Raw genomic sequence first — 57413 nt, 5'->3', positions numbered from 1 at the left:
AGCCGGCGGATTGGGCCGAGCTGGTGGCCGCCGCCCGTGCCGAGGAGAAGGCCGGCACCGTCAAGGTCACCGGTCTGTGGTCGCACCTGGCGTGCGCGGACGAGCCCGGCCACCCGTCCGTCGCCGCCCAGCTGGCCGCCTTCCGCCATCTGGTGGCGTACGCCGAGAAGGAGGGCATAGAGCCCGAGGTGCGGCACATCGCCAACTCCCCGGCCACGCTGACCCTCCCGGAGGCGCACTTCGACCTGGTGCGCCCCGGCGTGGCGGTGTACGGGGTGTCGCCCGCTCCCGAGCTGGGCGCCCCGGCCGATTTCGGGCTGCGCCCGGTCATGACGCTCAAGGCGTCCATGGCGCTGGTGAAGCAGGTTCCGGCGGACCACGGGGTGAGTTACGGACACCACTACGTCACGCCCGCGGAGACGACGCTGGGGTTGGTGCCGGTCGGGTACGCGGACGGCATCCCGCGACACGCCTCGGGTCGCGGCCCCGTGTTGGTCGGCGGTGAGTGGCGCCGGGTGGCCGGACGGGTCGCCATGGACCAGTTCGTGGTCGACCTCGGTCCCGGTGGCGCCACGGTCCGCGACGGCGCGGAGGTGGTGTTGTTCGGCCCCGGTGACGGTGGGGAGCCGACGGCCGAGGACTGGGCCGAGGCGGCGGGCACCATTGCCTACGAGATCGTCACGCGGATCGGAAAGCGTGTCCCGCGCGTCTATCTCAACGAGTAACCGCACGAGTAACCGCACGACCTCAGAGGGAACCGGACGACCGGACGACCACATAGGAGCGGCACGGTGAGCGAGAGCAGCGCGGGGGACGTGGCGGCGGCGGTGACCGACGCAGCCACGGGCAACTGGCGCCGGGCGGGTATCGCCGGTGCCGCCATAGGGGTGATCGCCGCGGGTGCGGCGGCGGGTGTCGCCATGGAGCGCATGACGGTGGGCCGAGGCATGCGCCGCAAGGCCCGCCTCGCCCTGGACGCCTCGGGGCCGTACGGGTCGCTGCGCGGTACCCCGGGCAGGGCCACCGCCGACGACGGCACGGCCCTGTACTACGAGACGGACGAGGTGGACCCGGAGACCGGCGGCGCCGCGCCGCGCAGGCGGCGGCTCTTCGGCCGCAAGGCGCCCGCGCCGGTGACCGTGGTCTTCAGCCACGGCTACTGCCTCAGCCAGGACTCCTGGCACTTCCAGCGGGCCGCTCTGAGCGGTCTGGTCCGCACGGTGCACTGGGACCAGCGCAGCCACGGGCGGTCGGGTCGCGGGGCCGCCCAGTCGGGTCCGGACGGTGTGCCGGTCTCCATCGACCGGCTGGGCCGAGACCTCAAGGCGGTGATCGACGATGCGGCGCCGGAGGGCCCGTTGGTGCTCGTCGGTCATTCGATGGGCGGCATGACGATGATGGCGCTGGCCGCCACACACCCCGAACTGATCCGGGAGCGGGTCGTGGGGGTCGCGTTCGTCGGTACCTCGGCCGGTCGGCTCGGTGAGGTGAACTACGGACTGCCGGTGGCGGGGGTGAACGTGGTGCGCCGCGTGCTGCCCGGTGTGCTGAAGGCGCTGGGTTCGCAGGCGGAGCTGGTCGAGCGGGGCCGCCGGGCCACGGCCGATCTCTTCGCGGGCCTGATCAAGCGGTACTCGTTCAGTTCGAAGGACGTGGATCCGGCGATTGCCAGGTTCGCGGAACGGATGATCGAAGGCACGCCGATCGACGTGGTCGCCGAGTTCTACCCGGCGTTCGCCGAGCACGACAAGGCGTCGGTGCTGGAGGTCTTCCAGGAGGTCCCGGTGCTGGTCCTCGCCGGGGACCGGGACCTGGTGACGCCCAGCTCGCACAGCGAGGCGATCGCGGACCTGCTGCCCGATTCGGAGTTGGTGATCGTGCCGGACGGGGGGCACCTGGTGATGCTGGAACACCCCGAGGTGGTCACGGACCGGCTTGCGGACCTGCTGGTGCGGGTCGGAGCGGTCCCGGCAGCGGCTAACGTTGGCACGTATGGAAGCACCGCACAGCCCGGCGGCTGAGACCGCCGCCCGCCTCACCGTCACCTCGCCGGAGCAGATGCAGGAGCTGGGCCTTCGGCTCTCCAAACTGCTGCGACCCGGTGATCTCGTGATGCTCACCGGAGAGCTCGGCGCCGGGAAGACGACCCTGACGCGTGGGCTCGGCGAGGGCCTGGGCGTGCGCGGTGCCGTGACCTCGCCGACCTTCGTGATCGCCCGTGTGCACCCGTCGCTGGTGGGCGGGCCCGCGCTGGTTCACGTCGACGCGTACCGCCTGGGCGGCGGACTCGACGAGATGGAGGACCTGGACCTCGACGTCTCGCTGCCGGAGTCGGTGGTGGTGGTCGAGTGGGGTGACGGCAAGGTCGAGGACCTGTCCGACGACCGGTTGCACGTGGTGATCCACCGGGTCGTCGGGAACACCGACGACGAGCGCCGCACGGTCACGCTGACCGGTTTCGGGGCGCGCTGGGCCGATGCGGGGCTCGACGGGTTCGCCGCCTGATCACGACTCCGTCCGTCCGCCGTTCGGCGGACGCCCTACTGACTGTTTGTGTACGTTCCGACAAGACGTCGGTAAAATGTTGCATCTCGCGCTCCGACCGTGGTCACATGGATGACGAGACCAGGTTAGGTCTGCCTAACCAACGCCTGCTCCCGGAGCCCCAGGAGGCATGCATGTCGGCGTCCGAGCGCGAAGCACCGTCCCGGCCGCAGTCGCAGTCCCGGCCGCAGTCGGCGTTCTCGATGAGCGATCTGCTGGCGTCCTGTGCGGCGGCCAGCGCGGTCTCCACCCCGCCCCGCGAACGCGATCGTGACGTTGCCGCGGAGCGCGACGTACCCGGAGGGCACGGGCCGCACCGTGACGCGGCGTAGTCCGTCCGAGTGAATGTGACGTCGGTGGTGCGGTCGTGCCGTGCCGCACTGCCGCACGGGTTCGTCAGCCGCTACGGAACGACGACGACCTTCGTGCCGAGCCCGGCGAACGTCCACATCGCATTGCCGTCCGCCCGCTTCATCCGCACGCCGCCCGTCTTCTTCGAGATGTCCGGGTTCTGCATCGACCCGTCCGTGGCGGCGCTGAAGCCGATCGTCACGTTGTCGACCTTCGCGAACCGGACGACGTGCTCGATCGGCACACCGTCCGAGCCCTGGATCCGGTCGGTCCGCGACGTCACGGTGTAGGTGCCGGGTGCCGGGCTGACCGTGCTCGGCATGACCGGGAAGGTAGGCGGGTGCTGCCCCTTCGAGGGCACCAACCACACCCGGCGTTCCCCCAGCGAGTAGACGACGCGCGTCCCCTCGCCGGAAAGGGCGGGCACGGCCAGCGGGTCCCTGTGCGTCTCCGCGGGGGAACCCGACGGGCGGGCGCTCGGGGAGGTGACGGGTGGTGTGCCGAGGGTCGCCGGGACGTGCGCCGAAGCCTGGTAGGCGAGGAAGGCGACGACGGCCATGGCTCCGGCGGTGAGCCCGGCCACCATCCCCGAGCTGCTCCTTGCCACCTTGCTGCCCCTTCCCGTCCCCGAAATCCCCGGACCGGGGCGGTGCCCGCGTCCACGTGCGCCCGACGGTAGCAGTAGCGGCAGGGAGGGACGGGACGCCGTGCCCCCCTCGCCGTGGTCGTAGGCTGTTTGCGTGCTCTTGCTCGCCGTTGATACCGCCACCCCTGCCGTCACCGTCGCCCTCCACGACGGCGACTCCGTCGTCGCCGAGGCGACCCAGGTCGACGCCCGTCGGCACGGGGAGCTGTTGCTGCCCGCCGTCGACCGGGTCCTCGCCGCGGCCGGACTGAAACTCGACGCGGTCACCGGCCTCGTCGTCGGTGTCGGGCCCGGCCCCTACACGGGGCTGCGCGTCGGGCTGGTGACGGCCGTGACGTTCGGCTCGGCCCTCGGCGTACCCGTCCACGGCCTGTGCACGCTGGACGGCCTCGCGTACGCCTCCCGGCTGGACGGCCCCTTCGTCGTGGCCACCGACGCCCGTCGCAAGGAGGTCTACTGGGCGCGGTACGACGGCTTCCGCGGTCGGCGCGGGGAGCCGGCCGTCGACCGGCCCGCCGAGATCGCCGAGCAGGTCGCCGGACTCCCCGCGGTCGGCGCGGGTGCGCTGCTGTACCCGGAGGTGTTCCGCGACGCCCGGGCGCCCGAGCACCAGTCGGCTGCCGCGCTCGCGTCGCTGGCCGTCGAGAAGCTGGCCGCGGGCGAGGAGATGCTGGCCCCGCAGCCCCTGTACCTGCGGCGGCCGGACGCCCAGGTGCCGAAGAACTACAAGGTGGTCACTCCGAAGTGAGCGGCGGGCACGCGGCCACCCGACCGCAGAGGACGACACCGTGAGCGCCGGGGGGAGTGTCCCCGTCCTGCGCGAGATGCGCTGGTGGGACATTGCTCCGGTACTGGAGCTGGAGCACGAGCTCTTCCCTGAGGACGCCTGGTCCGCGGGCATGTTCTGGTCCGAATTGGCGCACGCGCGCGGTCCGCAGTCCACCCGCCGCTACGTGGTCGCTCAGACCCCGGGTGACGCACCGGGCGACGGGGCGAACCGGGTCGTCGGGTACGCCGGCCTCGCCGCGGCCGGCGGGCTCGGCGACGTCCAGACCATCGCCGTCGCCCGTGACCAGTGGGGCACAGGCCTCGGCGCCCGGCTCCTGACCGACCTGCTGCAGCACGCCACCGCTTTCGAGTGCGACGAGGTCCTGCTCGAAGTGCGTGTGGACAACACCCGTGCCCAGAAGCTGTACGAGCGCTTCGGCTTCGAACCCATCGGGTTCCGCCGTGGCTACTACCAGCCGGGCAACGTCGACGCCCTCGTGATGCGGCTGCACGTACACGACGTACAAGGAACTGAGAACCATGGCTGACGAACCCCTCGTACTCGGCATCGAGACGTCCTGCGACGAGACAGGAGTCGGCATCGTCCGCGGCACCACGCTGCTCGCCGACGCCGTCGCCTCCAGCGTCGACGAGCACGCGCGCTTCGGCGGGGTCGTACCGGAGGTCGCCTCCCGCGCCCACCTGGAGGCGATGGTCCCCACCATCGAGCGCGCCCTGAAGGACGCCGGCGTCACGGCCGGGGACCTGGACGGCATCGCGGTCACCGCGGGCCCCGGGCTCGCGGGCGCGCTCTTGGTGGGCGTCTCGGCAGCGAAGGCGTACGCCTACGCCCTGGGCAAACCGCTCTACGGGGTGAACCACCTGGCCTCGCACATTTGCGTGGACCAACTGGAACACGGTCCGCTCCCCGAGCCGACGATGGCGCTGTTGGTGTCCGGCGGCCACTCCTCCCTGCTGCTCGCGCCCGACATCACCGCCGACGTACGGCCGATGGGCGCGACGATCGACGACGCGGCGGGCGAGGCGTTCGACAAGATCGCGCGCGTGCTGAACCTGGGCTTCCCGGGCGGTCCGGTCATCGACCGGCTGGCGAAGGAGGGCGACCCCTCGGCGATCGCCTTCCCCCGCGGGCTGAGCGGCCCGCGCGACCCGGCGTACGACTTCTCCTTCTCCGGACTGAAGACGGCCGTGGCCCGCTGGGTCGAGGCCAAGCGGAACGCGGGCGAGGACGTGCCCGTACGGGACGTGGCGGCGTCCTTCCAGGAGGCCGTGGTGGACGTGCTCACCCGCAAGGCCGTCCGTGCCTGCAAGGACGAGGGCGTCGATCACCTGATGATCGGTGGCGGTGTCGCCGCCAACTCGCGGCTGCGGGCGCTCGCCGAGGAACGCTGTGAGGCGGCCGGCATCAGGTTGCGGGTGCCGCGGCCGAAGCTCTGCACGGACAACGGCGCGATGGTTGCCGCGCTCGGTGCGGAGATGGTCACCAGGAACCGGCCCGCCTCGGACTGGGAGCTGTCCGCCGACTCCTCCCTGCCCGTGACGGACCCCCACGTCCCGGGACAGCACCACGACCACGTGCACGAGATCAGTAAGGACAACCTGTACTCGTGAGCGTCACGCTGATGTGGGAGGCACGGGCGGTCGCGGGGCGCGGCGCGGAACTGCTCGAGTGGGCACGGACGCAGCCCCTCGACGCGGCCCCGCTGCGACGGGAGACCTTCCGGGCGCCGGGGGAGCGGGTGCTCGTCCTGACGTGGTGGGACGCCCCCCTCGACGCCGACGTGCCGGAACTCCCCGAGCCCGACGACAGCCTGATCACCCGTCCGGTGCACCGGTGGCGCTTCGAGTCCCTCGGGACAGAAGGCCAGTGAGGACGGCGTCGAGCCGCTCGGCGACGTCGTAGGGTCCGTCGATCGCGGACCAGCGCCCCTGCGGGCGGCCGGCTGCGGGAGTCCGTCCGCATCGGCCCCGCCCGGCAGCGCGTCGGGGGAGTGTGCGGGCGGGGTCCTCGGCGGGCTTCCCCGGGCGGGGCGGAAGACGGGATCGCCGTACACGCCGTGCCAGACGGTGCGGTAGGCGTGGACCGTTGCCGTTGCCGTCGCTGCCAACAGACCGCAGGCGACCGCGGATCCGACGATCTCCTCGACCATCCACAACGCCCCTTCATCGGTGAGGCCGCCGAGGCACAGCACCTCCACCACCCAGGACATCCGCCGCAGCACGCATGTGCAGCGAGACGGCGAGCAGGCGGGCACGCGGCTCGTCGGGGAGCACGAACCGCGGAACGGTGGTGGCCATGTCGGACAGGGCGAGCATCAGTAGTTCGTCCGTGTCGCGGACGTGGTGGTAGAGCGCCATCGGTGTGGCTCCGACATCCTCGGCGACCCTGCGCCGTGGAGAGGGCCTCGCCCCCTCGTCCTGCAGGATCCGCCGCGCGACCTCCACCAGTTGTTCGGGCTCCGACCGGCCGGGCCTGCCGCGTCCTCGGGTGCTGCTCTGCCTGCGCTCCGCCACCCGGGCGTTCTCCACTCCCACTTCCGTGCGCGGACGACGCCCGAGGCGCGCCGAGGCCGCTCGCGCAGTGGGTGCGTCGGATATCGCCGGCCCCGCGCGGCGGGCGCCTGCGGGCCCCCGGGCGCCGCCACGGCCGCGAGCCGCAAGCTGGATGCCGGCCGGCAGACCACGCGGTGGAACCTCGGACGCCTGTTCGTCATCAAGCAGGGCAGAGCATGACGTAGGCACGACACGGGGTGGGCACGGTGGGCAGGCGAATCAGGGGCGCGGCGCTGGCCTGCGCCGTTCTCATGGGTCTCGCGACGGGCTGTACGACCGAGGCCCCTGCGGCATCCCGGAGTGCGGAACCGTCCGCGTCCTCCCCGCGGACCGCGCAGCCGGGCACGGACGCGGACGACGCCCGCGCCAAGACCGAGGCCGCCTACCGCAAGTGGGGTCTCGAGCCGCTGGCCGCGCCGCCGGCTCCGCCCGCGACCAAGCCAGGGGGGCGCCGGGGCGGTGGCGGCCAGGTGCCGGTGATCAGCGAGATCCCCACCAAGGAGAAGATCGTCTTCCTCACGTTCGACGACGGGGCCGAGAAGGACCCCACGTTCGTGACGATGATGCGGGAGCTGAACGTCCCCTTCACGATGTTCCTGACGGACGCCGCGATCCGCACCGACTACGGCTACTTCACCAAGCTCCGGCAACTCGGCGGCGGAGTCGGCAACCACACCCTGACCCACCCGAACCTGCGCACCCTGGGACCCGCCGCCCAGAAGCGGGAGATATGCGGCCAGCAAGAGAAGCTGAAGGAGCAGTACGGCGCGACTCCACGGCTGTTCCGCCCGCCCTACGGCAACTGGAACGAGAACACCCGGACGGCCGCCGCGTCCTGCGGGGTCGAGGCGATCGTGCTCTGGCGGGAGTCCATGCAGATCACGAACATGCAGTACCAGCGCGGTGACAAGAAGCTCCACCCCGGCGACATCATCCTGGCCCACTTCCGCGGTCCGTCGGACCTCAAGGGCACGACGATGACCGAGATGACCGCGAACATGCTGCGCCGCATACGGGAGCAGGGTTTCGCGGTGGCCCGACTGGAGGACTACCTCTAGTCCCGGGCCCCGGAGACGGCCGGACCGCGCCCGCGGAACGTCCTCGGGAGAATTTCTCGCGCCGAGTGTCGATCGGACCCGGTCCCGTTCGACGTACAGGGTGAGAGGCGCGGAACAGCCCCGCCGACCGACCAGAGGAGCAACCATGCCCCGCTACCTGACGATGGTCCGCATCAACGAGTCCGAGGCCCCCGCCGAGGGCCCCAGCCAGGAACTCATGGAGCGGATGGGGAAGCTGATCGAGGAGATGACCAAGGCCGGAGTCCTGCTCGACACCGCCGGCCTCACGCCGACCGCGCAGGGCAAGCGCGTCACCTGGTCCGGAGGGAAGATCACGGTGACCGACGGGCCGTTCACCGAGTCCAAGGAGGTGATCGGCGGCTACGCCCTCATCCAGGCCAAGGACGACGCCGAGGTGCTGGAGTGGACCAAGCGCTTCCTGCAGGTCCACGAGGAGTACTGGGAGATCACCTCCGAGATCCGTCAGATCGCGGAGGGCTGATCCCGGCGGCCCGGCCGCCGATTGCCGCTGCGCCGCACGGGTGCTCTGATGGGTACCCGTGAGCGCACAGAACGCAGTCGACGCCAGCCGGGCGGGCGGGACCGCCCAGACCGTGGCGACCGTATTCCGGATCGAGTCCGCACGCATCGTCGCAGCCGCGGCGCGGATCGTCCGGGACATCGGCCTCGCCGAGGAACTCGCCCAGGACGCCGCCGTCGCCGCGCTGGAGCGGTGGCCGGTGTCGGGTGTCCCGGACAATCCTGCCGCCTGGCTCATGGCCACCGCCAAGCACCGCGCCATCGACCTGGTGCGCCGCCGCGACGTGTACGCCCGCAAACTCGCCGAGATGGGCCGCGACCTCGAGTCGGCGGCTGCGGCGTACGAACCCGACCCCGCCGACCTCGTCCCGGGCCCCGATGACATCGACGACGACCTGCTTCGGCTCGTCTTCACCGCCTGCCACCCGGTGCTCTCCGCCGAGGCGCGCACCGCGCTCACCCTGCGGCTGCTCGGCGGCCTGACCACCGAGGAGATCGCCCGGGCCTTCCTCGTTCCCGAAACCACGGTCGCCCAGCGCATCGTCCGAGCCAAGCGGACGTTGGCGAAGGCCGGCGTGCCCTTCGAGGCGCCGTACGGCGAGGAGCGCGCCGAACGGCTCCCGTCCGTCCTCGACGTCATCTACCTCGTCTTCAACGAGGGATACGCAGCGACCACGGGCGCTGACTGGCTGCGCCCCGGCCTGTGCGAGGACGCGCTGCGCCTTGCCCGGGTGCTCGCCGGGCTCATGCCGGAGGAGCCCGAAGTCCACGGCCTCGCAGCGCTCCTGGAGCTCCAGGCCTCCCGCATGGCGGCCCGCACCGGTCCCGGAGGCGAGCCGGTCCTGCTCGCGGAGCAGAACCGCCGCCGCTGGGACCAACTGCTGATCCGCCGTGGCTTCGCCGCCCTCGGCCGTGCCGGCGCGGTGGGCGGAGTTCCCGGCCGGTACGCCCTCCAGGCCGCGATCGCCGCGTGCCACGCCCGGGCGGTGACCTACGAGGACACCGACTGGCCCACCATCGCGGCCCTGTACGCGCGGCTCGCCGTCATCGCACCGTCCCCCGTGGTCGAGTTGAACCGGGCGGTCGCCGTCTCGATGGCCGAGGGACCGGAGGCCGGGCTGGAAGTGGTGGAGGCAGTCGCCGGTGAACCCGCGCTGAGGGAGTACCACTTGCTGCCGAGCGTACGGGGTGACCTGCTGGCGCGGCTCGGGCGATCGGAGGAGGCGCGCACGGAGTTCGCGCGGGCAGCGGCACTGACCCGCAACGCGCGGGAACGCGCCCTGTTGCTCGCGAAGGCGTCGCAGCCAGAGGCGTGAACTCGCCTGCCGGGCCTGCCGATAGGCTCGCCTGCATGTCCCCGCGCTCGCCCCTGCCCCCACCGCCGCCGCCCGGGCACCTCCGGTCGTGGCCCGACCGGGAGGCGCTCCTCGCCGACCGGGCGGCCGTGCTGGAAGCCCTCACGAGGGGCAGGATCGGAGTGCCGCGGCTGCTGCTGTTCCTGACGGCCGTGGCGGTGCTGCAGCTCGGCTGGGGGCTCATGGGGGCCGGGCTCGTCTCGATGGGGCCGCGCCTGGACGTGCTGTCCCTGCCGGTACTGGTGGTGGGTGCCGCGTTGGGCATCGCCGTCCTCGTGCCGACCGTCATCGGCGTCGCCCTCGATCTGGGTCGGGACCGCCGGGTGCGCGCCCTTCTCGTGCAGTGGGCCGCGCTGGACACCGACCCCGCGCGCGACGCCCGTTTCCGCTCCCCAGGGCGCAGCCTGAGCTGGCTGCTGGTCTCTTGTGCGCTGGGGGCGCTGGGGCTGTGGATCTGCTTCGCGGTCCCGGCGGAGGCGCGTCCGGGCAGTTGGACCTACGGCGAGGTCGCGTACTTCATGGGCGCGGGGTTCACCTTCTGGGTGATGGCCCTGATCGGTGCCACCAGGGCTGCGTCCCACTACCGTTGGGCGATCCGCCTCGCGTCCGCGGCACCGACCGGGCTGCCCCGCGATCCCTCCGGCGGTCCGGTCGGGGCGTCCGCTCCCACGGCCGCCGCGGCGCGGGGCGAGCCGTCCGCGCCGGCTGTGCCCACAGGCGACGGTGAGCGGGACTGAGGCCCCCGCCGTACCCGCCTGCCGGGCCTCCCGCGCGGCACCCGGCAGGCCTCGGCACCCGTCGGTGGAGGGGAACCGGCCCCGTGGGGGGAGCACTGGCCTGTGGAGTGCGCCCAGCGGGAACTGCCTGCCCGGTGGGCCCGTGCACGGGAGCCTGTTCCCCTCCGCGTCAGATGTCCGCCGGCCGGCCGATCAGTACGGTCGGAGCCCCGGCCACCCTGGTGAGGAAGACCGTCGCGGCGTTCGGCCCGCTCGGCTTCACCTTGCGGCGCAGCTCCTCCGGTTCGACGGCGGAGCCGCGTTTCTTCACCGTCAGGGTGCCGACCTCGCGCTCGCGCAGCAGAGCCTTCAGTCTCTTCAGGTTGAAGGGGAGTTCGTCGGTGATCTCATAGGCGGTGGCGTAGGGGGTCGGGCGTAGTTCGTCCGACGTGACGTAGGCGATGGTGCGGTCGACCAGGCCGCCGTCGAGATCCTCTGCGACCTCGGCGACCAGATGGGAGCGGATGACCGCACCGTCGGGCTCGTAGAGGTAGCGGCCCGGCTCACGCACCTCCGGGTCCGGCAGGCCGCGGCCCGTCAACGTGGCTGCGGACGGGAGCAGGGTGGCGCGCCGGGCGCCGGGGGTGACGGTCCCCGTCCTGCCCGCGTCGTGCCAGAGGACGGCCTCTTTGACGTCTCCGCCGTCGGAGATCCACTCTGCTTCGAAGTCGTCGGGGACGAGCTCGTGCGGGATACCGGGGGCGATCTTGATCGCCCCCGTGCCGACTCGGCGCACTGCCTCGATCGCCCAGGACAGTGGTGGGGAGTAGGCCTCCGGATCGAAGATCCGCCCTCCCCTCGCCCGCCCGGGGCCGCTTCCGCGCCGCGCCGGGTCGATGAAGACGGACGTGCTGCCGGACAGGTCGTACTCCATGACGTCTGCGCAGGTCACCGTCATCGGTGCGGTGTCGCCGACCAGGGTGCGCACATTGAGCAGGGCCGTCTCGGCGGTGAGCGGATCGCGGTCGACGGCCCGCACCGTGAAGCCCGCCCGCACCAGCGCCACGGCGTCGCCGCCGATGCCGCAGCACAGGTCGGTGACCTCGTCGGGGCCGATCCCGCGGAACCGCCGGGCCCGGTACTCGGCGACCGTCCTGCGCGTGGACTGCTCGACTCCGTGCGGCGTGAAGTACATGCGGTACGCGTCGTCCGCGCCGAACTTCGCCACCGCCCGCTGCCGCAGCCGGGCCTGGGAGAGAGCAGCGGAGACCAACTCGGCCGGGTGGTCGCGGCGCAGCCGGGTGGCGACCGCAAGCTCCTGTGCCGGGTCGTGGTCGCGCAGGGCGGCGAGCAGCGCCTGTCCGTCGTCGGTGAGCAGCGGGGCGAGGGAGGCGAGGTCGTTCACCCGGCCATTGTCGGCCAGCCGGGGGATGGTGTGCGCCCGGTCGCGGTGTCGGAGCCCTGCGGGGGCGTGGCGCTGACAGGATGCGGCGCCATGCAGCAAGTACGACAAAACGAAAAGATGAGAACGAATCGGTACGGGCGTACCTGGGTGTGCATGCTGCTCGCCGCCGCCGTCGCCTCGGGCTGTGCGGCCGAGCCTTCGGCGGACGACGGCAGGCACGCAGGCGCGCCCAGGGGCGTCTCAAAGCCCGCCCCCGGCCCGGAGTCGCAGCACGAGGCCCGGCGACAGGGGGCCGCGGGCGGGCACCAGGACACGTTGGACGAGCGGAAGGAGACGGAGCGTACGGAGAAGGGCGGTAAGGGGAAGGACGGGAAGGAGGAGCGCCCCCAGGTGCACACGGGGGGAGTGAAGGGGCGCCCGGCGGACCCGGCAGAGGCGCTCGCCGACTATGCGCGCCGCATGAAGGATGAGCACGCCGCGCGGATCAAGGAGGCGCAGTCGCCTCGTGCCGTGGCGGCCCGGCGCTGGAAGCTGAAGCAGACACCCCTGCCCGCGCCTGCGCCACCCCGCCGGAAGCCGGTGATCCACACCCGCAAGGGCTTCGAGGTCGACGACCCCGAAGGGTTGCCCCCCGTGTTCACCACGGTGCCGACCAAGGACCGGGTCGTCTTCCTGACGATCGACGACGGCGCGGAGAAGGATCCCGAACTGCTCCGGATGATGAGCGAACTGGAGATCCCCTACAGCGCCTTCCTCAGCGACTACCTCGTGCGCGACAACTACGGCTACTTCAGGAAGATGCAGAAGCGCGGCGTCACCCTGAGCAACCACACCATCAACCACCGCTATCTGCGCGGGCTTCCGTACGCGGAGCAGAAGGAGGAGGTCTGCGGCCAGCAGGAGCGCATGGAGGAACAGTTCGGCAAGCGGCCCCGACTCTTCCGTCCGCCCTACGGTGCCTACAACAGGGACACCCTCAAGGCCGCGAAGTCGTGCGGGGTGAAGGCCGTGCCGCTCTGGGCCGCCGAGGCGTTCCCGGACCACATGGAGTGGCGCGAGGCGGACCGTGACCTGCATCCCGGTGACATCATCCTCACCCACTTCCGCGGCGACGCCGAGTGGAAGGCGGACATGCCCGACCTGATCCGTCAGGTCATGAAGGTCATCACGGACAAGGGCTTCGCCGTGGCGCGCCTGGAGGACTACGTGTGAGGCCCGCCCGCCGCCCGCCGCCCGCCGCCCGCCGCCCGCCGGCGGCCGGCGGGCCCGTCGCGGGCGCCCGACGGCGGCCCCACCGCTGCCGGTCGACGGCGGTGCGCCGGACCGTGGCGGCGCGGTGTGCAGGCGGTCGTCGGTGGTGGGGCCGTATGGACGGTCGTGCGGAACGACTCGCGGCGTCCGGGCGTTGTCCGTACCGGAACCGACCCGTCGTCGTGCCCGCGCCGCGCTGCGAACTGGCACTCCGCTTGACCGAGTGCTAATCGCAGTCATAGTCTCGGCTCTGGCACTCCCCACAGGAGAGTGCCAATACAGCGACGGGCAGGTCCGGCACCCGCGACGACGGATCCACCTGGTCGCCACCTCAGACAGTTAACCCCGTGAGATCTCCGAAGGGGGAGGTCGGATCGTGACGACCACCAGCTCCAAGGTTGCCATCAAGCCGCTCGAGGACCGCATCGTGGTCCAGCCGCTCGACGCCGAGCAGACCACGGCTTCTGGCCTGGTTATCCCGGACACTGCCAAGGAGAAGCCCCAGGAGGGCGTCGTCCTGGCCGTCGGCCCGGGCCGCTTCGAGAACGGCGAGCGCCTGCCGCTCGACGTCAAGACCGGCGATGTCGTGCTCTACAGCAAGTACGGCGGCACCGAGGTGAAGTACAACGGCGAGGAGTACCTCGTCCTCTCGGCCCGCGACGTGCTCGCGATCGTCGAGAAGTAATTCACCAGCAGATTTGCTCTGAACTGCGCCCCTGGCCCCCGCGACGCAAGTAGCCGGGTGGCCCGGGGCGTGGTTCGTTTTGAGAGGACTTGAGAAGCTCCATGGCGAAGATCCTGAAGTTCGACGAGGACGCCCGTCGCGCCCTCGAGCGCGGCGTCAACAAGCTCGCCGACACGGTCAAGGTGACGATCGGCCCCAAGGGTCGCAACGTCGTCATCGACAAGAAGTTCGGCGCCCCGACCATCACCAACGACGGCGTCACCATCGCCCGTGAGGTCGAGATCGAGGACCCGTACGAGAACCTTGGCGCCCAGTTGGTGAAGGAGGTGGCGACCAAGACCAACGACATCGCGGGTGACGGCACCACCACCGCCACCGTCCTCGCCCAGGCCCTGGTCCGCGAGGGTCTGCGCAACGTCGCCGCCGGCGCCTCCCCGGCCGCCCTGAAGAAGGGCATCGACGCCGCGGTCAAGGCCGTCTCCGACGAGCTGATCGCCACCGCGCGTCCGATCGAGGAGAAGTCCGACATCGCCGCCGTCGCCGCGCTGTCCGCCCAGGACCAGCAGGTCGGCGAGCTCATCGCCGAGGCGATGGACAAGGTCGGCAAGGACGGCGTCATCACCGTCGAGGAGTCCAACACCTTCGGTCTGGAGCTGGACTTCACGGAGGGCATGGCCTTCGACAAGGGCTACCTGTCCCCGTACATGGTGACCGACCAGGAGCGTATGGAGGCCGTCCTCGACGACCCGTACATCCTGATCAACCAGGGCAAGATCTCCTCGATCCAGGACCTGCTGCCGCTGCTGGAGAAGGTCATCCAGGCCGGCGCCTCCAAGCCGCTGCTGATCATCGCCGAGGACGTGGAGGGCGAGGCCCTCTCCACCCTCGTCGTCAACAAGATCCGCGGCACCTTCAACGCGGTCGCGGTCAAGGCCCCGGGCTTCGGCGACCGCCGCAAGGCGATGCTGCAGGACATGGCCACGCTCACCGGTGCCACCGTCATCGCCGAGGAGGTCGGCCTCAAGCTCGACCAGGCCGGTCTGGACGTGCTGGGCTCCGCCCGTCGCGTCACCGTCACCAAGGACGACACGACGATCGTCGACGGCGGCGGCAAGAGCGAGGACGTGGCCGGCCGCGTCGCGCAGATCAAGTCCGAGATCGAGACCACGGACTCCGACTGGGACCGCGAGAAGCTCCAGGAGCGCCTCGCGAAGCTGGCCGGTGGCGTGTGCGTGATCAAGGTCGGCGCCGCCACCGAGGTGGAGCTGAAGGAGAAGAAGCACCGTCTGGAGGACGCCATCTCCGCGACCCGTGCCGCGGTCGAGGAGGGCATCGTCTCCGGTGGTGGCTCCGCGCTGGTCCACGCCGCCAAGGCACTCGAGGGCAACCTCGGCAAGGACGGGGACGAGGCCACCGGTGTCGCGGTCGTCCGCCGCGCCGCGGTCGAGCCGCTGCGCTGGATCGCCGAGAACGCCGGCCTCGAGGGCTACGTGATCACCGCCAAGGTGGCCGAGCTGGAGAAGGGCCACGGCTTCAACGCCGCGTCCGGGGAGTACGGCGACCTGGTGAAGGCCGGCGTCATCGACCCGGTCAAGGTCACGCGCTCCGCGCTGGAGAACGCCGCGTCGATCGCCTCCCTGCTGCTCACCACCGAGACGCTCGTGGTGGAGAAGAAGGAAGAGGAGCCGGCTGAGGCGGGCCACGGTCACGGCCACGCCCACTGACACTGACCCCTGAGGGCACGCGGAGGCCCCCGCTCCCGTGAGCGGGGGCCTCCGCGCGACCGGCCGGGTGGCTCCGTCGCGTGGACCGTGGACCGGGACACGGGCCGGACGTGGGCGGTGTGCGGGGTCGCTCTCAGGTTTCGACGACGCCGAGCTGTCCCATCAGGCCGAGGCGGTCGTACTGCCACCAGCCCTCGCAGATCATGCCGTCGCGGAGGCTGTGGATGGTCGTGCCGGTCATCGACACCCTCTTCCCGGTGGCCGGAATTCCCATGAACTCCCCTTTCTGCACGCCACCCCAGGTCCAGCGGGTGCACACCCGGTCGCCCTCGGCGAGCTGGTCCTCGATGGTGAATGTGTAGTCGAACCCCTGGCGCCACATCGCGATCTCCTTGCGCAGCGCTTCGAGGCCCATCGTGTCCTGCGCGTTGGACGGGTCGTGATCGAGGTAGTCCCGGGTGAGCAGGCCGTCGAGGGCCGAGCCGTCACCGGTGAGGCCTTCGGTGAAGAACCTGGCGCACAGGTCCTTGTTCAGCTGCTCGTCCCGGACGACCTCCAGGTCGGTGAAGGTCGGCATCCCGTCGCAGAGCGCCACCATCTCCTGGAATATCCGGTCCGTTTCGGGCAGGTTCGAGTTCCGCATGGCGTCCTCGTACGAGGGGAACTCGACGATCTCTATGACGTGGGTGGCGTCGGAGCGGTCCTTCGCGACGAGGCTGTGCGTGGCCGTGCGCTTGCCCTTGGTCTGTTCGACCCAGGTGTCCATGAGCCGGTTGAGCTCATCGAGGTGATCCGTCTTGCAATCGATCAATTGTACGAATGTCATGGCGCGTCTCCCGGGGCGGGTGGTCGCTGCGTCGATTCCTTCCTATTTTAGTGATATTGGGGCAATTGTCTGCTCAGGCCGATCGGTTCAGTACGGCTGGATCCACGCGTTCCGCGAACGGCTCGCCGAGGGCGTAGCGCTCGACCTCGCGCAGCGCCTCGTCGGCCAGCCGGTGCATCTCGTTGCCCAGGGAACCTGCGATGTGCGGGGTCAGTACGACGTTCGGCAGGTCGTACAGCGGGGAGTCGCGCGGCGGGACGTCGGGCTCGGTGACGTCCAGGACCGCGTGGAGGCGACCGGAGACAACCTCCGGAAGTAGTGCGTCCGTGTCGACCAGGGAACCGCGTGCGGTGTTGATCAGGGTCGCGCCGTCGGACATCAGTGCCAGGCGGCGGGCGTCGATCACGTGGCGGGTGGCGGCGAGCGCGGGAGCGTGCACGGTGACGACGTCGCTCCGCGAGCAGAGTTCGTCCAGCGGTACCGCCTCCACCCCCAGCAGCGCCGCCCCGGCGGCGCCGACGTACGGGTCGTACAACAGGACCCCCAGGTCGAACGGGCGCAGCAGCTCGATCACGCGGCGGCCGACCCGGGACGCTCCGATGACGCCCACCGTGCGCCCGTAGTTCCCACCGCTGCCGATCTCCTCGTGCCAGTCGTGGGACGCGCGTACCTGTCGGTAGCGGTGACGGGCGTGTAGGACCCGCTTGTTGGCGAGGAGGATCGAGGCGACGGTGTACTCCGCGACGGGCCGGGCGTTGGCCGCCGCCGCGGAGGTGACGGCGATGCCGCGGTCCCAACACGCTCGGGTGATGTGGTGCTTCACCGAGCCCGCGGCGTGTACGACGGCGCGCAGCTGCGGAGCGGCGTCGAGGACGCGTTCGTCGAGGGGCGTGGCCCCCCAGCAGGTGAGCAGGAGTTCGGCCTCCGCCAGCGCCGTGGCGACCGCCGGGGGTGGCGCGGTGAGGTCGTGGGCGACGAGCCGGGGGTCGGTGCGGGTCAGCGATGCGAGGCGATGGCGATGGGCCTCGGTGAGCAGGCGTTCTGCGATGCCCGGACCCATCGCGAGCAGCAGGGCGGGGCGGCTGCCGGCGGCACCCTCAGCAGTGCGGGGCACGGGGCACATCCCTTCTCGCGTGCGGCGGAGAGGGGGGCCTGACGGGCTGGAGGGCCTCCGCCCCACTGGACCGGTGAGGGCGGACGCCGACCGGCCCGGCCGCAACGGAGTTGCAGGAGAGGGCGGTTGCGGCGGCCGGTCCCGAGGGGCCGCCGCCGTGGGTAGCCCGCCCCGGGGCTGCGGCGTGCGTCACTGCGGTCCGTACTTGCGGCCCGCCTTGGAACTGACCCCGCCGAGCAGGCCGCGGGGCGCCAGTTTCACCACCCCCATGAGCGCCTTGTAGCGCGGGTCGGGGACGGACAGGGTCTTCCCGCGTGCGAGATCGGCCAGGGCCGTCGACACCAGCTTGTCGGCGTCCAGCCACATCCACCCCGGGATGTTGTCCGTCCCCATCCCGGCCCGCTCGTGGAACTCGGTCCGCACGAAGCCGGGACAGAGCGCCATCAGCCGTACCCCCGTGCCCGCGAGGTCCCGCGCCGCACCCTGGGTGAACTGCACGACCCACGCCTTCGAGGCCCCGTACGTCCCGCGCGGGACGAACGCGGCCACCGAGGCCACGTTCACCACACCGCCCCTGCCGCGCCCGCGCATCGCCCCGGCAGCCGCCGACGTCAGCCGTAGCACGGCCTCGCAGTGCACTTTCAGCATCCGTAGCTCGTCGGCCATGGACACCTCCAGGAAGCGCCCCTTGTTGCCGAAGCCGGCGTTGTTGACGAGGAGATCGACCGGGTGCCTGGTGTCGGTGAGCCGTGTCTCGACGGCGGCGATCCCCGTCTCCTCGGCCAGGTCGGCGGCCAGCACTTCCGCCTCGATGCCGTGCTGGTCGTGCAGCTCGGTGGCCTGCTCCTTGAGCCTCTTGGTGTCGCGGGCCACCAGGACCAGGTCGTGTCCGTCCGTCGCAAGACGTCGCGCGAAGGCGGCTCCGATGCCCGCGGTCGCGCCGGTAATCAATGCTGTCGTCATGGGCGGCACGTTAGTACCCCGGGTGCCGCCGATGACCGGAACCGGACGCGGCCCGCCCGTGGTTGCGCGCCCGCCTCCCCGCTCCCCGCGCGATGTCGCCCGCCTCAGGCGCAGTGTTCGGCGGCGTACGCCCGTGCCTTCGCCAGCAGTTCGGCCTCCATCCACTCCGCCGCGACCAGTGTGCGGGGGAGCAACTGCCGCTCCAGCGTGACGGCGCGGAACAGCAGTGCGACGGTGACGTCGTGGTCCGGCCGGTGCACGATCTCGATCCGGTCGCCGGCCGAGACCGCGCCCGGCTCGATGACCCTGAGCAGTGCGCCGGGTCTTCCCGCTCTGGTGAACCGCTGCACCCAGCCCTGCTCGTCGAGGTGCCCTTGGAACGTTCGGCAGGGGATCCGTCCCCCGGTCACCTCCAGCACCGCGTGGGAGCCGATGCGCCAGCGCTCGCCGATCAGGGCCCCGTTCACGTCGAGGCCGAGGGTCGTGAGGTTCTCGCCGAACCCACCGTTGGCCAGCGGCCGACCGAGTTCTTGCTCCCACGCGTCCAGGTCCTCGCGGGCGACGGCGGTGGCGGCCCTGTCGTTCCCCCCGTGGAACCGGAGGTCGCTGACGGTGTCCCCCTCGACGCCGCCGGCGCCCGTTCCGAAGGGGCCCGGCGCGAAGATCCGCACGGGACCGTCGACCGGGCGCTTGTCGATCCCGGTGATGCCGCTGGCTGCGTCGGTGTAGCCGACGGTCTTCGGCCGTCCCGTGTTCACGGAGAGAAGTTCCATGCGTGCGACGCTAACCGAAGGGTCTGGTTCCGGGCCAAAAGACGAGCGGGTGGACTGCGACTGCACCCCAAGACTGCCTTATGCTCGAGGGGTGATCGAAGCCCGCCACCTCCGTGTCCTGCGCGCTGTGGCCGCCACCGGTTCCTTTTCCGCGGCGGCGCGGGAGCTCGGCTGCACCCAGCCCGCCGTGAGCCAGCAGATGAAGGCGCTCGAAGCATCCGTGGGGACGCCGCTGTTGATCCGGACCGGTCGGGAGATGCGGCTGACCCAGGCCGGTGAGGTCCTCGTGCGCCACGCGGCCGGCGTCCTGGCGGGACTGACCGCGGCCGAGGAGGAGGTCGCTGCCATCGCCGGGCTGCGCGCGGGACGGGTGCGGCTGGTGTCGTTCCCGAGCGGCAGCTCGACCCTGGTGCCCGCGGCGCTCGCCGCACTCCGCGCGGCCCATCCCGGGACGCGCGTCTCGCTCGTCGAGGCGGAGCCGCCGCGCTCCGAGGAGATGCTGCGCGAGGGTGACTGCGACGTGGCGCTGGCCTTCAGGTACGGCCCCGGGGGCGCCGAGTGGGAGGACCTGGTCGTGACACCGCTGTTGTCCGACCGCCTGGTCGGCCTGGTGCCGGAAGGGCACCGGCTCGCGGAAGCGGGTGCCGTGTCCATCGCGGACCTCGCGGACGAACCGTGGATCGCGGGGTGTCCGCGCTGCCGCCGCCAGCTCGTTGCGGTCTGCGAGGGTTCGGGTTTCACGCCCAGGATCGACTTCGCCACGGACGACTACCCGGCGGTGGTCGGACTGGTCGGCGCTGGCCTCGGGGTGGCCGTGCTTCCGGAGCTGGCATTGGAGTCGGTGCTGCCGAAGGGCGCTCGCACGGTGACGGTGGAGCCGTCCGTCTCCCGCGAGATCGTCGCCCTGACCCTTCCCGACCTGGCTCGGGTCCCTGCGGTGGCGGCCACCCTGGACCGGTTGGTGCTCGCCGCCGCACGCTGAACGACCGCGTCGCTCGCTGTTGCGCCGGTGTTGGGCGGGACGGCGCAGGAACGTTTCTTCGAAAGGTGGGTGCCGAATCTCAGCCGTGCGCGGTGCCGCCTCCTCCGGCCGCCGGGATCAGCCGGTGGCGCGCCCGTCCCATGAGCTCCTCGCGTTCGTCCTCCGTCAGTCCACCCCATACCCCGTAGGGCTCCCGCACCGCGAGTGCGTGCGCTGCGCACTCCGCGCGTACCGGGCACCGCATGCAGACCTCTTTCGCCGAGTTCTCGCGCGCGCTCCTCGCCGCGCCGCGTTCCCCCTCGGGATGGAAGAAGAGTGAGCTGTCTACCCCACGGCAGGCCGCGAGCAGCTGCCAGTCCCACAGATCGGCGTTCGGTCCGGGAAGGCGGGAGAAATCTGCCATAGCGCATGTCCCCTTGTAGCCGTGCTGAGTGGATGCCTGAAGCTCCGACCGTACATCTACGGTGTAAGTAGATGTAAATATGACTCATTGCGAATCTAGCCACAGACACCAACAAAAGGGAAGAAATGGAGCTAAATGGGGCATAGCTGCCATGTGATGCGCTGCTGAACTGTGTCGCTCTCCTCCGCTCACGGGTCCTCACGTAGAGTGCCGAAGGTGCCCTTCCCACCCGTAACTCTTTCGAGTGACCGTCGTTGAGAGTGCGGATGCGGTTGAGAGAACAAGCACTCGGGCAGAGTCCGGGGGCGTCAACCGCACAGGTGACGATACGTAACCAGCCTGGAGGCTCAAGGTGACGCGCATCAGCTGCGGAGGGCGGCCATGACATCCGTCCTCGTCTGTGACGACTCCCCGCTCGCCCGAGAGGCGCTCCGCCGCGCGGTCGCAACCGTGCCCGGCGTCGAGCGCGTGACGACCGCAGCCAATGGCGAGGAAGTCCTCCGCCGCTGGGGGGCCGACCGCTCGGACCTGATTCTCATGGACGTACGCATGCCCGGTCTGGGCGGCGTCGAGACGGTCCGCCGATTGCTCTCCGCCGATCCCGGCGCCCGGATCATCATGCTCACGGTCGCCGAGGACCTGGACGGCGTCGCGCTCGCCGTCGCCGCCGGTGCCCGCGGGTATCTGCACAAGGACGCCTCGCGCGCGGAGCTGCGCGCCACGGTCACCCAGGCGCTCGCCGACCCGACGTGGCGGCTGGCCCCGCGGCGACTGCGCTCGGCCGAGATGGGGGCAGCGCCGACGCTCACCGCACGCGAAATCCAGGTGCTCGAAGGCATGAGTCACGGCCGGTCCAACGCGGAGATCGGGCGCGAGCTGTTCCTCTCGGAGGACACGGTGAAGACCCACGCCAGGCGACTGTTCAAGAAGCTGGGCGCCTCGGACCGGGCGCACGCCGTCGCGCTCGGGTTCCGCTGGGGCCTGGTCCGCTGAGCGGTGCCGGATGAGACCGGGACCTCTCCCGGTGAGCGAGCCGGAGGGGCGCGGATGCGCCCCCGAGGCTTCCAGCGGACGTGTGGGCGGCCGAACAGCCGCCCCAGGGGTCCCGCAGGCATCATGAGCCTCGCCCGCCGTGCGGTGGGCGGGGCGGCGGACGACCGTGGGCACACGTTTCCCGCGCGATGCCGCATCCTTGAGTTGTGGAGTTCCTCGGGGACAGGTCGGTCGAGCGCAAGGGGAGGGCGCAGGAGATGACTTCCGGCGCACCTACTCATAACGCTTCGGTGCACAACTATGGACGCGGTGCCACGGATCAGCGGCAGTCAAGGCACCATGGACCGATGCGGGACAACGAGGCGGCGACTGCCCAGGGGGCCATCGGTGCACTCGTCCACCGTGCCGTCGACGGCGACGAGCAGGCCACGCACGACCTGCTGGCGCACGTACACCCGCTCGCGCTGCGGTACTGCCGCACCCGGCTGAACCGGCTTCCCGGTGATGCCCGCCACTTCGTCGAGGACCTCGCGCAGGAAGTCTGCGTGGCGGTCCTCATGGCGCTGCCCCGATACCGGGACACCGGACGCCCCTTCGAGGCGTTCGTCTTCGCCATCGCGGCGCACAAGGTCGCCGACCTCCAGCGGGCCGCCATGCGGCATCCCGGGTCCACGGCCGTCCCCTCCGACGAGATGCCCGAGCGCCCCGACGATTCGCTCGGACCCGAGGAGCGGGCGCTGCTCAGCGACGACGCGGAATGGGCCAAGAAGCTCCTCGCGAACCTTCCGGAAAACCAGCGCGAACTGCTCGTGCTGCGGGTCGCGGTCGGGCTCACCGCCGAGGAGACGGGGCAGATGCTCGGCATGTCGCCCGGCGCCGTACGGGTTGCCCAGCACCGTGCGTTGAGCCGACTCAGGGCACTGGCCGGCCAGTAGGCGGTCACGTGAACGCCGCCGGGCGGACGGACGTACGAAGGTACGAAGCTGCTCATCGATCTTGATCGTGGAATGAGACACGGCCGAAGCCCGTTAGCATGGACATCCGCACCGATCAAGGCCATGGGGAAGGTGTCATGACTGCCAACGTCGACGGAGTGCCCGAGAAATTCGCGACACTCGGGCTGACCTACGACGACGTGCTGCTTCTGCCAGGCGCGTCCGACATGGCGCCCGATCAGATCGACACCTCCTCGTTCATCTCGAAGAACGTCCGGGTGAACATCCCGCTGCTGTCCGCCGCGATGGACAAGGTCACCGAGTCCCGGATGGCCATCGCCATGGCCCGCCAGGGTGGCGTCGGCGTGCTGCACCGCAACCTCTCCATCGCCGACCAGGCCAACCAGGTGGACCTGGTGAAGCGGTCCGAATCGGGCATGGTGACCGATCCGATCACGGTGCACCCGGACGCGACCCTCGCCGATGCCGACGCGATCTGCGCCAAGTTCCGGATCAGCGGCGTCCCGGTCACCGATGCGTCGGGCAAGCTGCTCGGCATCGTGACCAACCGCGACATGGCCTTCGAGACGGACCGCTCGCAGCAGGTGCGGGACGTCATGACCCCGATGCCGCTGGTCACCGGCAAGGTCGGCATCTCCGGCGTGGACGCCATGGAGCTGCTGCGCCGCCACAAGATCGAGAAGCTTCCGCTGGTCGACGACGCGGGCATCCTCAAGGGCCTCATCACCGTCAAGGACTTCGTCAAGGCCGAGAAGTACCCGAACGCAGCGAAGGACAAGGACGGCCGGCTGCTCGTCGGGGCCGCCGTGGGTGTCGCGGGTGACGCCTTCGAGCGGGCCCAGGGCCTGATCGAGGCCGGCGTCGACTTCATCGTCGTGGACACCGCGCACGGTCACTCCAAGCTGGTCGGCGACATGGTCGCCAAGATCAAGTCCAATGCCTCCGTCGACGTCATCGGCGGGAACGTCGCGACCCGCGACGGCGCCCAGGCGCTGATCGACTCGGGCGTCGACGGGATCAAGGTGGGTGTCGGCCCGGGGTCGATCTGCACGACGCGCGTCGTCGCCGGCATCGGCGTGCCGCAGGTCACCGCGATCTACGAGGCGTCCCTCGCGGCCAAGGCGGCGGGCGTCCCGGTCATCGGCGACGGCGGCCTGCAGTACAGCGGTGACATCGCCAAGGCCCTGGTCGCCGGTGCCGACACGGTGATGCTCGGTTCGCTGCTCGCAGGCTGCGAGGAGTCCCCGGGCGAGCTGCTCTTCATCAACGGCAAGCAGTTCAAGTCGTACCGCGGCATGGGCTCGCTCGGCGCCATGCAGTCCCGCGGCGACCAGCGCTCCTTCTCCAAGGACCGCTACTTCCAGGAAGGCGTCGCCTCCGACGAGAAGCTGGTGCCCGAGGGCATCGAGGGCCAGGTGCCCTACCGCGGGCCGCTTTCCGCGGTGGTCCACCAGCTGGTGGGCGGCCTGCGCCAGTCGATGTTCTACGTCGGCGGACGCACGGTGCCGGAGCTTCAGGACCGCGGACGGTTCGTACGGATCACCTCCGCGGGCCTCAAGGAGAGCCACCCGCACGACATCCAGATGACGGTCGAGGCACCGAACTACAGCAGGAAGTAGTCGCAGGCCCGATGGGAGGGGCGGTCCCGGTGATGGCGGTTTCTAGGGACCGCCCCTCGCGCATGCGTCGGGGATACTGGTACGCGCAGACGTAGAGGGAAAGGCCACACATCGTGACTGAGATCGAGATCGGGCGCGGCAAGCGCGGCCGCAGGGCGTACGCGTTCGACGACATCGCCGTCGTACCGAGCCGGCGCACCCGGGACCCGAAAGAGGTCTCGATCGCGTGGCAGATCGACGCCTACCGCTTCGAGCTACCGTTCCTGGCAGCCCCCATGGACTCCGTCGTCTCCCCGCAGACCGCCATCCGCATCGGTGAGCTCGGTGGACTCGGTGTGTTGAACCTCGAGGGCCTGTGGACCCGGTACGAGGACCCCCAGCCGCTGCTCGACGAGATCGCGGACGAGCTCGACGAGGACGCGGCGACGCGTCGGCTCCAGGAGATCTATGCCGCCCCGATCAAGGAGGAGCTGATCGGGCAGCGCCTCAAGGAGGTGCGCGACTCGGGAGTGGTCACGGCCGCCGCGCTGTCGCCGCAGCGCACGGCGCAGTTCTCCAAGGCCGTCGTCGACGCGGGTGTGGACATCTTCGTCATCCGCGGCACCACCGTGTCGGCCGAGCACGTCTCGGGCGCCGCCGAACCGCTCAACCTGAAGCAGTTCATCTACGAGCTCGACGTCCCGGTCATCGTCGGCGGCTGCGCCACGTACACCGCGGCCCTGCACCTGATGCGCACCGGCGCTGCCGGAGTGCTCGTGGGCTTCGGCGGCGGCGCGGCGCACACCACGCGGAACGTGCTGGGCATCCAGGTGCCGATGGCGACGGCCGTCGCCGACGTCGCCGCGGCCCGCCGCGACTACATGGACGAGTCCGGCGGCCGCTACGTCCACGTCATCGCGGACGGCGGCGTGGGCTGGTCCGGCGACCTCCCGAAGGCCATCGCCTGCGGTGCCGACGCCGTGATGATGGGCTCTCCGCTGGCCCGCGCAACGGACGCGCCCGGACGCGGCCACCACTGGGGGATGGAGGCCGTCCACGAGGACGTCCCCCGCGGCAAGCTGGTCGACCTGGGCATCGTGGGCACCACGGAGGAGGTCCTCTGCGGACCGTCGCACACCCCGGACGGCTCGATGAACTTCTTCGGCGCGCTGAGGCGGGCCATGGCCACGACGGGCTACAGCGAGCTCAAGGAGTTCCAGCGCGTCGAGGTGACGGTGGCGGACTCGCAGCACAAGCGCTGAGCGGCAGCACCAGCACCTCTCCCCGGAGCCGTCGGCGGTCCGTCGCCGACGGCTCCGGCGCGCGTCAGCGGGGCGTTCGGGCCCATTGCACGGCGGGGACCACGAGCGCGGCCTGCACCACCCACAGAGCGGCGAGCGCGCCCCAGTCGGGGCCGGCCGCGGCGCCGAACTCGTCGCTCGTGCCGACGAGGGTGACCAACCCCCACAGCGCCGCCAGCACGCCGAAGGTCCAGGCGGCCACCTGCCGTTTGGGGGAGCGGGTGCGCGCGGCCTTCTCCCGTTTGCGCTCCGCCTTCGAGCGGGGCCGCGGGATCCGTGAGGGATCGCGCGGTGGCATGCCCACCACGGCGGCCGGCGCGACGCCGGCGTCGACGGTCGCCAGGGCGGCCTGGTCCAGCTTGTAGAGCGTCGGTTCGATCATGAGGCTGAAGCCGTCGTTGCCGGTCAGGCGGCGGGCGCCGTCGGGGTAGACCAGCATCGCCGCGCACTCGGCGAACCGTACGGTCACCCGGGCACTCGGGCCCTTCAGGCTCACGCCGTCGGCCGCGACGACCAGTTCGACCGAGTCGTCGTCCAGACAGCGGTAGGCACGGCCGCTCACCACGTCCGCGGAGTGCGCCGGTGCGGCCGCGAAGCCCGCCCAGTCCAAGCCACGCTCCGGTACCTGCATCAGTGCGGAGTCCCACACCTCGCGGGCGACGGCGCGCAGGTCCTCCACGGTGACCGCGTTCAGCTCAGCCACCGCCTCCGCGACGCTCTGGTTGCGGTGGCCCGTCAGCAGGTTCAGCGCGTACGACGGAAGCTTCGCCGCGTCCAGGTCGGGGGTGTCGAACGACGTGAGCAGCGTGTTCCGCGCCGCCTCCAGGTCGGCCCCGTCGATCCTGCCCAGGCGCAGCCGGGCCAGCACGTCGACGAAGCCGCCCACCACGGCGTCCTGCTTCTCCGGCAGGGCGTCGGCGACCGCGGTGACGGTCGCGTGTTCGGCGTCGCGCGGTGCGTAGTCCGCGTGGGCCCGGTACGAGTAGCCGCCCTTCTGGCGCAGGTCGAGGAACAGGCCGCGGCCCAGCACTTCGGCGAACAGGGAAGCGGCGCTCGACCGGCGTACGACGGCGCTCAAGGCGACCACCCCGTCGTCCCCGCGGAAGTACGCGGGCGTCTGCGGCAGCGCCGAGGTGACGGTCGGCGCGGGGTGTCGGGGCCCGGACGGCAACCGGAGGTCGAGACCTTCGGGCAGCGTGCCGCTGGTCACCCACAGCACTGCGTTCTCCCGGGTGAAGCGGGTCCGGGCCCACTCGGTGACCGTGGCGGCGTCGAGTCGCGGCAGGCCCAGCTCCGCGTAGCTGAGCAGCCCGTAGCCGCGGGCGCCGTAGCGCCACAGCGGCAGCTGCCCGACCGGGCCCTGGGAACGGCCCGACGCCTCCGTGCGGAGGATCTCCTTCTCGGTCTCCAGCCGCTCCATCGGCAGGTCGCGGAGCGCCGCGCACACACCGTTGAGGTATTCGACGACCTCGGGGACGGTGCCCTCGACGTGGAAGTGCGTGTAGTCGGCGGTGGTCGCCCCGTTGTAGTGCAGGTCGCTGAGGCCGTGGCGGTGCAGTGCGAGGTGCTCCACGAGGTGGGTGACGCCGGTGGTGGAGAGGGTCTCGTCGGCGCTGCCGACCCGGAAGAACAGCCCGGCGGCGACCTGGCCCCCGGACCGTGCCGCGAGGACCGTCCGTATGCCGTCGGTCTCGGTCTCGACGATGCCGTCGGTTTCGGTCTCGGTGATGCCGTCGGTCATCGGTCAGCCCTTCGCCAGTGCGGTTCTGCGGTGCCGGGTGAACTCGGCCGCGGGGGTGCCGACGTAGTCCCAGGGATGTTCGGTCGCCGCGTCGCCGAGGGCGCGGAAGTGCGGTGCCGCGTCGCCGTGGCGGCCGGCGAGGCAGTGCGCCGCGGCGAAGTAGTTGTGGGCCGAGACCCAGTGGAAGCCTGCTCGGAACTGCGGGTGGAACACCGATGCCGCCGCGGCGGCGTGCAGTTCGGCCCGTACCGCGGGGTCCTTCAGGTGGGCGGTGCCCTCCCTGCCGCCGAGGTCCATCCAGCGCTCCAGGTGCACCTGTGCGATCACGGCGTGCGAGGGGCTGCCGGGAGGGGCGGTGGCCGCGACCTCCCGGGCGAAGCCGAACGCGGCCTCCCAGGAGCCGCCCCACTTCGGGCAGAGCTGCTGCAGCAGCGCCCCGCGGGCTGCCCAGTGGTCGGGGTGGTGTTCGGTGAGCCGGTCGTAGCGGCGCCTCGCCTCGCTCTGTCCGAGCTGGAGGCCGCGTGCGGTGACCAGCCGCAGGTACCAGGCGAGCGCGTTGTCCGGTTCCACGGCACAGACGTCGATGAGCAGCGCTTCGGCACGGCGCAGGTACGCGTGGAACTCCTCGAACTGCTCCCGGGACACGTGCTCGGCCCGCAGGGAGCTGCGGATGTCCCAACCGGCGAAGATCAGCCGGTGGGCGAGGAGCACCCGGGGCAGGGCGGCGTCGGGCTGTCCGTCGGCGATGTGCTGGAGGAAACGCTCCACCCCGGCGACGTCACCGACCACGGCGGACGCCGAGACCTTCTGGTCCTCGTCCTGGAGCTCGGCGAAGGCGCCCGCGACGCCCGGCCAGTCGTGGGCGAGGACGGCGGCCCGCAGAACGGCGAGCGGGGCGTGGATCGCCGTGGGGTCGAACTGGGGCCGTGAAAACGGCGCGGCATATGACACGCGCGGATCATAGGCAGTGGGGGCTCCGCTCGTGCGGCCGGGGCCCCGGTGCGGTCCGCCGTGCGGCTCGACCGCCGGGTCACAGGCGGTGGGCGGCGCCCGCGGGCGAGGCGCCCCGGGTGTCCAGCAGGAGTTGCGCCTTCACCGCCAGGCCCTGCATGTCGTAGGTGCGGTGGTGCTGCAGCAACACGGTCAGGTCGGCGTCGGCCGCTGCCTCGTAGAGCGAGTCCGCACGGGGGACGGGCCGGTCGAGCACCCGCCAGTGCGAGACGTACGGGTCGTGGTAGCTCACCGAAGCGCCGAGGTCCATGAGCCGCTGGGCGATCTCGGACGCGGGGGATCCCTGGAGGTCGGCGAGGTCCGGCTTGTAGGTGATCCCGAGCAACAGGACGCGGGCTGCGCGGGCCGACTTGCCGTGTTCGTTGAGGAGGGCCGCGCAGCGCTGGATGACGTAGCTCGGCATGCGTTCGTTGATCTGGCCCGCGAGCTCGACCAGGCGCAGTGGGCGGTGGGCGCCGATCGTGTCGACGGGGACGCCGTGGCCGCCGACGCCCGGTCCCGGGCGGAAGGCGTGGAAGCCGTACGGCTTGGTCTCGGCGCAGCGGATGACGTCCCACAGGTCGACGCCGAGCTCGTGGCAGAGCACCGCCATCTCGTTGACCAGGGCGATGTTCACGTGCCGGAAGTTCGATTCCAGCAGCTGGACCGCCTCGGCCTCGCGCGGCCCGCGGGCACGGACCACCTTGTCGGTGAGGCGTCCGTAGAAGGCCGCCGCCGATTCGGTGCACGCCGGGGTGAGTCCGCCGATGACCTTGGGGACGGTGGCGTGGCCGTGGGAGCGGTTGCCGGGGTCGAGGCGGCCGGGGGAGTACGCCAGATGGAAGTCGCGCCCGGCGCGCAGCCCGGAACCCTCCTCGAGGAGCGTGCGCAGGTGACCCTCAGTGGTCCCGGGCTCGACGGCGGATTCGAGCAGCACGGTGGTGTGCGGGCGCAGCCGCGCGGCCAGGGCGCGGGCGGCGTCGCTGACGGCGGTGAGGTCGAGCGTGCGGTCCGCGCCGCGGGGCGTGGGGGCGCAGATGACGGCGGTGCGGACCCGGCCCAGCTCGGCGGGGTCGCTGATGGGCCGGAACCCCCCGGAGAGCATCCGTCGGACGTCGGAGGCGCTGAGCGAACCGTCCACGGGCGGGCGGCCCGCGGCGAGTTCGGCGACGGGTCGGGGATCGGTGTCGTAGCCGATGGTGTCGATGCCGGTCGTGACTGCGGCTTGGGCGAGTGGCAGTCCGAGGTGGCCGAGTCCGATGACGGCGAGATCTGCGGGCATGGCGGTGAGGCGTCCTTCCCATTAGCCGAAGGGAGCGCATCGTGCAAGTCCTGTGGGGAGAACGAGCAGGAGCAATGTCAGACTAGGAGTAAATATGACCGTTATGCGGCATTGTCGGCTCCTGACCGTCCGAGTGTTGTCCACAGGCGGTGGCTGAAGTCGGGCACTGCGGACAGAATCAGAGGTGTGAGCCCGACCTACGGGGGCGACGGGAGGCAGCCGTGAGGACAGCGACACTGGGACCCGCGCAGCGCACCGAAGCGCTTGCCGCACTGGCGGAGCGTGAGCTGGACGTGCTGGTCGTCGGCGGTGGAGTGGTCGGTGCCGGCACGGTGCTGGACGCTGTGACGCGCGGGCTGTCGACGGGGCTGGTCGAGGCCCGCGACTGGGCATCGGGCACGTCGAGCAGGTCCAGCAAGCTCGTGCACGGCGGGCTCCGGTACCTCGAGATGCTCGACTTCGCCTTGGTCCGGGAGGCCCTGAAGGAGCGCGGGCTGCTGCTGGAGCGGCTGGCCCCGCACCTCGTGCGTCCGGTGCCGTTCCTCTATCCGTTGCAGCACAGGGGATGGGAGCGGCTCTACGCCGGATCGGGCGTCGCGCTGTACGACGCCATGTCGGTGTCCTCGGGCCACGGGCGCGGTCTGCCCGTCCATCGCCACCTCACCCGCAAGCGAGCCCTTCAGGTGGCCCCGTGCTTGAAGAAGGACACCCTCGTGGGTGCCTTGCAGTACTACGACGCCCAGATGGACGACGCCCGCTATGTGACGACCCTGGTGCGTACGGCAGCGTCGTACGGCGCCCATGTCGCCAGCCGCGCCAGGGTGGTCGGCTTCCTGCGCGAGGGTGAAAGGGTCGTCGGCGCCCGGGTGCAGGACGTGGAGGCAGGCGGGGAGTACGAGGTGCGCGCCAAGCAGATCGTCAACGCCACGGGCGTGTGGACGGACGACACGCAGTCGCTGATCGGCGAGCGCGGCCGGTTCCACGTCAGGGCGTCCAAGGGCATCCATCTGGTCGTGCCCAAGGACCGGATCCACTCGACCACCGGGCTCATCCTGCGCACCGAGAAGTCCGTGCTGTTCGTCATTCCCTGGGGCCGCCACTGGATCGTGGGCACCACCGACACCGACTGGGACCTCGACAAGGCCCATCCGGCGGCGTCCAGCGCCGACATCGACTACCTGCTGGAGCACGTCAATTCGGTGCTCGCCGTACCGCTCAGCCGTGACGACGTGCAAGGGGTGTACGCGGGGTTGCGCCCGCTGCTCGCGGGCGAATCGGACGCGACCAGCAAGCTCAGCCGTGAGCACACGGTGGCGCATCCCGTACCCGGCCTGGTCGTGGTCGCCGGCGGGAAGTACACCACCTACCGGGTGATGGCGAAGGACGCCGTGGACGCGGCGGTCCACGGGCTGGACCAGCGGGTGGCGGACTGCGTCACCGAGGAAGTCCCCCTGATGGGCGCCGAGGGCTACCACGCCCTGTGGAACGCACGGGCGAGGACGGCGGCGCGCACCGGGCTCCACGTCGCCCGGGTGGAGCACCTGCTCAACCGCTACGGATCCATGTCCGAGGAGTTGCTGGACCTCGTCGCCGCCGATCCGGGTCTCGGTGAACCGCTGGCCGCCGCCGACGACTACCTGCGCGCCGAGGTCGTCTACGCCGCCTCCCACGAAGGAGCGCGCCACCTCGACGACGTGTTGACGCGGCGGACGCGCATCTCCATCGAGACCTTCGACCGGGGGACGCGGAGCGCACGGGAGTGCGCGGAGCTCATGGCACCGGTGCTCGGCTGGGACAAGAAGCAGATAGCGAAGGAAGTGGAGCACTACGAGAAGCGGGTGGAGGCCGAGCGGGAGTCCCAGAGGCAGCCGGACGACCTGACGGCCGACGCGGCCCGGTTGGGGGCGCCCGACATCGTCCCGCTCTAGGGTCTGCAAAGTTCCTTCTCCCGGAGTCGTTCTGACGCACGGTGGACCCGGGAGACGCACTGGTCCCGGAGTAAGAGAGAATGGGGGCTCTTCCAGGGCGGGTTGCCGCATCGCGCGGGAAGCGGCAGGCGCGGGCGAGGATCAGGGATCGCAGAGGGGACGCATGTCGGAAGCGGAGCAGTCGCGGGACACGACACCGGAGCCCCTGCGGGACGCGGATCGGCAAGACGGACGGTCCGCGGCCGCGCGTTCGGACCGGGGCGCGGCGACAGCGGAAGGCGGGAGCACGGACGCCTCCCCGGCGGACACCGGACCCCGGCCGACGGGCGGCGAGACCGACGTCGCCGGGTCGGCCGAGGAGGCTTCGGCCACGAAGGACGCGACCACCGCCACGGAGGACCGCTCCGAACGGGAGGTGTCGGCCGGGCAGTCGGCCGGGCAGGAACGGAAGCCGGCCGCCGGGCGCGTGGGCGCCGACGCGAACGGGCAGGGCACGTCCCGGGCGGCGGGCGCCGAACCGGCCGATGCCGCCCCGACGACCGCCGCCGCACCGGACGCCGACCCGACGAAGGCTGCCTCGGCGGACACCGGCCCGACGAAGAACGCCCCAGGTGCCGTTGCCCCCGCGGGCGCCGCTGCCGGCGATGACGTCGCGGAGGGTGGCGGCAAGGCGTCGGAGGGCACTCGGGACGCCGTGGGCACGGCCTCCGACGGCGGGGCCGCTGCGGTGGGCGGCGCTCAGGACGACGCGGACGAGGCGCCGGGGGATACGAGTTCCGGAGAACGGCCCGCCGTCAGCGTCGTGAAGGACGCGAGGCGCAGCGAGGTCAAGGGCGCCGGAGCCGATGGTGCCGGCGCGGCGAAGGAGCTGGAGGCCGCCGGCAACGGCGGCCCGAAGGGCGCCGGGGGAGCCGGCGGCCGTGCGGCGAACTCGGCGACGTCCGGCGGAGGTAACGGCGCCAAGGGCCCCAAGACCGGTGCCCCGAAGGGCGAAACGAGCAGGCCGGGGGCACCGGGCGCCCAGCCGGGTGCGGCGCAGGAGCACGGGCCGACGTCCGAGGGGCGGTTGTTGGCCGGGCGCTACCGGCTCGGGCCCGTCCTCGGTCGGGGAGGTATGGGCACGGTGTGGCGAGCCGTCGACGAGACGCTCGGCCGTACGGTCGCCGTGAAGGAGCTGCGCTTCCCCAACAGCATCGACGAGGACGAGAAGCGACGCCTCATCACGCGTACCCTGCGCGAGGCCAAGGCGATCGCCAAGATCCGCAACAACGGTGCGGTGACGGTCTACGACGTGGTCGACGAGGACAACCGCCCGTGGATCGTCATGGAGCTCATCGAGGGCAAGTCGCTCGCCGAAGTTATCCGTGAGGACGGGCTGTTGACGCCCCGTCGGGCTGCGGAGGTCGGGCTCGCCATCCTCGACGTGCTGCGTTCCGCGCACCGCGAGGGCATCCTGCACCGTGACGTCAAGCCGTCCAACGTGCTCATCGCCGAGGACGGCCGGGTCGTGCTCACCGACTTCGGCATCGCCCAGGTCGAGGGCGACCCGTCCATCACCTCCACCGGCATGCTCGTCGGCGCCCCTTCGTACATCGCGCCGGAGCGCGCCCGCGGTCAGAAGCCCGGCCCCGCCGCCGATCTGTGGTCGCTGGGCGGGCTGCTGTACGCGAGCGTCGAGGGCTGTCCGCCGTACGACAAGGGTTCCGCGATCGCGACCCTGACGGCGGTGATGACCGAACCGCTCGACCCGCCGAAGAACGCGGGGCCGCTGGACGAGGTCATCTACGGGCTGCTCGCCAAGGACCCGGTGCAGCGGCTCGACGATGGCGGTGCCCGTGCGCTCCTGCTGGACGTCGTCAACACGCCGGAGCGGCCCGCCGAGCCGGAGCCGTCCCCCGAAGCAACCCGAGTGGTGGCCCTGCCGCCGGCCCCTCCCACCCCCGTGGCCTCGGCGGAGTCGAAGGCAAAGGACCCGTCGGCCAACCGGCTGCGGGCAGCGCTGCGCTCCGCCCAGAACGCCGCGGCGGAACAGGGGAAACCGAAGAAGGAGCCGGAACGCGCGGCTGTCCGGCCCGCACCGGCGCGTGCGCCGATCACCGACGTCGTGTCCGTCCGCACTCTGGTGATCGTTCTGGCGGTCGCCCTCCTCGCACTGGTCGGGGTCATCGTCGCCGTCGTGCTCCACGGCGGTTCCGGGAAGGACGGCTCCGCGACCGGAGCTGGTGAGGTGGCGGCCACCGGGGCGGCGACGGCAGGTTCCGACGAGAGTGCCGGCCAGTCTGCCGGCGCCGTGAAGACCCCGGTGGGCGACGACAGGGCGCAGCCGACGCAAGGGGCAGGCGGTTCCGGCGGCGGGACGCCCGGTGGCGGCGCTTCCGGTTCGGGTGCCGGCCAGAAGCCCGGGAGCCAGCAGCCGCAGACCGTCGGCTACCGGCACGAACAGGGCTTCTCCATCGGCCTGCCGGAAGGCTGGAAGTACACCGAGACCGACAGTGGCGGCGCCCGGTTCTCCGGTCCGAAGGGGCAGCGGCTGCTGGTGGGGTGGACGTCCTCGCCCAAGTCGGACCCGGTGGCCGACTGGAAGAGCCAGGAAGCCTTCATGCGCCGCTCCGACTACCACCGGGTGCAGATCGCATTGGTCAAGTACCGCGGGTGGCTCGGTGCGGACTGGGAGTTCACCTTCACCGAGAAGGGGGAGAAGCGGCGTTCGCTGGACCGCGGCTTCGTGGTGAACAAGGGCCTGGGCTACGGGATCATGTTCACCGCTGCGGACGCGGACTGGGGCACGGCGGACACGAAGGCGACCCTGCAGTCGTTCTTCGACACCTTCCAGCCGCGCTCCGGTTCCTGACCGTCGGCGGTGACGCGCAGGAGGGGCGGACGTTTCCGCTCCGGGTCCGTCGGGTTTCCGCCGCCCGTCGCCGCCCGTCGCGTTCCTCCGCCGCCCGTACTCCGCCGGTCGGCGACCGGGAGGCCCTGACGGGGCGGTGGCACCGGCCCGGCACCAGGAGCGGCCGGTGCGGATCTGCCGTCCCCGCGGCGCGGCGCGCCGTCGGCACGTATCGTGAGAGACCGTGGACCGTACGCAGCCTCAAAGAGGCGGTGGCTGACCGGATTTGACGGCTTGGTGCGGTGCTGGGGACCGGGGGGCAGCGCTGGTGGGAGGCGTCATGGACGACTACGCAGGAAGGGTGCTCGCCGACCGCTACCGCCTGCCCTTGCCGCCGTCCGACGCCTACGAACTCGTCGAGACCCGCGCCTTCGACACGTACAGCGGCCATGAGGTCCTGGTCCGCCAGGTGCCGTTGCCGGAGGTCGTGGAGGCGGAGTTCCTCGACGCGGACGGCGCCCCGGGAGCAGCGGCACCGCGCCGCGCTCCGGGTCGCACCACCCGCAGGCCCACGGATCCTGCGGTGCGACGGGCCATGGAGGCCGCCCAGGCCGCCGCACAGATCCCCGATCACCCCCTGCTCGACCAGGTCTTCGACGTCTTCGCGGAGGGCGGTTCGCTCTGGATAGTGAGCGAGCTGGTCGCGGCCCGGCCGTTGGCCGCCCTCCTCGCGGAGGAGCCGTTGGACCCCTACCGGGCCGCCGAGATCGGCTCCGACCTGCTGACGGCCCTGCGTGCCCTGCACGCGCACGGGTGGACCCACCGGAACATCACGGTCCGCACGGTCCTGGTCTGTGACGACGGCCGTGTCGTGCTGACCGGCCTCGCCGCGGGCGCGGCGGAAGAAGCCCTGTGCGGGTACGTTCCGGTGCCCGAGCCGGCGGAACAGGTGGTGGACGCCGAACTGGTGGACGCCGAGCTGGTCGATGCGCCGGATCCCGACGCCCCTCCGGAGGCGGAGCCGTACGCCTTCCCCCAGCCGTACGCCGAGGACGCGGACGCGGCGGCGGACGACTCCGCTCCGGCCGTTCCCCACCAGCCGGAGGACGCGTACACGGCACCTGCGTACGGATACGGTTTCGGCGACGGTTCCGAGGACGTACGGGCGGCTCGCGCGGATGCCATCGCCGCTTACCGGGCGGGCACCCGGGCGGCGGCACGGACCGGTGAGGACCGCCGCAAGGACGAGGAACGGCGCCGGGACGAAGCCCGCCGGGCCGAGGAGCGTCGCGACAGCGGGCACGGCGGCACCGAGAAGCGCCTCGCCCCTGCCGAGGACGGCCCGCGGTCCGCCCCCGGCGGCCAGGGCGCCCTCCCCGGTCCGGGATACCGGCCGCGCGGCGCCGACGGGGCCGGGCGCCTGCACCACCCCGGCGTGCACGACGAGCAGGACGGGCATCCGGCGCCCGTTCCCGGAGCGCTGCCCGCTCCACGTGCCGGTCTGCCCGCGCCGCAGTGGTGGTCCCAACCGGCGGACGGCGACGGCTACGACGAAGGCGACGGGGAGGACGACCTCTACGAGGTCGAACTTCCCGACCAGCACTCGGGCCGGTACGCAGATCCCCATGCCGATCCGTACGGTGAACCGCCGTCCGGTCCGCGCCGTGCCCGGCTTGCCGGCGTCTGGCGCGACGGTCCGCCCGGCGCGGACGGTCCAGCGCCGCTCCCGGCGGGCGGTGGCGCGTCCCCGTACGAGGGCGGGGGACACGGCGACCCGAGCGAGCCCGGCAACCCTCCGGGGGGCACCGGCTCGGTCCACGGGCAGCGCGGGCCCGCCGGCCGTTGGGACGAGGTCGTCTCGGGCGCGCTCGTTCCCGCGTACCGGGGCCCCGCCACGCCGCTCGCCGCCGAGCGGGCACGCCAGACCAGGATCGCGGTCGTCGGGGCCGTCACCGAGCGCTGGGCTCCCGAGCAGGCCGGACCCGTCCACGAGAACTGGCAGTTGGCGCCGCCCATCGGTCCTGCCACCGACCTGTGGGCGCTCGGTGCGCTGCTCTACCGCGCCGTGCAGGGCCACGCACCCTACCCGGAGGACAGTGCCGCCGAACTGGTGCAGCTCGTCTGCGCGGAACCGCCGGCGTTCGCCGAGGAGTGCGGCCCGATGCGTCCGGTCGTCGAGTCGTTGCTGCGCCAGGACCCCACCGAGCGACCGGACTTCGAAGAGCTGCGCGGCTGGCTGCGCTCCCTCATCCGGTCCGCCCCGGAGCCCGACGCGGGCAGTGCAGTCGTCCCGCTGCCGTCCGCCGACAGCGCGCGGCTACCCGTCGTGCGCCGGCGCGGTGAACTGGTCCGCAAGCGCCGTGCCGCCGGGGCCGACACCTCGCCGGGGCGCCGCCGCCACAAGAAGGTGAAGGAGCGCCGGGAGCGCCGTCCGCGGTCGCTGGGGCGGACCCTCCTGCTCCTGATCCTGCTCCTCCTCGCCGCTGCCGTCGCGTATGCGCTGCTCTTCATGCCGAAGGCAGGTCCGCAGGCGCCGTCGTCTTCCCCGCCCCAGCCCTCGGGGGGACCGATCTCCGCTGCGTCGGCGGGCGGGCCCTCGCCGGACACCGGAGGGCAGTCCGCCGAACCGGGCGGGCGGCAGCCGCAGACCTCCGCACCCGCCGTGAGTCTCGCCCAGGGGTACGTCGTCCGCGTCGACCCGGAAGGCTTCCGGATCGGTGTGGACAGGACGTGGCAGCGCCGGCCCGTCAACGACAGCGGTCAGGTTCGCTATGTCGGAGGCGACTTCACGCTCATCGTGGTCCCGGGCCGGGACACGGTCGCCGCGGCAGGCGCGGACCCGATGGTCTACCAGCGCGACAGGGAGCGCGAGCTCCAGCCGTTCCGCGACTCGTCCTGGTCGAGTGCCTCCGGTCTGCGCCGCATCGACGTGGGCAAGCAGGCCATGGCGGAGGGGCAGTTCACCTGGCGGGACAGCACGGGCCGCGACGTGTTCGTCCGCAACCTCGCCGTCATCGTGGGCGACCGCTACCACGTCCTGCAGGTGATCGGGCCCGAGGGACAGCGGGACAAGGTCAGCGAGATCTACCAGCAGGCCACGGCCGCGTACCGGCCGGGAGGTTGACGCCCTCGGGGCCGACCGCGCCGCGCAACGGTCGCATCACGGTGCGAGTTACTGAGCGGCCCCCTGTTCCGCCTGCGTACCTCCCCTCCGTAACCTGTCTTTCCAAGGAACGGGGCGGGGACGACACGTGGAACACACTCAGAGCGCGGGAACAGACCCCGGCCTGCTGCTGGCAGGCCGGTACCGGCTGACCGAGAGTATCGGTCGGGGCGGCATGGGCAAGGTCTGGCGCGCCCAGGACGAGGTGCTCCACAGGACCGTCGCCGTCAAGGAGCTCACCGCCGGCCTGTACGTCTCCGAGGCCGACCGCGCGGTCCTGCACGCCCGTACCCAGAAGGAGGCCCGGGCCGCCGCCCGGATCAGCCACCCCAACGTCGTCACCGTCCACGACGTCCTGGCGTACGACGACCGCCCCTGGATCGTGATGCAGTACGTCGACGGGCCGTCCCTCGCCGACGCGGCCAAGGAAGCCGGCCGCATCCAGCCGGCCGAGGCGGCCCGCATCGGCCTGCACGTGCTCGGTGCGCTGCGCGCCGCGCACGCCGCCGGGGTGCTGCACCGGGACGTCAAGCCCGGCAACGTCCTGCTCGCCTCCGACGGCGGGGTCCTGCTCACCGACTTCGGCATCGCCGCGATCGAGGGCGACTCCACCATCACCAGGACGGGTGAACTGGTGGGCTCCATCGACTACCTGGCACCCGAGCGGGTGCGTGGGGGCGATCCCGGCCCCGCCTCCGACCTGTGGTCCCTCGGTGCCACGCTGTACACCGCCGTGGAGGGGAGTTCGCCCTTCCGCCGCGAGTCGCCGTTGTCCACGATGCAGGCCGTGGTGACCGAGGAACCACCGCCCGCTGCGAAGGCGGGCCGCCTCGCCCCCGTCATCTCGGCCCTGCTGCACAAGGATCCGGCACGGCGTCCGACCGCCGAGGAGGCCGAGCGGATGCTGCTGGAGGTGGTGGATCGGCGTCGCCCGAAGCAGGGCCGGACGAAGGAGCCCGCTCCGACGCGGGACTTCGAGGAGCGGCGTGCCCCGACCACTCCGCTCCCCGCACCGGCCCCGGCGGGTCCCGGGGCGCCGCGACCCGCCGGCAGTCGCTCCCGGCGCGGGCGCACGGCCCTTCTCGTCGTTCTGGTCGCAGCGCTCATCGGGGGCGGCGCGGGATTCCTCGCCCTGTGGTACGGCGACGGGGCGGGCTCCCCGCGCGTCGAGAAGCCCCCGCCGGTGTCACGGCCGTCGAAGTCCGCTTCCCCCGACGAGGACGCCGGCTGGCGTCGTGTCGAGGATCCGGCGGGCTTCAGTCTGCTCGTACCGGAGGGCTGGACGCGTCAGTTGGACGGCGACCAGATCGACTACACGCCCGACAACGGTCGCCACCGCATCCGCATCAGCATCGACAAGTCGCCGGACTTCAAGGATCCGTACACGCACGCACTCAACGTGGAGAAGATCGTCGAGTCGCGGTTGCCCCAGTACCGGAGGCTGACCGTCCACCCCGTCACCTTCCGGGGGCAGACACAGGCCGCGCTCTGGGAGTTCACCTGGACCGAGACGAAGGACCATCCGGGCGAACGCCGTGCGATCGACCAGATGTACTACGAAGAGGACGGTACGGAGTACGCGCTCTACATGTCCGGTCCCGCGGAGGAATGGGTGACGACCCGTCAGCAGTTCGACAAGATGCTGACCGGATGGCGGCCGCCCGGCCACTGACTCTGTCACGGCTTTGCATCGCTGAACTGCGCGAGTGGCAACAGCAAACGGTCTTCGTCAGGATGTGGACATGACGAATGACGGGGGACGGGCGAACGACCCGACCAGCTATGCACTCCGGCCGCCGAACGCTCCCGATCCGGTTGCGCCCCACGTACCGCCGCACCCGCAGGCGCGCGTACCGACCCAGACGCGTCCGTCACCGCAGTCGGCCACCGACCCGGACAAGGGGCGGCTCATCGGGGGCCGTTACCGCCTCGTCTCCCGTCTCGGCCACGGCGGCATGGGCACGGTCTGGCGCGCCCATGACGAGGTCGTCGACCGTGACGTAGCCGTCAAGGAACCGCGACTGCCGGACCACCTCGGCACCCGTGAACGCGAGAACGTCTACCTGCGGATGCAGCGCGAGGCGCGCGCCGCTGCCCGTATCGACCATCCGTCCGTCGTCACGGTGCACGACGTCGTCATGGAGGACGGCAAGCCGTGGATCGTGATGGAGCTGGTGCGCGGCCAGTCCCTGGGGGACCGGCTGCAGGAGGGCACGCTCGACGTGCGGGAAGCGGCCCGGATCGGTCTCGCGGTGCTCGGCGCGCTGTCGGCGGCCCACGAGGCAGGCGTCCTGCACCGCGACGTCAAGCCCGACAACGTCCTGTTGGGGCGTGGGGAGCGGGTCGTCCTCACCGACTTCGGCATCGCGCAGGTCGAGGGCGAGCAGGGGCTCACCGAGACGGGGGCGTTCATCGGCTCGCCCGAGTACATCGCTCCCGAGCGAGTGCTGGGCCAGCGTCCCGGGCCGGAGTCGGACCTGTGGGCGCTCGGCGTCGTGCTGTACGCGGCGGTCGAGGGCGTGTCCCCGTTCCGCAGATCGCACACACCGGCGACGCTCCAGGCCGTGCTCTCCGCCGAACCCCAGATGCCGTCGCGCGGGTCGGGGGCGTTCGGCACGCTGGTGATGCAACTGCTGCGCAAGGACCCGGCGGCCCGGCCGGCCGCTGCGGAGATCCGCTCGGTCCTGGACCAGGTGGCCCGCCCGCCGCAGGCGTCCTTCGACCCGACCAGGCTCCACGGCGCCCCGTCGGGCGAGCGCGCCGGCTCCCGCTGGGTGCCTCCGGTGCTGCACCGCAACCGGCGCGCGCAGTACGGCCTCCTCGGCGGACTGCTCGCCCTCGCGCTCGCCGTCACCGCAGTGGTCGTCGATCCGTTCGGCGGCGACGACCTGCCCGAGGGCTGGCAGGTCCGTCCGGAGAGCGAGATCCTCACGGCGGAGCTGGCCGTACCGGGTGAGTACAAGCGCACGCAGGACGACGACGGCTCCGCAGTCGAGTACCGCGACCCCAGCGGGGTGTTCTCCATCTACGTGGAGCGGGTCCAGGCCGGCGAGGACAAGAGGGTCGAGGTGCTCGAACCGAAGAAGGAGATCTGGGAGGCCTGGTACCGCAAGGGCGGCAAGAACGGCACGGAGATCAAGGACGCCGAGGTCACGACGACGGACGTCACCCACCAGGAGGAGAAGGCGTTCGAGACGACCGTCGACTTCACCCCGTACGGCGATTCGGACGAGGACCCCGTCCGGTTCCGCTGGCACGAGCTGGTCGTGCCGGGCGGGAACAAGGTGCAGTGGCGGCTGAGGGTGCAGATGCGGGCCGAAGGCGCCGCACGGCACGACGGCGAGGAGATCTACGCGGAGGTCGTGAAGCACTTCAAGATCCAGGGACTGTGACCGGGGGCGTCCAGGCCCGGACCGGGAGCCCGCGGGGCGCCCCTGTCGCACGCACTGGTGGCCCGCCCCGGCGGGACGTCGTACCGGGTGTGGCTCGACGGGGGCGCGGGGGGCGCGGCGGTAGGGGGTCGCCCGAGCAGGGCGCACGGGCCGACACCTGGGCGGACGTGGTGACAAGCTCCCTCGAGCACCATGACGAGCCCCTGATCAGGGCTTATGTGCCAGTGATCGCTGGCGTGGTGCGCGGGCCCTGTGAAAAGCTGTTACCGACGGGTACCCAAAGCCTTGATTGCGTCATACTCTCGCCCCCATGACGGACTCGCAGGCCCCCACCGCCCAGCACACCGACCCCCTCGGCACGAACCCCATCGCCGCCGCCCCCGCAGGCGCACGCACCGCTGCCGAGGTGGTCACCCCCGAGGTGGTCGCCCAGCTCACCCGCGGCGTCGTCGGCTCCGGTCGCACCGTCAACCACTCGCCCTTCACCGGGAAGAAGCTGGCCGACCTGCCCGAGTCCACCCCCGAGGAAGTCGCCGAGGCCTTCGCCCGCGCCCGCGCCGCACAGTCCGCCTGGGCCGCCGCCTCCCCGCGCGCCCGCGCCGCCGTGCTGCTCCGCTTCCACGACCTCATCCTCCAGCGCCAGGCAGAGGTCCTCGACCTGATCCAGCTGGAGACCGGCAAGGCCCGGCTGCACGCCCACGAAGAAGTGCTGGCCGTCGCCGTCGCTGCCCGCCACTACGGACGCAGGGCCCCTGCCTACCTCAGGCCCAAGCGGCACGCCGGTGTCGTCCCGGTACTGACCAGGACCACCGAACTGCGCCAGCCGCGCGGCGTCGTCGGTCAGATCGCCCCCTGGAACTACCCCCTGGAGCTGTCGGTCGGCGATGCGCTGCCGGCCTTCGTCGCAGGCAACGCCGTCGTGATGAAGCCCGACACCGAGACGGCCCTGACCGCCCTGTGGGCCCGCGACCTCCTCATCGAGGCGGGACTCCCGGCCGGCGTCTTCCAGGTCGTGCTCGGCGACGGCCCGGTCGTCGGCCCGGAGGTCGTCAGGCACGCCGACTACGTCTCCTTCACCGGCTCCACCCGCACGGGCCGCGAGGTCGCCCAGGGCGCCGCCGCCCGGCTCATCGGCGTCTCCCTCGAACTCGGCGGCAAGAACGCCATGCTGGTGCTCCACGACGCCGACGTCGACAAGGCCGCCGCCGGCGCCGTCCGGGCCTGTTTCTCGTCCGCAGGACAGCTCTGCATCTCCATCGAACGACTGTACGTGCACGAATCCGTCGCCGACGCCTTCACCGAGCGCTTCGCCGCCCGGACGAAGGCGATGCGGCTCGGCAGCTCCCTCGCCTACGGCGCCGACATGGGATCCCTCGTCGGCGAACGCCAGTTGGAAACCGTCAAGAGCCACGTCGAGGAGGCAGTCGCCAAGGGCGCGACCCTCGTGGCGGGCGGAGTGCACCGCACCGACATCGGTCCGTACTTCTACGAGCCCACGATCCTGGAGGGAGTCGAGACCCCGATGGCGGTGTGCGGCGAGGAGACGTTCGGCCCGGTCGTCTCCCTGTACCGCTTCAAGGACGAGGACGACGTCGTCGAGCAGGCCAACGCCACCGCGTACGGCCTCAACTCGAGCGTCTGGACCAGGGACAGCAGGCGCGGCCACGCCGTCGCCGCCCGTCTGCGCACCGGCACCGTCAACATCAACGAGGGGTACGCACCCGCGTACGGCAGCGTGCAGTCCCCGATGGGCGGCATGAAGGACTCCGGGCTGGGACGCCGGCACGGGTCCGAGGGCATCCTCAAGTACACCGAGGCCCAGACCGTCGCCCAGCAGCGCGTGGTCCCGCTCGCGCCGTCCTTTGGCATGGACGACGAGAAGTACGCCGCGTTCATGAGCACGTCCCTGAGGGTCATGAAGGCCCTGCGCCTGCGCTAGCACCACCCCGTACCCGTACCGAGGAGAGCCATGCCCGAGTTCCCGCCTGCCGAGAAGCAGGACGACGCCGACTCCGCGTACGACTACGACGTCATCGTCGTCGGCTCGGGCTTCGGCGGCTCCGTCACGGCCCTGCGCCTCACCGAGAAGGGCTATCGCGTCGGAGTACTCGAAGCCGGCCGTCGCTTCACCCGGGACACGCTCCCCAGGAACTCCTGGGACCTGCGCAACTACCTGTGGGCGCCGGCCCTCGGACTCTTCGGTATCCAGCGCATCCACCTGCTCGGCAACGTCATGGTGCTGGCGGGAGCGGGCGTGGGCGGCGGTTCCCTCAACTACGCCAACACCCTCTACGTCCCGCCCGCTCCGTTCTTCAACGACCCGCAGTGGAAGGGCATCACCGACTGGCAGGAGGAGCTCGCCCCCTACTACGACCAGGCCAAACGCATGCTGGGGGTCCGGCTCAACCCGACCATGACCCCTTCCGACGTCCACCTGAAGGCGACCGCCGAAGCCATGGGCGTCGGAGACACCTTCCACATGGCCCCGGTCGGAGTCTTCTTCGGGGACGGGAAGGACGCCGACGGGAAGGCGGTGACCACGCCGGGCGCGGAGGTCCCCGACCCCTACTTCGGCGGCGCCGGCCCGTCGCGCCGCGCCTGCACCGAGTGCGGCGAGTGCATGACGGGCTGTCGACACGGCGCCAAGAACACCCTCAACGAGAACTACCTGCACCTCGCCGAGAAGTCCGGTGCGGTCATCCACCCGATGACGACGGTCGTCACCGTCACCGAGGACTCGCGGGGCGGGTTCGCGGTCAGGACCCTGCCCAGCAACGACAAGCGCAAGGGGAAGGGCCGCACGTTCACCGCCGCTCGCGTGGTCGTGGCGGCAGGCACCTACGGCACCCAGACGCTGCTCCACCGGATGAAGGACACCGGGTTGCTACCGCGGATCTCCGGCCGTCTCGGCGAGCTGACCCGCACCAACTCCGAGGCGATCGTCGGTGCGCAGACCGACAACCGCCGCTACCGCAGGCGGCACGGCACGGACAAGGTCGACTTCACCCGTGGCGTCGCGATCACCTCCTCGATCCACCCGGACGCCGACACCCACATCGAACCCGTCCGCTACGGCAAGGGGTCCAACGCGATGGGCGGCATGACCGTCCTCCAGGTGCCCTACAGCGCGAAGCACCGGGTCGCGGGCTGGGCCGCCACCATGGTTCGGCACCCCTGGCTCGCGGTCCGTGCGCTGTCCAACCGCCACTGGTCGGAGCGGACCATCATCGGCCTGGTCATGCAGTCCCTGGACAATTCGCTGACGACGTACCGCAAGCCCAAAGGCTTCGGGAAGGGGCTGCTCACCGCTCGCCAGGGCCACGGCGCGCCCAATCCCAAGCAGATCCCCGAAGCCACCCGCGCCGCCTCGATCCTCGCCGAGGAGATCGGCGGCTTCGCGGGCTCCAACGTGGGCGAGCTGATGGGCACCCCGCTCACCGCCCACTTCCTGGGCGGCTGTCCGATCGGCAGCTCCGCGGAGACCGGCGTGATCGACCCGTACCACCGGCTCTACGGCCATCCCGGCATCTCGGTCGTGGACGGCGCGGCCGTCTCGGCGAACCTCGGCGTCAACCCGTCCCTCACCATCACGGCCCAGGCGGAACGAGCGATGTCCTTCTGGCCCAACAAGGGCGAGGCGGACCCGCGTCCCGAACAGGGCGCGGCGTACGAGCGGCTCACCGCGGTGGCGCCGAAGGCCCCCGCGGTCCCGGCGGACGCGTTCGGCGCGCTGAGCCTGCCGTTCCTGGGCCTCCCCACGGTCCCGCCGAAGACGGACTGACCGTCCGCCGCCCCGTCCCTGCGCCCCCGGTGGATCGGGGACGGTGCCCCCGCAGAACGGACGAGGGGCGCTGCACCCCCCTCCGAGTGCAGCGCCCCTCTTGCCTTGTTGCGGTGTTACGCGACCGCGCCGCCCTTGCGGCGGCGCATCGCGAAGACGACGCCCGCACCGGCGACGACGGCGATGCCGCCGCTGATCCCGATGACCGGGAGCACCGAGGAGGAGCCGGTCTCGGCGAGGTTGCCGCTCAGCTGGCTCGACGTGTTGCTGGCCGGGTTGGTGGTCGGAACGGGAACCTTGCCGCCTTCCTGCGGCTCGGTACCGTCCGTGTCGGTGCCGCCGGCGACGATCTGGAACTTGTAGGCGACGTCGCTGTAGCCCATGCACTCCTTGTCGCCGATGTACACGCCGCCGCCCAGTGTGAAGCCGGCGCCGACCGGGGCGTTGGCCTTCACGTTGATGCGCAGCGGGATGTCGACCTCGTAGCCCGGCTTGACCTCGTCGGACTGACCGACGTAGCCGACGGCCTCGCCGCCCTCGCTCAGGTCGTCCCAGGCCTTGGTGTCCTCGTTGTACGCCTGGAGGGCGACCTGCTTGCTCTTGAAGAGCTCCATGCCCTCCTTGTCGAACGCGGCGCCGGCGAAGTAGTCGATCTCGCTGAGCGTCGCTTCCGAGTCGTTGAGGACGTTCAGCGTGAACTTGTGCCAGCCGCTGCCCGCGGCGATCTTGCCGGGCAGGCCCTTCACGGAGAGCTTGAGATCGTTCGTCTCGCAGAGCTCAGGCTCGGCCCAGTCGTCCTCGGCGTCCTTCTCGGCGTCCTTCTCGGCGGGCTTCTCGGCGGGCTTCTCGGCGGTTTTGCCGGAGTCTGCCTCCGCGCTGCCGGTGGCGGGTTCCTTGGTGTCCTTCGCGCCGGCGCCACCCGTGGTGGCGGGCTCGTCGGTCTTGGGCTCGGAGTCCGGTTCGCCCGCGGCGGTGGTCTCACCCGTGGTGGCGGTCTCACCGGCCGTGCTCGTTTCGCCGGTGGTCCCGGTCTCGCCCGTGGTGGCCGTTTCGCCGGAGGCGCCGGCGGACGTCGTGCCGTTGGTGTCGGCCGCGAAGGCGGACGGTGCCGCAAGGAAGGCGGCGGGGGCTATGACGGCGGTCGCGGCGGCGACGGCCATAGCGCGGCGAAGCTTCATGAAGACCTCAGGGAAGTCCGGCGTGCCGCGTTCCGCGGCACGAGTGTTTAGGGGGCCATCCCCCGGATGTGGGGTCACGGGTGTGGCCGTAGTTTCTGCATGCATGACCTGTGACCAGCGGGATTGGTTGTACGGGAACTCACAGAATCTTTATGTGTCCTGCGTCACTAGGCCTCCGCCTGCTTGCGGGGGCCGGGGCGGTAGCCCTGTCCGCGGCGGACCCCGGCGTCGGCGGACGCTCACCGGAGCCCTGAGTCGCGCCACCGGGAGGGACGGGGGCCGAGAAGCGGAAGGGACACGGTCCTCCATCGCCCCATGGGCGTTCAGCACCGATGTCAGGGCGGCGTCGGCGCCGAGGGGTGGCGCCGGGGGAGGAGTGCGCCGCTGGTGCGGGAGCCCCGGGCCCTCGTGCGGGGAACGTGGGCCTGACAGAGGGAGGAGTGCAGGGCGGTACGACGCGCACCGACCCTTCCCGACGGGGTGGGGCGGTCGGGCAGACGGCCCGACCGGGTGCGGTCGGCTCCGGGCATTCCCGGAGCCGACCGCCCTTGGGGTGACCGGGCTGCTGTCCCCTGCCGACCGGTCACGTGCGCCGGGGCGAGGTCCCACGGCGTACCTTCGGGCACGCCACTCGCCCCAGCGGAGCCACGCGTGGTTCTTTCCTTCGGGTCCGCCCCTGGCTGGCACGGACACCGGTACCAACGAAGTGCCGCGGTGCCGGTCACGTGCCGTACGGGTGAGAGCACGCCCGTACTCACGTGCGCGACGGCACGGCGGACCAGACGCGCACGCGCGTCGACGCCCGCTCAGACGCGGCCCCGGCACAGCTCGAGCAACGTCATGGCCAACGAGGTGCCCGGCTTCCCGAGGGCGTCCCTGTAGTGGCCGAGCACCTCCATCTCGCGCGCGAGGTTGACCCGGCGGCCGCCGGACGTGATGCGGGCCTCCTGGATCACCGCCGAGACGGCGATCCGTTCCTGGATCAGTCCGATGATGCGGTCGTCGAGCGCGTCGATGCGCTCACGGGCGCCGGCGATCACGTCCGCGGCCTCGGGAGTGCGGGCTCCGGTATCGGCGGCGGTGGCCGCGTTGGTCTGGGTGACGGTCATGGTGGAGGGCTCCTCGATGGGGGCCCCGCAGCAACACGGCCCGGAAACCACGAAGCGCCCCGGGCCTTGTCGGCCCGGGGCGCCTGGAAAGTCGCTTGTCAGTTGCTCAAGCAGCACGACCATGGCAGCCGGTGGGCCGGGTGCCATAGGTAAAGACGAAGGTCGAGTGCTTGCGCATGGCGCCCAGTATGGCCTCCCGGCACCGTGCGTGGCCAGCCGGGAGGCCGGTCGTTCGGATGGTGAGACGAAGAGCGACCTGCCGCCGCCGGTAGAATCGACGAACACAGACCCCCTCCCACCACCGCCGGAAGGCCGCCGTAGTGTCCTCAGCGTCCCCAGCTGCCGCGCCCGACGTCGTACTCGTCGTCGACTTCGGCGCCCAGTACGCCCAGCTCATCGCCCGCCGCGTCCGTGAGGCCCGGGTCTACAGCGAGATCGTCCCGTCCACCATGCCGGTGGCCGAGATGCTGGCCAAGAAGCCGGCCGCGATCATTCTCTCCGGCGGCCCGTCCTCCGTGTACGAGGCGGGTGCACCACGGCTGGACCGTGCGCTCTTCGAGGCGGGCGTCCCGGTCTTCGGCATGTGCTACGGCTTCCAGCTGATGGCGCAGACCCTCGGCGGCACCGTCGACAACTCCGGCGCCCGCGAGTACGGCCGTACGGCACTGCACGTCACCAGGCCCGGCTCCACCCTCTTCGAGGGCACCCCCCCCGAGCAGGCCGTGTGGATGTCCCACGGCGACGCATGCTCCGCGGCCCCCGAGGGCTTCGCGGTCACCGCGTCCACCGAGGTCGTGCCCGTCGCCGCCTTCGAGAACGACGAGAAGCGTCTGTACGGCGTGCAGCACCACCCCGAGGTGATGCACTCGACCCACGGGCAGCAGGTCCTGGAGCACTTCCTCTACCGCGGCGCCGGGATCGAGCCCACGTGGACGACCGGCAACGTCATCGAGGAGCAGGTCGCCGCGATCCGTGAGCAGGTCGGTGCCAAGCGCGCCATCTGCGGTCTGTCGGGCGGTGTGGACTCGGCCGTCGCCGCGGCCCTCGTCCAGAAGGCCATCGGCTCACAGCTGACGTGCGTGTACGTCGACCACGGCCTGATGCGCAAGGGCGAGACCGAGCAGGTCGAGAAGGACTTCGTGGCGGCGACCGGGGTCTCGCTGAAGGTCGTCGACGCCCAGCAGCGCTTCCTGGACGCGCTCGCCGGGGTGTCCGACCCGGAGGAGAAGCGGAAGATCATCGGTCGGGAGTTCATCCGGGTCTTCGAGCAGGCGCAGGCCGAGATCATCGCCGAGGCCGGTGCGCACGGCGAGCAGCCGGTCCAGTTCCTGGTCCAGGGCACCCTCTACCCGGACGTGGTGGAGTCCGGCGGCGGCACGGGCACGGCCAACATCAAGTCGCACCACAACGTGGGCGGTCTCCCCGAGGACCTCGAGTTCGAGCTGATCGAGCCGCTGCGCAAGCTGTTCAAGGACGAGGTCCGGATGGTCGGCCAGGAGCTGGGCCTGCCGGACGAGATCGTCCACCGCCAGCCCTTCCCGGGCCCCGGCCTCGGCATCCGCATCGTCGGCGAGGTCACCAAGGAGCGCCTGGACCTCCTGCGCGACGCGGACGCCATCGCCCGCGAGGAACTCACGGCGGCAGGTCTGGACCGCGAGATCTGGCAGTGCCCGGTGGTCCTGCTCGCCGACGTCCGCTCGGTCGGCGTCCAGGGCGACGGCCGCACCTACGGCCACCCGATCGTGCTCCGTCCCGTCTCGTCGGAGGACGCGATGACGGCGGACTGGACGCGCATGCCGTACGAGGTCCTGGCGAAGATCTCCACGCGTATCACCAACGAGGTCGCGGACGTGAACCGCGTGGTCCTCGACGTGACGTCGAAGCCCCCGGGCACCATCGAGTGGGAGTGACCCTCCCCGCGGGTCAACGCCGGTGCCGTCGCTCCTTCGTTTGAGCGGCGGCACCGGCGTTCACGGTGGGTAGTCTGATCGCACGGACCAGAATCACGGCCATGGGAGCACTCATGAGCGCAGAGATCTCGTACCACTGGCCTGTGCCGCCGCGCGACGGCTACACGGTGGACGACCTGCTGACCCTGCCCGACCTCCCGCCGCACACCGAGCTGATCGACGGGAGCCTGGTCTTCGTGAGCCCGCAGCGGGATTTCCACAGCATTGCGATCGACCTGTTGGTCAGCGGACTGCGCAGCACGGTGCCGCCCGAGCTGAAGGTCCGCCGCGAGATGACCGTGGTGCTCGACAAGCGCAACGGCCCGGAGCCGGACGTGCTCGTCGTCCGTGCGGCAGCGGCACGGAGTCGCGCGCAGACGTACTTCCAGGCCCGGGACGTGCTGCTGGCGGTCGAGGTCGTCTCACCCGACTCCGAGGCCCGCGACGGCGACACCAAGCCCCACAAGTACGCCGGCGCGGGCATCCCGTACTTCTGGCGCGTCGAGACGGCCGGTGAGGACGACCTGCCCGTGGTGCACGTCTTCGAACTGGACAAGGAGTCGAGGGCCTACATGCTCAGCGGCACGTTCCGCGACCGGCTCAAGGCCTCCGTCCCCTTCAGCATCGACATCGACCTCTCCGAGATCGATCGGCTCTGATCCGGCGGCTCTGATCTCGGCGGCTCTGATCACGGAGGGGTGTGCGCCTCGGCCCGGTGGTGGCTCCGTGTGCACGGTCCTTCCGCGCGGCCGAGAAGACCCGAAGGTCGGCGGCTCGGCCGCGCTGTGCCCCGAACCGTGCCGTGCCCCTGGCTAGTTGGGGTGCACGGCGCTACGTTCCGCGGCATGGACGAGACCCCGGACGAGACATCCGCTCCCGTCGCCGCTCCCGGCGCCGCCCCCGTTCCCGGCCCCGTCCCCCTCGACCTGTTGCGGTTCGCGATGCCGCCCGTGCACGCGTCAGCGGCCGAGGAGCGGACCCACCGCAAGCAGCGGCTCGCGGGTGCGCTGAGGCTGTTCGGCCGGTTCGGCTACGAAGAGGGGGTCTCCGGGCACCTCACGGTGCGGGACCCGGAGTTCGAGGACTGCTTCTGGGTCAACCCGTTCGGCGAACCGTTCGCCACGACGACCGCGGGCTCGCTGATCCTGGTCAACGGGGACGGAGACGTCGTCGAGGGCGATCGGCGCGTCAACCAGGCCGCGTTCGCGGTGCACGCCGAGGTCCACCGGGCCAGGCCCGAGGCCGTCGCCGTCGCGCACGCCCACTCCGTGCACGGCAGGGCGCTGGCCTCGCTGGGCGAACTGCTCGATCCCCTCACCCAGGAGGCGTGCGCCTTCTACGAGAACCACGCGCTGTACGACGCGTACACGGGAGTGACCGTGGACGCGGAGGAAGGCCGGCGCATCGCCGCGGCACTCGGCGCGCACCGCGGGATCATCCTGCGCAACCACGGACTGCTGACCGTCGGGGGCTCGGTGGATGCGGCGGCCTGGTGGTTCATCTCGATGGAGCGTTGCGCCCAGGTCCAGCTTGCGGCCAGGGCCGCGGGAAAACCCGTGCTCATCGAGCATCGCGACGCCGTCGCGACCCGCGAGAGCCTCGGCAGTGAACTCGCCGCCTGGATCAACTACCAGCCGCTGTGGCGGGGTATCTCCACCGCCGAGCCCGAACTCCTGTCTTAGTACGTCAATTTGATCGTGCGGAAATCACTCGTACGGCTGTCCTTCCACGCCGTCACAAGGCCATCCGTACGGCACAATTCCTAAGAAATAAGGGGTAGTTGCCGAGGCTGCCAACCGGGGAAGGGTGCGTTCGCCGTGGCGGTGCAAGAAGCGGGACACAGCGTCCACGGCGGGGGGTGCAGTTGTGGCGACTGCCCGCACGGTGCGCGTGAGGGCCATCGGCGCGCGGTTGCCGGATTCCGGGCACGACGCGACGAGCTCGCCGCCGGGCAGGGGCTGCCCGCACGCATCGCCTTCTCCGTGGGTGCCACCCGCCAGTGGATCTCCGACGAGCTGACGGAGTCAGCCCGTGCCGTCGCCGAGCGCAGCCGCGCCGCCGGAACCGCCTGGCTCACCCGGGTCTGGCGTCGCACGCTGCTCGCCCTGTGGGGATCGGTCGCCCTGCTGCTCCTCGCCCAGGCCGTCACGGCGGTCGGCTCCGGCTGGACCGTGACGCGCACCGCCGGCCTGGCCGCGGCGGGGTGCCTCGCGGCGGTGCTCACCGGCGCCGCCTGGTGGCACCGCATGCACGGCGGTCTGCTCGCGCCGCTCGTCGGCGAGGACAACCGGCTGTCGACGTCCCGGGCCGTCGCCGCGGCCTGGGTGCTCTTCGCCGCCCATGCCGTCCTGTACCTGGCCTTCCGGCTCGCGGTCGCCACGGCGCCCGGCGAACGCGACGCCCTTCTGGCCGGTCTCGGACTCGCCCGCGGCGCGGGCCTGATCACCGCCGTCGGTGCGGTGTGCCTGATCGCCGTGCTGGTGCGCCGCGTGGTCACCGTCCGCATCATCACCGGCCGGCTGCAGAAGGTGCAGGCCGACCGCCCGCGGCCGGCCGACCTGCTGTGCGACGACGCGGGACGCGGCAGCTTCCCGGACGTGCAGTACGTCCTCGTCTCTGCCGCGGCCCTGGCCTGCGCGGGCGTCCTGCTGGTCCGCCGCCCGGGCGAACTGCCCGGACTGCCCTGGGGCCTGACGGGCCTCGTCCTCGTCGCGGCGACCGTCTACCTCGGCGGGAAGTATGCGGAGGGCGGCCGGCCGGTCGTCCACTCCGTCGTCCGCGCCCGCGAGGTCGGAGACCTCGACAGCCCCATCCGCACGGGTGATGACATCGAGATCCGCGGTGCTGGCTTCGTACCCCCCGGTACGGGAAGCCCCGACCGGCTCGCACGGATGACCGTCCGCATCGGCGCGGTCCACGTCCACGTCCCGCTGATCCCCGTCCCCGGCGGGTTCACCAACCCGACCGACACGAACCTCACGGTCCCGGTCCCCGCGGACGTGGAACCCGGTAGGGCCGACGTCCAGGTCGTGACGGCCGCCGGCGCCGAGTCGAACAGGGTGACGATCGAGATCGCCGACTGAGCCGTACGGCCGTCGCGCCCGTATTCATTCGTGCCGGGTGTGGGAACACTCGTCCCAGCCGGGTGAGACGCGGAGGCGACGATGACGCATGTGTACCGGACGACGGCGACGTACGCGACGGATGACGCACGGAGCGACTGGAGGGAACGCGCACAGAAGTACGCACTACTGCCGCTACGGCTCTTCCTCGGCGTGACGTTCATCTACGCGGGACTGGACAAGCTCACCGACTCGGCGTTCCTGTCGGCGAGCGGCACCGGTTCCCTCGGGGAACTCATGACCAACGTGCGGAACACCTCCGCCGTCCCCGCACTCGTGGACATGGCCCTGAAGAACCCCGTGGGGTTCGGCTACGCCATCGCCCTCGGTGAGCTGGCGGTCGGGATCGGGACTCTGGTGGGGCTGTTGGCGCGGCTCGCCGCGCTCGGTGGTGCCCTGATCTCGCTGAGCCTGTGGCTGACCGTGAGCTGGCAGACCCATCCGTACTACTTCGGCAACGATCTCCCGTACATGTTCTGCTGGGTGCCCTTGGTGCTGGCAGGAGCGCCCTACTGGTCGTTGGATGCCGTGATCAGGGGCCGACGGCGTGGCCGAGGCCAGGAAACTTCCTGGCAGTAGCCCGGAGGGCGCGTGCGGCCCAGCGACTCGGCGTCAGCGGGGGCCGCCACGTCAGCGGTACGACCTCCCCGGCAATCGAGCCAACCTCGGTGCCAGGGGACAGGGGCATGCGAGTGGGCCCCGCAGGGACCGCGGGGAGACGTTCCTTCGACGCCGCACGGGACAGCCGCGGCAGCCTGATACCGCTTGACCCTGGCGGCCGTTCGGCCGGTCCGTATCCGTCATGGACCGCGGAGGTGTTCACCGGTCCCCGTGGCACCGCCGTGTCCAGCGGGACAGCTCCCGTTCCCCCTGCAGGACAGCCCGACGCTCCAGCTTCTCGGCAACGAGCGACGCGAGCGCCCCGGCCTACCGGGTGGCCTCGCCGCCGTTGGACCTGACCGGGGCAGGGACGTTCCCGGTCGACGCGCCCATCGCGGAGCGCCGGCGCAGGCGGTAGTGCACGTAGGTCGTCACCGTGGCGAGGAACAGGCCGCCGACCACGATCGGGAAGGCCACGAACCACGCGGTCTCCCAGGCGCCCGCCGCGTCACCGAGGTAGAGCGCGGCCGTGGCCAGCGCCGTCGAGCCCGCCACCAACCGGCCCGGGCGGAACTCATGGAGCAGCACGGGTCACCTCCACCTGTCCCAGCCCGACCCGGAGGTCCAGTGCGAGGGTCCCCGCGGGAGCGGTGCCGGCCGGCGGGGCGAGGGTGACGGTGCGCTTCCGGTCCGGCGCGACGTCCACGTCGTCCGCCGGATCACCGGGCAGCCGGACGTCACCGAGCCCGGCGCGTGTCGAGACGGCCACCTTCGCCTCCTTCGGAACGATCACCTTCAGCTGCCCGGCACCGACCTCGGCCCCGGTGCGGACCGTCGTCCCGGCGGGGAGCTCCAGTCGGCTGAGGTCGAGCGTCGCGACCCCCGTGCCCAGCGAGTAGTGCGGCGCGACGGCCGCGACCGACGCAGGCCGCCAGTCGGTGCGCGTCCACTGCGTACCGATCTCCTCGGGCAGTGCGGAAGCACCGGCCAGCAGCCCCGCGGTGATCACCGACAGCAGGACCGTGCCCGCCCCGACGCGTCCCAGGAAACTGCCCAGCGCCAGACCCAGACCGAACACCGCCAGGGCGCATCCGAGCCCGATCTGCAGGCTGGCGCCCAGCGACGATCCGTCCCAGGACAAGCGGGTGCCCAGAGCGCCGGCGACCAGGGCGAGCAGGAACACCAGCCCGCCGATGGAGCGGGGCCCTTGGGGCCTGCGGGGCCCGCGGGGGCGCGGCACGGCGGCGCCGGTCCGCGGCGCCACCGCCTCCGCACCCACGTCGTCCGGCCCCCACAGATAGCCGGTGGCCACCGGGCCCGTGGAGCCGTCCTTGATGATCGGGTCCCGCCACCAGGAAGGACCTCCGGGGGCGGGCGGCGCTGTGGCCTCCGGGGGCGCCTCCGCCACTGCCTGTGCGGTCGCCCCCTCCACGGGAGCGCCGTCCGGCGCCGTCCGGGAGCGCCGCAGCGACCAGACGGCGGCTCCCGCCACGGCCAGCGACAGCAGCGCGGCGAACGCGAGCATGCCGCCGTTGCCCAGCATCAGAAGGAACAGGGCGCAGCCGAGGAGGGCCATGAGCACGGCCGCCATCGAAGTGCCTTCGACCCGGCCCGAGAGCAGCCGCCGCGCCTCGTTCTCGTCCTTGCCCTCCTGGGGGACCAGCAGCCAGGCGAAGCCGTAGAAGATCAGACCGATGCCGCCGGTGACCGCGAGCACGCCGACCGCGACCCGGAAGACCACCGGATCGATGTCGCAGTACCGGCCCAGGCCTCCGCACACCCCGCCGACGACCTTGTGCCGCGGACTCCGGTACAGCCGGGCCGGTGTGGACTGCTGCTCCGGTGGCGGCTGCCCGGGAGGCGGTGGAGCGGTCGGCTGGGTCATGACTCCATGGTGACGGTCCGGATCACCGGAGCGGCAGCCCGGCCGACCCTGGACCTTCCCTGATTTTGACCCGCACGGGCCCCCGACGTTCGGGGACGGTCTCAGGGACGGCCCTGATGCCCGTGCGGGACCGCACGTGTGACCATCGATGCATGCCCGTCGCCACCGCCCGCATCCCGGACACCGAAGAAGCGCCCCTGCGCAAGCTGTACCGCAGCGCGGACGGGCGGTGGCTCGGCGGCGTCGCGCGCGGGCTCGCCGGGCACCTCGGACTGCCCGTGATCTGGGTCCGGCTGGTCTTCCTCGGGCTCTTCATGGCCAACGGGCTCGGAGCTCTGCTCTACGCGGTGTTCTGGATCGTCGTACCCCTCGGGGTGGGCGGCCGGAACACCACGGGCCCGCGGCCCGTCTTCGAAGCGACCCCCGACGGCAGACGCCGACTGCGCAAGCCGGACAAGGGCCAGCTCTTCGCGATGGTCGCGTTGCTGATCGGCGCCGCCGTCTTCGCCGGCAACGTCGACATGGGCGGCGACGCCAACCGCTACGTGTGGCCGCTGCTGCTGGTCGGCGCCGGTGTCGTGCTGGTGTGGCGGCAGGCGGACAACGCTCGGCGGGCCCAGTGGACCGAGGCCGGCTCCCGTCGCCGGGCGCTGCAGCTGGCGCGCGGTTTCGCCGGGGTCGCCCTGGTGGGGATGGGTCTGACGGTGTTCATGGTCGTCCGTGGTTCCGCGGCCCAGCTCGGCAGCGTGCTGACGGGAGCGATCGCCGTCGTCGTCGGGGTCGGTCTGCTGGCCGGTCCCTGGCTGGTGCGGATGACCCAGGACCTCTCCGAGGAGCGCCTGATGCGCATCAGGGCCCAGGAGCGTGCCGAGGTCGCCGCCCACGTCCACGACTCCGTGCTGCACACCCTCACCCTGATCCAGCGGAACGCGGAGGACGCGGGGGAAGTGCGCAGGCTCGCCCGCGCCCAGGAGCGCGAGCTGCGCAACTGGCTGTACAAGCCGGAGGGCAACGGCAAGGAGGAGGACGAGGAGCCGTCCACCGTCGCCGATGCGGTGAAGAAGGCGGCCGCCGAGGTCGAGGACAAGCACGGGGTGCCGCTGGAGGTCGTGGTCGTCGGCGACTGCCCCCTCGACGAGAAGCTCGCGGCACAGATGCAGGCCGCGCGCGAGGCGATGGTGAACGCCGCGAAGTACGGTGGCGAGGGCGGTGCCGTACAGGTGTACGCGGAGGTCGAGGGCCGCACGGTGTTCGTCTCGGTACGGGACCGGGGGCCCGGCTTCGATCCGGATGCGGTACCGGAGGACCGGATGGGTGTACGAGAATCGATCATCGGTCGTATGCAGCGCAACGGCGGGACGGCACGGCTGCGTTCGGTGCCCGGAGGAGGCACCGAAGTAGAGCTCGAGATGGAGAGGGCGGACGGATGAGCGAGCGGATCCCGGAGGCCGTGGAGCCGGTAGGAGGCAGCGAACGGCGGGTACGGGTCGTGCTCGTCGACGATCACCGCATGTTCCGCGCCGGTGTCCAGGCGGAGATCGGGCGCACCGACGAGACGGGCGTCGAGGTGGTCGGTGAGGCAGCGGACGTCGACCAGGCGGTCACCGTGATCACGGCGACCCGGCCGGAGGTCGTGCTCCTCGACGTCCATCTGCCGGGCGGTGGCGGTGTGGAGGTGCTGCGCCGCTGCGCGAGCCTGATGGCGGCTCCTGAGAAACCGGTGCGGTTCCTGGCGCTGTCGGTGTCGGACGCCGCCGAAGACGTCATCGGCGTGATCCGCGGCGGTGCCCGCGGCTACGTGACGAAGACGATCACCGGTGCGGACCTGGTCGATTCGATCTTCCGAGTGCAGGACGGCGACGCCGTGTTCTCGCCGCGGCTCGCCGGGTTCGTCCTCGACGCCTTCGCCTCGACCGACGCACCGCCGGTCGACGAGGATCTGGACCGGCTCACCCAGCGGGAGCGGGAAGTGCTGCGGCTGATCGCTCGCGGCTACGCCTACAAGGAGATCGCCAAGCAGCTCTTCATCTCGGTGAAGACCGTGGAGTCCCACGTTTCGGCGGTGCTGAGGAAGCTTCAGCTGTCGAACCGTCACGAACTGACCCGGTGGGCGACGGCACGGCGTCTCGTCTGACCTCTCCGCTGCGTGATCCGTGGCACGTTGGCGGATCTGTGAGGAAAACGCGACACAACCGCGGCAACCAGGACGGGGTTCGCCCCCTCTAACTGTCCGTGATGAGCTTGACCGGGACTCCCGTCTTCGTGACCGCGGTCGTATTGACCGTGGTCGCCGTGCTGCTGCCGCTGGCCCTGTGGAGCCGGGTGCGCGGCCCTGCCCTGGTGCGGGGCGCCGCCCGGCTGCTCATGCTGGGCTTCGCCCAGGTGACCGCGCTCGCCGTGGTCTTCCTCGCGGTCAACAACAGCAACGCCCTGTACGACAACTGGGAGGACCTGCTGGGCACGGGCGACCACGTCACGGCCGCGAAGGACCTCGGCGGGGACGGCATGGGCGGAGTGAAGTTCGCCGACCTCCCGAAGACCAAGCAGAAGTTCCGGCGCGCGGCCGACCCGAAGGTCGGGGGTGACGTGCTGGTCACCCAGCTCACCGGCCAGGTGTCGGGGGTCGAGGGCGAGGTGTACGTCTGGCTGCCTCCGCAGTACGACGAGCCCGCCTACCGCAACACCAAGTTCCCCGTCGTCGAGGTACTTCCCGGCTACCCGGGCTCCGCCAAGTCGTGGTTCGGCACGCTCAAGGTGCAGAAGCAGATCAAGCCGATGATGAAGCGCGGCGAGGTCGCGCCGTTCATCCTGGTGGCCCCGCGCACCACGCTGCTGGGCAGGGCCGACACCGGCTGCGCCAACATCCCGGGCAAGATCAACGCGGACTCGTGGCTGAGCGTCGACGTCCGCAAGATGGTGATGGACAACTTCCGCGCC

50 protein-coding genes (2 of these 50 running past the window's edge) are annotated in these 57413 nt (G+C 71.5%); 35 read left to right on the top strand and 15 right to left on the bottom strand.

What is annotated here, in order from left to right; translation table 11 throughout:
• The 4 genes from alr to ACFXOM_RS02760 all read left to right on the top strand — a co-directional run.
• On the top strand, positions 1 to 725 hold the 3' portion of the coding sequence (gene alr / locus ACFXOM_RS02775; protein WP_384935363.1) for an alanine racemase. Its footprint begins 421 nt before the window's first position; 725 of the gene's 1146 nt are visible here — the last part of the coding sequence; the start codon falls outside the window, past its left edge; its stop codon occupies positions 723 to 725.
• Positions 726 to 791: 66 nt separating this feature from the next.
• A complete protein-coding gene (locus ACFXOM_RS02770) occupies positions 792 to 2021 on the top strand; it encodes an alpha/beta fold hydrolase (RefSeq protein WP_384935366.1) in 1230 nt (409 codons plus the stop codon).
• Positions 1993 to 2505 carry a tRNA (adenosine(37)-N6)-threonylcarbamoyltransferase complex ATPase subunit type 1 TsaE gene (gene tsaE, locus ACFXOM_RS02765; protein WP_384935369.1) on the top strand — a complete coding sequence of 171 codons (513 nt, stop codon included), beginning with the start codon at positions 1993 to 1995 and terminating at the stop codon, positions 2503 to 2505. Before ACFXOM_RS02770 ends, tsaE begins: the two co-directional genes overlap by 29 nt.
• A 173-nt stretch (positions 2506 to 2678) precedes the next feature.
• Positions 2679 to 2876 carry a hypothetical protein gene (locus tag ACFXOM_RS02760; RefSeq protein WP_384935372.1) on the top strand — a complete coding sequence of 66 codons (198 nt, stop codon included), beginning with the start codon at positions 2679 to 2681 and terminating at the stop codon, positions 2874 to 2876.
• Between the two features lie 71 nt (positions 2877 to 2947).
• On the opposite strand, the gene ACFXOM_RS02755 is transcribed toward ACFXOM_RS02760, so the two are convergent.
• On the bottom strand, positions 2948 to 3478 hold the full coding sequence (locus tag ACFXOM_RS02755) for a hypothetical protein (protein ID WP_384935417.1): 531 nt from the start codon (positions 3476 to 3478) through the stop codon (positions 2948 to 2950).
• A 157-nt stretch (positions 3479 to 3635) separates the two neighbouring features.
• Here ACFXOM_RS02755 and tsaB point away from each other — a divergent pair, with 157 nt between their 5' ends.
• The 4 genes from tsaB to ACFXOM_RS02735 all read left to right on the top strand — a co-directional run bounded on the left by tsaB (position 3636) and on the right by ACFXOM_RS02735 (position 6201).
• Complete coding sequence (gene tsaB, locus ACFXOM_RS02750; protein ID WP_384935374.1) at positions 3636 to 4289, top strand: tRNA (adenosine(37)-N6)-threonylcarbamoyltransferase complex dimerization subunit type 1 TsaB; 654 nt, start codon at positions 3636 to 3638, stop codon at positions 4287 to 4289.
• A gap of 76 nt (positions 4290 to 4365) precedes the next feature.
• Positions 4366 to 4857 carry a ribosomal protein S18-alanine N-acetyltransferase gene (rimI, locus tag ACFXOM_RS02745; RefSeq protein ID WP_385036879.1) on the top strand — a complete coding sequence of 164 codons (492 nt, stop codon included), beginning with the start codon at positions 4366 to 4368 and terminating at the stop codon, positions 4855 to 4857.
• Positions 4850 to 5941: a tRNA (adenosine(37)-N6)-threonylcarbamoyltransferase complex transferase subunit TsaD gene (gene tsaD / locus ACFXOM_RS02740; RefSeq protein WP_384935377.1), complete on the top strand. Its 1092-nt coding sequence runs from the start codon at positions 4850 to 4852 to the stop codon at positions 5939 to 5941. The genes rimI and tsaD overlap by 8 nt, the downstream gene beginning before the upstream one ends.
• Positions 5938 to 6201 carry a hypothetical protein gene (locus ACFXOM_RS02735; RefSeq protein WP_384935379.1) on the top strand — a complete coding sequence of 88 codons (264 nt, stop codon included), beginning with the start codon at positions 5938 to 5940 and terminating at the stop codon, positions 6199 to 6201. Before tsaD ends, ACFXOM_RS02735 begins: the two co-directional genes overlap by 4 nt.
• Before the next feature lie 292 nt (positions 6202 to 6493).
• Here ACFXOM_RS02735 and ACFXOM_RS02730 read toward each other — a convergent pair whose 3' ends face one another.
• Complete coding sequence (locus tag ACFXOM_RS02730) at positions 6494 to 6859, bottom strand: hypothetical protein (protein ID WP_385036789.1); 366 nt, start codon at positions 6857 to 6859, stop codon at positions 6494 to 6496.
• A gap of 275 nt (positions 6860 to 7134) precedes the next feature.
• Here ACFXOM_RS02730 and ACFXOM_RS02725 point away from each other — a divergent pair, with 275 nt between their 5' ends.
• The 4 genes from ACFXOM_RS02725 to ACFXOM_RS02710 all read left to right on the top strand — a co-directional run bounded on the left by ACFXOM_RS02725 (position 7135) and on the right by ACFXOM_RS02710 (position 10573).
• A complete protein-coding gene (locus ACFXOM_RS02725) occupies positions 7135 to 7941 on the top strand; it encodes a polysaccharide deacetylase family protein (RefSeq protein ID WP_384935423.1) in 807 nt (268 codons plus the stop codon).
• A gap of 145 nt (positions 7942 to 8086) precedes the next feature.
• Complete coding sequence (locus ACFXOM_RS02720; protein WP_384935387.1) at positions 8087 to 8443, top strand: YciI family protein; 357 nt, start codon at positions 8087 to 8089, stop codon at positions 8441 to 8443.
• Between the two features lie 58 nt (positions 8444 to 8501).
• A complete protein-coding gene (locus tag ACFXOM_RS02715; protein WP_385036787.1) occupies positions 8502 to 9797 on the top strand; it encodes an RNA polymerase sigma factor in 1296 nt (431 codons plus the stop codon).
• A 35-nt stretch (positions 9798 to 9832) separates the two neighbouring features.
• Positions 9833 to 10573 carry a hypothetical protein gene (locus ACFXOM_RS02710; RefSeq protein ID WP_384935393.1) on the top strand — a complete coding sequence of 247 codons (741 nt, stop codon included), beginning with the start codon at positions 9833 to 9835 and terminating at the stop codon, positions 10571 to 10573.
• A 169-nt stretch (positions 10574 to 10742) separates the two neighbouring features.
• Here ACFXOM_RS02710 and ACFXOM_RS02705 read toward each other — a convergent pair whose 3' ends face one another.
• Positions 10743 to 12053 carry an SAM-dependent methyltransferase gene (locus ACFXOM_RS02705; protein ID WP_384946104.1) on the bottom strand — a complete coding sequence of 437 codons (1311 nt, stop codon included), beginning with the start codon at positions 12051 to 12053 and terminating at the stop codon, positions 10743 to 10745.
• A 21-nt stretch (positions 12054 to 12074) separates the two neighbouring features.
• Between ACFXOM_RS02705 and ACFXOM_RS02700 the strand changes: the two genes are divergently transcribed.
• From ACFXOM_RS02700 to groL, 3 genes are all read left to right on the top strand, one after another.
• Complete coding sequence (locus tag ACFXOM_RS02700; RefSeq protein ID WP_384935396.1) at positions 12075 to 13169, top strand: polysaccharide deacetylase family protein; 1095 nt, start codon at positions 12075 to 12077, stop codon at positions 13167 to 13169.
• Positions 13170 to 13584: 415 nt separating this feature from the next.
• Positions 13585 to 13893, top strand: coding sequence for a co-chaperone GroES (gene groES, locus ACFXOM_RS02695; RefSeq protein WP_015035628.1), 309 nt, complete (start codon positions 13585 to 13587; stop codon positions 13891 to 13893).
• Positions 13894 to 13994: 101 nt separating this feature from the next.
• Entirely contained in the window at positions 13995 to 15617 is a 1623-nt protein-coding gene (gene groL / locus ACFXOM_RS02690; RefSeq protein ID WP_384939265.1) for a chaperonin GroEL, read from the top strand.
• A gap of 133 nt (positions 15618 to 15750) precedes the next feature.
• On the opposite strand, the gene ACFXOM_RS02685 is transcribed toward groL, so the two are convergent.
• The 4 genes from ACFXOM_RS02685 to ACFXOM_RS02670 form a co-directional block, all read right to left on the bottom strand.
• Positions 15751 to 16443, bottom strand: coding sequence for an ester cyclase (locus tag ACFXOM_RS02685; protein ID WP_384939263.1), 693 nt, complete (start codon positions 16441 to 16443; stop codon positions 15751 to 15753).
• Between the two features lie 73 nt (positions 16444 to 16516).
• Entirely contained in the window at positions 16517 to 17566 is a 1050-nt protein-coding gene (locus tag ACFXOM_RS02680; RefSeq protein ID WP_385036785.1) for a hydroxyacid dehydrogenase, read from the bottom strand.
• Positions 17567 to 17746: 180 nt separating this feature from the next.
• Positions 17747 to 18520: an SDR family NAD(P)-dependent oxidoreductase gene (locus tag ACFXOM_RS02675; protein ID WP_384939259.1), complete on the bottom strand. Its 774-nt coding sequence runs from the start codon at positions 18518 to 18520 to the stop codon at positions 17747 to 17749.
• A 104-nt stretch (positions 18521 to 18624) separates the two neighbouring features.
• The gene (locus ACFXOM_RS02670; protein ID WP_384939257.1) at positions 18625 to 19293 is read right to left on the bottom strand and encodes an MOSC domain-containing protein; all 669 of its coding nucleotides are present in this window, start codon (positions 19291 to 19293) and stop codon (positions 18625 to 18627) included.
• A gap of 91 nt (positions 19294 to 19384) precedes the next feature.
• On the opposite strand from ACFXOM_RS02670, the gene ACFXOM_RS02665 reads away from it, so the two are divergent.
• Positions 19385 to 20275 (top strand): LysR family transcriptional regulator, encoded by an 891-nt coding sequence (locus tag ACFXOM_RS02665; protein ID WP_384939255.1) that lies wholly within the window; start codon positions 19385 to 19387, stop codon positions 20273 to 20275.
• A 79-nt stretch (positions 20276 to 20354) separates the two neighbouring features.
• Here the strand turns inward: ACFXOM_RS02665 and ACFXOM_RS02660 are convergent, their stop codons facing one another.
• Positions 20355 to 20678 carry a WhiB family transcriptional regulator gene (locus ACFXOM_RS02660; protein WP_384939253.1) on the bottom strand — a complete coding sequence of 108 codons (324 nt, stop codon included), beginning with the start codon at positions 20676 to 20678 and terminating at the stop codon, positions 20355 to 20357.
• Between the two features lie 381 nt (positions 20679 to 21059).
• Between ACFXOM_RS02660 and ACFXOM_RS02655 the strand changes: the two genes are divergently transcribed.
• The 4 genes from ACFXOM_RS02655 (at position 21060) to ACFXOM_RS02640 (ending at position 25487) form a co-directional block, all read left to right on the top strand.
• A complete protein-coding gene (locus ACFXOM_RS02655; RefSeq protein ID WP_003948568.1) occupies positions 21060 to 21671 on the top strand; it encodes a response regulator transcription factor in 612 nt (203 codons plus the stop codon).
• Positions 21672 to 22018: 347 nt separating this feature from the next.
• The gene (locus tag ACFXOM_RS02650) at positions 22019 to 22606 is read left to right on the top strand and encodes a sigma-70 family RNA polymerase sigma factor (RefSeq protein ID WP_384939251.1); all 588 of its coding nucleotides are present in this window, start codon (positions 22019 to 22021) and stop codon (positions 22604 to 22606) included.
• Positions 22607 to 22743: 137 nt separating this feature from the next.
• Positions 22744 to 24246, top strand: coding sequence for an IMP dehydrogenase (gene guaB, locus ACFXOM_RS02645; RefSeq protein ID WP_384939249.1), 1503 nt, complete (start codon positions 22744 to 22746; stop codon positions 24244 to 24246).
• Positions 24247 to 24359: 113 nt separating this feature from the next.
• A complete protein-coding gene (locus ACFXOM_RS02640; protein WP_384939247.1) occupies positions 24360 to 25487 on the top strand; it encodes a GuaB3 family IMP dehydrogenase-related protein in 1128 nt (375 codons plus the stop codon).
• 64 nt (positions 25488 to 25551) lie between these two features.
• On the opposite strand, the gene ACFXOM_RS02635 is transcribed toward ACFXOM_RS02640, so the two are convergent.
• The 3 genes from ACFXOM_RS02635 to ACFXOM_RS02625 all read right to left on the bottom strand — a co-directional run bounded on the left by ACFXOM_RS02635 (position 25552) and on the right by ACFXOM_RS02625 (position 29539).
• Positions 25552 to 27267: a M16 family metallopeptidase gene (locus tag ACFXOM_RS02635; RefSeq protein WP_384939246.1), complete on the bottom strand. Its 1716-nt coding sequence runs from the start codon at positions 27265 to 27267 to the stop codon at positions 25552 to 25554.
• 3 nt (positions 27268 to 27270) lie between these two features.
• Positions 27271 to 28218: a hypothetical protein gene (locus ACFXOM_RS02630; protein WP_384939244.1), complete on the bottom strand. Its 948-nt coding sequence runs from the start codon at positions 28216 to 28218 to the stop codon at positions 27271 to 27273.
• Positions 28219 to 28297: 79 nt separating this feature from the next.
• Positions 28298 to 29539, bottom strand: coding sequence for a nucleotide sugar dehydrogenase (locus tag ACFXOM_RS02625; protein ID WP_384939243.1), 1242 nt, complete (start codon positions 29537 to 29539; stop codon positions 28298 to 28300).
• 221 nt (positions 29540 to 29760) lie between these two features.
• On the opposite strand from ACFXOM_RS02625, the gene ACFXOM_RS02620 reads away from it, so the two are divergent.
• From ACFXOM_RS02620 to ACFXOM_RS02590, 7 genes are all read left to right on the top strand, one after another.
• Positions 29761 to 31467, top strand: coding sequence for a glycerol-3-phosphate dehydrogenase/oxidase (locus tag ACFXOM_RS02620; RefSeq protein ID WP_384939241.1), 1707 nt, complete (start codon positions 29761 to 29763; stop codon positions 31465 to 31467).
• A gap of 1066 nt (positions 31468 to 32533) precedes the next feature.
• Positions 32534 to 34318, top strand: a complete 1785-nt coding sequence (locus tag ACFXOM_RS02615) for a serine/threonine-protein kinase (protein WP_385036877.1) — start codon at positions 32534 to 32536, stop codon at positions 34316 to 34318.
• A gap of 319 nt (positions 34319 to 34637) precedes the next feature.
• Positions 34638 to 37421, top strand: a complete 2784-nt coding sequence (locus ACFXOM_RS02610) for a serine/threonine protein kinase (RefSeq protein WP_385036783.1) — start codon at positions 34638 to 34640, stop codon at positions 37419 to 37421.
• Positions 37422 to 37548: 127 nt separating this feature from the next.
• The gene (locus ACFXOM_RS02605) at positions 37549 to 39132 is read left to right on the top strand and encodes a serine/threonine-protein kinase (RefSeq protein ID WP_384939237.1); all 1584 of its coding nucleotides are present in this window, start codon (positions 37549 to 37551) and stop codon (positions 39130 to 39132) included.
• A gap of 70 nt (positions 39133 to 39202) precedes the next feature.
• Positions 39203 to 40852, top strand: coding sequence for a serine/threonine-protein kinase (locus ACFXOM_RS02600; RefSeq protein WP_384939235.1), 1650 nt, complete (start codon positions 39203 to 39205; stop codon positions 40850 to 40852).
• 310 nt (positions 40853 to 41162) lie between these two features.
• Positions 41163 to 42791, top strand: a complete 1629-nt coding sequence (locus ACFXOM_RS02595) for a succinic semialdehyde dehydrogenase (protein WP_384939233.1) — start codon at positions 41163 to 41165, stop codon at positions 42789 to 42791.
• Between the two features lie 30 nt (positions 42792 to 42821).
• Positions 42822 to 44633 (top strand): GMC oxidoreductase, encoded by a 1812-nt coding sequence (locus ACFXOM_RS02590; protein ID WP_384939231.1) that lies wholly within the window; start codon positions 42822 to 42824, stop codon positions 44631 to 44633.
• 116 nt (positions 44634 to 44749) lie between these two features.
• On the opposite strand, the gene ACFXOM_RS02585 is transcribed toward ACFXOM_RS02590, so the two are convergent.
• Together ACFXOM_RS02585 and ACFXOM_RS02580 are read right to left on the bottom strand one after the other, a co-directional pair.
• Positions 44750 to 45811, bottom strand: a complete 1062-nt coding sequence (locus tag ACFXOM_RS02585; RefSeq protein ID WP_385036781.1) for an LAETG motif-containing sortase-dependent surface protein — start codon at positions 45809 to 45811, stop codon at positions 44750 to 44752.
• An 806-nt stretch (positions 45812 to 46617) separates the two neighbouring features.
• The gene (locus tag ACFXOM_RS02580; RefSeq protein ID WP_384939228.1) at positions 46618 to 46920 is read right to left on the bottom strand and encodes a chorismate mutase; all 303 of its coding nucleotides are present in this window, start codon (positions 46918 to 46920) and stop codon (positions 46618 to 46620) included.
• A gap of 320 nt (positions 46921 to 47240) precedes the next feature.
• Here ACFXOM_RS02580 and guaA point away from each other — a divergent pair, with 320 nt between their 5' ends.
• From guaA to ACFXOM_RS02555, 5 genes are all read left to right on the top strand, one after another.
• Positions 47241 to 48830 carry a glutamine-hydrolyzing GMP synthase gene (gene guaA, locus ACFXOM_RS02575; RefSeq protein WP_384943817.1) on the top strand — a complete coding sequence of 530 codons (1590 nt, stop codon included), beginning with the start codon at positions 47241 to 47243 and terminating at the stop codon, positions 48828 to 48830.
• Positions 48831 to 48943: 113 nt separating this feature from the next.
• Positions 48944 to 49528 carry a Uma2 family endonuclease gene (locus tag ACFXOM_RS02570; protein ID WP_384943815.1) on the top strand — a complete coding sequence of 195 codons (585 nt, stop codon included), beginning with the start codon at positions 48944 to 48946 and terminating at the stop codon, positions 49526 to 49528.
• A 186-nt stretch (positions 49529 to 49714) separates the two neighbouring features.
• Positions 49715 to 50551 (top strand): class II aldolase/adducin family protein, encoded by an 837-nt coding sequence (locus ACFXOM_RS02565; protein ID WP_384943813.1) that lies wholly within the window; start codon positions 49715 to 49717, stop codon positions 50549 to 50551.
• 135 nt (positions 50552 to 50686) lie between these two features.
• A complete protein-coding gene (locus tag ACFXOM_RS02560; RefSeq protein ID WP_384939220.1) occupies positions 50687 to 51952 on the top strand; it encodes a hypothetical protein in 1266 nt (421 codons plus the stop codon).
• 81 nt (positions 51953 to 52033) lie between these two features.
• On the top strand, positions 52034 to 52570 hold the full coding sequence (locus ACFXOM_RS02555) for a DoxX family protein (RefSeq protein WP_384939218.1): 537 nt from the start codon (positions 52034 to 52036) through the stop codon (positions 52568 to 52570).
• A gap of 348 nt (positions 52571 to 52918) precedes the next feature.
• Here the strand turns inward: ACFXOM_RS02555 and ACFXOM_RS02550 are convergent, their stop codons facing one another.
• Both ACFXOM_RS02550 and ACFXOM_RS02545 read right to left on the bottom strand, forming a co-directional pair.
• The gene (locus ACFXOM_RS02550) at positions 52919 to 53179 is read right to left on the bottom strand and encodes a hypothetical protein (RefSeq protein WP_384939216.1); all 261 of its coding nucleotides are present in this window, start codon (positions 53177 to 53179) and stop codon (positions 52919 to 52921) included.
• Entirely contained in the window at positions 53166 to 54476 is a 1311-nt protein-coding gene (locus tag ACFXOM_RS02545) for a PspC domain-containing protein (protein WP_384939214.1), read from the bottom strand. Before ACFXOM_RS02545 ends, ACFXOM_RS02550 begins: the two co-directional genes overlap by 14 nt.
• Positions 54477 to 54628: 152 nt before the next feature.
• Here ACFXOM_RS02545 and ACFXOM_RS02540 point away from each other — a divergent pair, with 152 nt between their 5' ends.
• The 3 genes from ACFXOM_RS02540 to ACFXOM_RS02530 all read left to right on the top strand — a co-directional run.
• The gene (locus tag ACFXOM_RS02540) at positions 54629 to 55906 is read left to right on the top strand and encodes a PspC domain-containing protein (protein WP_384939212.1); all 1278 of its coding nucleotides are present in this window, start codon (positions 54629 to 54631) and stop codon (positions 55904 to 55906) included.
• On the top strand, positions 55903 to 56610 hold the full coding sequence (locus ACFXOM_RS02535) for a LuxR C-terminal-related transcriptional regulator (RefSeq protein WP_384939210.1): 708 nt from the start codon (positions 55903 to 55905) through the stop codon (positions 56608 to 56610). Before ACFXOM_RS02540 ends, ACFXOM_RS02535 begins: the two co-directional genes overlap by 4 nt.
• A gap of 101 nt (positions 56611 to 56711) precedes the next feature.
• On the top strand, positions 56712 to 57413 hold the 5' portion of the coding sequence (locus ACFXOM_RS02530; RefSeq protein WP_384939208.1) for an alpha/beta hydrolase. 438 nt of this gene lie beyond the right edge of the window; the window shows 702 of its 1140 coding nt (coding positions 1-702); it begins with the start codon at positions 56712 to 56714; its stop codon lies beyond the right edge, outside the window.

Origin of the sequence: Streptomyces sp. NPDC059169 (genome assembly GCF_042755225.1) — a bacterium.
GTDB lineage: Bacteria > Actinomycetota > Actinomycetes > Streptomycetales > Streptomycetaceae > Streptomyces.
This window is presented reverse-complemented; position numbering and strand designations above follow the sequence as displayed.

Coding starts and splice junctions, on each gene's coding strand:
- ACFXOM_RS02585 (WP_385036781.1), bottom strand. CDS start 45,811: ATGAAGCTTCGCCGCGCTATGGCCGTCGCCGCCGCGACCGCCGTCATA.
- ACFXOM_RS02635 (WP_384939246.1), bottom strand. CDS start 27,267: ATGACCGACGGCATCACCGAGACCGAAACCGACGGCATCGTCGAGACC.
- ACFXOM_RS02760 (WP_384935372.1), top strand. CDS start 2,679: ATGTCGGCGTCCGAGCGCGAAGCACCGTCCCGGCCGCAGTCGCAGTCC.
- ACFXOM_RS02700 (WP_384935396.1), top strand. CDS start 12,075: ATGAGAACGAATCGGTACGGGCGTACCTGGGTGTGCATGCTGCTCGCC.
- guaB (WP_384939249.1), top strand. CDS start 22,744: ATGACTGCCAACGTCGACGGAGTGCCCGAGAAATTCGCGACACTCGGG.
- ACFXOM_RS02570 (WP_384943815.1), top strand. CDS start 48,944: ATGAGCGCAGAGATCTCGTACCACTGGCCTGTGCCGCCGCGCGACGGC.
- ACFXOM_RS02725 (WP_384935423.1), top strand. CDS start 7,135: ATGGGTCTCGCGACGGGCTGTACGACCGAGGCCCCTGCGGCATCCCGG.
- ACFXOM_RS02650 (WP_384939251.1), top strand. CDS start 22,019: ATGCGGGACAACGAGGCGGCGACTGCCCAGGGGGCCATCGGTGCACTC.
- ACFXOM_RS02680 (WP_385036785.1), bottom strand. CDS start 17,566: ATGTGCCCCGTGCCCCGCACTGCTGAGGGTGCCGCCGGCAGCCGCCCC.
- ACFXOM_RS02610 (WP_385036783.1), top strand. CDS start 34,638: ATGGACGACTACGCAGGAAGGGTGCTCGCCGACCGCTACCGCCTGCCC.
- groL (WP_384939265.1), top strand. CDS start 13,995: ATGGCGAAGATCCTGAAGTTCGACGAGGACGCCCGTCGCGCCCTCGAG.
- ACFXOM_RS02710 (WP_384935393.1), top strand. CDS start 9,833: ATGTCCCCGCGCTCGCCCCTGCCCCCACCGCCGCCGCCCGGGCACCTC.
- tsaE (WP_384935369.1), top strand. CDS start 1,993: ATGGAAGCACCGCACAGCCCGGCGGCTGAGACCGCCGCCCGCCTCACC.
- ACFXOM_RS02660 (WP_384939253.1), bottom strand. CDS start 20,678: ATGGCAGATTTCTCCCGCCTTCCCGGACCGAACGCCGATCTGTGGGAC.
- ACFXOM_RS02685 (WP_384939263.1), bottom strand. CDS start 16,443: ATGACATTCGTACAATTGATCGATTGCAAGACGGATCACCTCGATGAG.
- ACFXOM_RS02720 (WP_384935387.1), top strand. CDS start 8,087: ATGCCCCGCTACCTGACGATGGTCCGCATCAACGAGTCCGAGGCCCCC.
- ACFXOM_RS02655 (WP_003948568.1), top strand. CDS start 21,060: ATGACATCCGTCCTCGTCTGTGACGACTCCCCGCTCGCCCGAGAGGCG.
- ACFXOM_RS02545 (WP_384939214.1), bottom strand. CDS start 54,476: ATGACCCAGCCGACCGCTCCACCGCCTCCCGGGCAGCCGCCACCGGAG.
- ACFXOM_RS02625 (WP_384939243.1), bottom strand. CDS start 29,539: ATGCCCGCAGATCTCGCCGTCATCGGACTCGGCCACCTCGGACTGCCA.
- ACFXOM_RS02535 (WP_384939210.1), top strand. CDS start 55,903: ATGAGCGAGCGGATCCCGGAGGCCGTGGAGCCGGTAGGAGGCAGCGAA.
- ACFXOM_RS02555 (WP_384939218.1), top strand. CDS start 52,034: ATGACGCATGTGTACCGGACGACGGCGACGTACGCGACGGATGACGCA.
- ACFXOM_RS02540 (WP_384939212.1), top strand. CDS start 54,629: ATGCCCGTCGCCACCGCCCGCATCCCGGACACCGAAGAAGCGCCCCTG.
- ACFXOM_RS02590 (WP_384939231.1), top strand. CDS start 42,822: ATGCCCGAGTTCCCGCCTGCCGAGAAGCAGGACGACGCCGACTCCGCG.
- ACFXOM_RS02670 (WP_384939257.1), bottom strand. CDS start 19,293: ATGGAACTTCTCTCCGTGAACACGGGACGGCCGAAGACCGTCGGCTAC.
- ACFXOM_RS02600 (WP_384939235.1), top strand. CDS start 39,203: ATGACGAATGACGGGGGACGGGCGAACGACCCGACCAGCTATGCACTC.
- ACFXOM_RS02580 (WP_384939228.1), bottom strand. CDS start 46,920: ATGACCGTCACCCAGACCAACGCGGCCACCGCCGCCGATACCGGAGCC.
- ACFXOM_RS02675 (WP_384939259.1), bottom strand. CDS start 18,520: ATGACGACAGCATTGATTACCGGCGCGACCGCGGGCATCGGAGCCGCC.
- tsaD (WP_384935377.1), top strand. CDS start 4,850: ATGGCTGACGAACCCCTCGTACTCGGCATCGAGACGTCCTGCGACGAG.
- ACFXOM_RS02565 (WP_384943813.1), top strand. CDS start 49,715: ATGGACGAGACCCCGGACGAGACATCCGCTCCCGTCGCCGCTCCCGGC.
- ACFXOM_RS02595 (WP_384939233.1), top strand. CDS start 41,163: ATGACGGACTCGCAGGCCCCCACCGCCCAGCACACCGACCCCCTCGGC.
- rimI (WP_385036879.1), top strand. CDS start 4,366: ATGCGCTGGTGGGACATTGCTCCGGTACTGGAGCTGGAGCACGAGCTC.